At 73.9% G+C, this 57,671-nt stretch carries 47 protein-coding genes and 1 pseudogene (1 of these 48 running past the window's edge); 22 read left to right on the top strand and 26 right to left on the bottom strand.

Features of this window, described 5'->3' with window-relative positions:
- Positions 1-3,829, top strand: a 3,829-nt coding sequence (locus MXD57_RS23120) for a type I polyketide synthase (RefSeq protein ID WP_250403679.1), incomplete at its 5' end; no start/stop codon positions are given.
- Positions 3,830-3,976: 147 nt separating this feature from the next.
- On the opposite strand, the gene MXD57_RS23125 is transcribed toward MXD57_RS23120, so the two are convergent.
- From MXD57_RS23125 to MXD57_RS23135, 3 genes are all read right to left on the bottom strand, one after another.
- Positions 3,977-4,966, bottom strand: coding sequence for an ACP S-malonyltransferase (locus MXD57_RS23125; protein ID WP_250403680.1), 990 nt, complete (start codon positions 4,964-4,966; stop codon positions 3,977-3,979).
- A 155-nt stretch (positions 4,967-5,121) separates the two neighbouring features.
- A complete protein-coding gene (locus tag MXD57_RS23130; protein WP_250403681.1) occupies positions 5,122-5,970 on the bottom strand; it encodes an ABC transporter permease in 849 nt (282 codons plus the stop codon).
- Entirely contained in the window at positions 5,967-7,001 is a 1,035-nt protein-coding gene (locus MXD57_RS23135) for an ABC transporter ATP-binding protein (protein ID WP_250403682.1), read from the bottom strand. Before MXD57_RS23135 ends, MXD57_RS23130 begins: the two co-directional genes overlap by 4 nt.
- A gap of 412 nt (positions 7,002-7,413) precedes the next feature.
- Between MXD57_RS23135 and rfbD the strand changes: the two genes are divergently transcribed.
- From rfbD to MXD57_RS23165, 6 genes are all read left to right on the top strand, one after another.
- Positions 7,414-8,358 (top strand): dTDP-4-dehydrorhamnose reductase, encoded by a 945-nt coding sequence (gene rfbD, locus MXD57_RS23140; RefSeq protein WP_250403733.1) that lies wholly within the window; start codon positions 7,414-7,416, stop codon positions 8,356-8,358.
- On the top strand, positions 8,355-8,969 hold the full coding sequence (locus MXD57_RS23145; RefSeq protein ID WP_250403683.1) for a dTDP-4-dehydrorhamnose 3,5-epimerase family protein: 615 nt from the start codon (positions 8,355-8,357) through the stop codon (positions 8,967-8,969). Before rfbD ends, MXD57_RS23145 begins: the two co-directional genes overlap by 4 nt.
- The gene (locus MXD57_RS23150; protein ID WP_250403684.1) at positions 8,966-10,033 is read left to right on the top strand and encodes a glucose-1-phosphate thymidylyltransferase; all 1,068 of its coding nucleotides are present in this window, start codon (positions 8,966-8,968) and stop codon (positions 10,031-10,033) included. The genes MXD57_RS23145 and MXD57_RS23150 overlap by 4 nt, the downstream gene beginning before the upstream one ends.
- Complete coding sequence (gene rfbB, locus MXD57_RS23155; protein WP_250403685.1) at positions 10,030-11,016, top strand: dTDP-glucose 4,6-dehydratase; 987 nt, start codon at positions 10,030-10,032, stop codon at positions 11,014-11,016. Before MXD57_RS23150 ends, rfbB begins: the two co-directional genes overlap by 4 nt.
- Positions 11,013-11,657 carry a thioesterase II family protein gene (locus MXD57_RS23160; protein WP_250403686.1) on the top strand — a complete coding sequence of 215 codons (645 nt, stop codon included), beginning with the start codon at positions 11,013-11,015 and terminating at the stop codon, positions 11,655-11,657. The genes rfbB and MXD57_RS23160 overlap by 4 nt, the downstream gene beginning before the upstream one ends.
- A gap of 262 nt (positions 11,658-11,919) precedes the next feature.
- Positions 11,920-13,323 (top strand): class I adenylate-forming enzyme family protein, encoded by a 1,404-nt coding sequence (locus MXD57_RS23165; RefSeq protein WP_250403687.1) that lies wholly within the window; start codon positions 11,920-11,922, stop codon positions 13,321-13,323.
- Positions 13,324-14,143: 820 nt separating this feature from the next.
- Here MXD57_RS23165 and MXD57_RS23170 read toward each other — a convergent pair.
- From MXD57_RS23170 to MXD57_RS31580, 4 genes are all read right to left on the bottom strand, one after another.
- On the bottom strand, positions 14,144-15,805 hold the full coding sequence (locus MXD57_RS23170; RefSeq protein WP_250403688.1) for a flavin monoamine oxidase family protein: 1,662 nt from the start codon (positions 15,803-15,805) through the stop codon (positions 14,144-14,146).
- Between the two features lie 173 nt (positions 15,806-15,978).
- Positions 15,979-16,698, bottom strand: coding sequence for a 4'-phosphopantetheinyl transferase family protein (locus MXD57_RS23175; protein WP_250403689.1), 720 nt, complete (start codon positions 16,696-16,698; stop codon positions 15,979-15,981).
- A gap of 11 nt (positions 16,699-16,709) precedes the next feature.
- A complete protein-coding gene (locus MXD57_RS23180) occupies positions 16,710-17,630 on the bottom strand; it encodes a metallophosphoesterase family protein (RefSeq protein WP_250403690.1) in 921 nt (306 codons plus the stop codon).
- A complete protein-coding gene (locus MXD57_RS31580; RefSeq protein ID WP_308290893.1) occupies positions 17,611-20,874 on the bottom strand; it encodes a helix-turn-helix transcriptional regulator in 3,264 nt (1,087 codons plus the stop codon). Before MXD57_RS31580 ends, MXD57_RS23180 begins: the two co-directional genes overlap by 20 nt.
- 332 nt (positions 20,875-21,206) lie before the next feature.
- On the opposite strand from MXD57_RS31580, the gene MXD57_RS23200 reads away from it, so the two are divergent.
- From MXD57_RS23200 to MXD57_RS23210, 3 genes are all read left to right on the top strand, one after another.
- The gene (locus MXD57_RS23200; RefSeq protein WP_250403691.1) at positions 21,207-22,799 is read left to right on the top strand and encodes an acyl-CoA carboxylase subunit beta; all 1,593 of its coding nucleotides are present in this window, start codon (positions 21,207-21,209) and stop codon (positions 22,797-22,799) included.
- 138 nt (positions 22,800-22,937) lie between these two features.
- Positions 22,938-23,927 carry an agmatinase gene (gene speB, locus MXD57_RS23205; RefSeq protein ID WP_250403692.1) on the top strand — a complete coding sequence of 330 codons (990 nt, stop codon included), beginning with the start codon at positions 22,938-22,940 and terminating at the stop codon, positions 23,925-23,927.
- Between the two features lie 408 nt (positions 23,928-24,335).
- Positions 24,336-25,733: an FAD-binding oxidoreductase gene (locus MXD57_RS23210; RefSeq protein WP_250403693.1), complete on the top strand. Its 1,398-nt coding sequence runs from the start codon at positions 24,336-24,338 to the stop codon at positions 25,731-25,733.
- A gap of 381 nt (positions 25,734-26,114) precedes the next feature.
- Here MXD57_RS23210 and MXD57_RS23215 read toward each other — a convergent pair whose 3' ends face one another.
- Complete coding sequence (locus tag MXD57_RS23215; protein ID WP_250403694.1) at positions 26,115-26,507, bottom strand: DUF5997 family protein; 393 nt, start codon at positions 26,505-26,507, stop codon at positions 26,115-26,117.
- Between the two features lie 58 nt (positions 26,508-26,565).
- Between MXD57_RS23215 and MXD57_RS23220 the strand changes: the two genes are divergently transcribed.
- Positions 26,566-27,360, top strand: coding sequence for a LysR family substrate-binding domain-containing protein (locus tag MXD57_RS23220; protein ID WP_250403695.1), 795 nt, complete (start codon positions 26,566-26,568; stop codon positions 27,358-27,360).
- Between the two features lie 181 nt (positions 27,361-27,541).
- Here the strand turns inward: MXD57_RS23220 and MXD57_RS23225 are convergent, their stop codons facing one another.
- The 3 genes from MXD57_RS23225 to MXD57_RS23235 all read right to left on the bottom strand — a co-directional run bounded on the left by MXD57_RS23225 (position 27,542) and on the right by MXD57_RS23235 (position 30,314).
- Entirely contained in the window at positions 27,542-29,044 is a 1,503-nt protein-coding gene (locus MXD57_RS23225) for an MFS transporter (RefSeq protein ID WP_250403696.1), read from the bottom strand.
- Between the two features lie 77 nt (positions 29,045-29,121).
- The gene (locus tag MXD57_RS23230; RefSeq protein ID WP_250403697.1) at positions 29,122-29,817 is read right to left on the bottom strand and encodes an HAD family hydrolase; all 696 of its coding nucleotides are present in this window, start codon (positions 29,815-29,817) and stop codon (positions 29,122-29,124) included.
- A gap of 20 nt (positions 29,818-29,837) precedes the next feature.
- Positions 29,838-30,314 carry an Lrp/AsnC family transcriptional regulator gene (locus MXD57_RS23235; RefSeq protein ID WP_250403698.1) on the bottom strand — a complete coding sequence of 159 codons (477 nt, stop codon included), beginning with the start codon at positions 30,312-30,314 and terminating at the stop codon, positions 29,838-29,840.
- Positions 30,315-30,580: 266 nt separating this feature from the next.
- On the opposite strand from MXD57_RS23235, the gene MXD57_RS23240 reads away from it, so the two are divergent.
- Together MXD57_RS23240 and MXD57_RS23245 are read left to right on the top strand one after the other, a co-directional pair.
- Positions 30,581-32,071: an FUSC family protein gene (locus MXD57_RS23240; RefSeq protein ID WP_250403699.1), complete on the top strand. Its 1,491-nt coding sequence runs from the start codon at positions 30,581-30,583 to the stop codon at positions 32,069-32,071.
- Between the two features lie 84 nt (positions 32,072-32,155).
- Complete coding sequence (locus MXD57_RS23245) at positions 32,156-33,184, top strand: lactonase family protein (RefSeq protein ID WP_250403700.1); 1,029 nt, start codon at positions 32,156-32,158, stop codon at positions 33,182-33,184.
- Positions 33,185-33,272: 88 nt separating this feature from the next.
- Here MXD57_RS23245 and MXD57_RS23250 read toward each other — a convergent pair whose 3' ends face one another.
- Together MXD57_RS23250 and MXD57_RS23255 are read right to left on the bottom strand one after the other, a co-directional pair.
- The gene (locus MXD57_RS23250) at positions 33,273-34,196 is read right to left on the bottom strand and encodes a sirohydrochlorin chelatase (RefSeq protein ID WP_250403701.1); all 924 of its coding nucleotides are present in this window, start codon (positions 34,194-34,196) and stop codon (positions 33,273-33,275) included.
- A 151-nt stretch (positions 34,197-34,347) separates the two neighbouring features.
- Positions 34,348-35,313: an N-acetylglucosamine kinase gene (locus MXD57_RS23255; RefSeq protein ID WP_250403702.1), complete on the bottom strand. Its 966-nt coding sequence runs from the start codon at positions 35,311-35,313 to the stop codon at positions 34,348-34,350.
- Between the two features lie 200 nt (positions 35,314-35,513).
- Here MXD57_RS23255 and MXD57_RS23260 point away from each other — a divergent pair, with 200 nt between their 5' ends.
- Entirely contained in the window at positions 35,514-36,191 is a 678-nt protein-coding gene (locus MXD57_RS23260) for a uracil-DNA glycosylase (RefSeq protein WP_250403703.1), read from the top strand.
- Between the two features lie 102 nt (positions 36,192-36,293).
- On the opposite strand, the gene MXD57_RS23265 is transcribed toward MXD57_RS23260, so the two are convergent.
- Positions 36,294-37,379, bottom strand: coding sequence for a WD40/YVTN/BNR-like repeat-containing protein (locus MXD57_RS23265; protein WP_250403704.1), 1,086 nt, complete (start codon positions 37,377-37,379; stop codon positions 36,294-36,296).
- 273 nt (positions 37,380-37,652) lie between these two features.
- Here MXD57_RS23265 and MXD57_RS23270 point away from each other — a divergent pair, with 273 nt between their 5' ends.
- Positions 37,653-38,240, top strand: a complete 588-nt coding sequence (locus MXD57_RS23270) for an Rv1733c family protein (RefSeq protein WP_250403705.1) — start codon at positions 37,653-37,655, stop codon at positions 38,238-38,240.
- Between the two features lie 178 nt (positions 38,241-38,418).
- On the opposite strand, the gene MXD57_RS23275 is transcribed toward MXD57_RS23270, so the two are convergent.
- Both MXD57_RS23275 and MXD57_RS23280 read right to left on the bottom strand, forming a co-directional pair.
- On the bottom strand, positions 38,419-40,425 hold the full coding sequence (locus tag MXD57_RS23275) for a HEAT repeat domain-containing protein (protein ID WP_250403706.1): 2,007 nt from the start codon (positions 40,423-40,425) through the stop codon (positions 38,419-38,421).
- 147 nt (positions 40,426-40,572) lie between these two features.
- Positions 40,573-42,234, bottom strand: coding sequence for a DNA alkylation response protein (locus tag MXD57_RS23280; protein ID WP_250403707.1), 1,662 nt, complete (start codon positions 42,232-42,234; stop codon positions 40,573-40,575).
- A gap of 70 nt (positions 42,235-42,304) precedes the next feature.
- On the opposite strand from MXD57_RS23280, the gene MXD57_RS23285 reads away from it, so the two are divergent.
- On the top strand, positions 42,305-43,063 hold the full coding sequence (locus MXD57_RS23285) for a PaaX family transcriptional regulator C-terminal domain-containing protein (protein WP_250403708.1): 759 nt from the start codon (positions 42,305-42,307) through the stop codon (positions 43,061-43,063).
- A gap of 442 nt (positions 43,064-43,505) precedes the next feature.
- On the opposite strand, the gene MXD57_RS23290 is transcribed toward MXD57_RS23285, so the two are convergent.
- Together MXD57_RS23290 and MXD57_RS23295 are read right to left on the bottom strand one after the other, a co-directional pair.
- Positions 43,506-44,168, bottom strand: a complete 663-nt coding sequence (locus tag MXD57_RS23290; protein ID WP_250403709.1) for a response regulator — start codon at positions 44,166-44,168, stop codon at positions 43,506-43,508.
- Positions 44,143-45,315 (bottom strand): sensor histidine kinase, encoded by a 1,173-nt coding sequence (locus MXD57_RS23295; protein ID WP_250403710.1) that lies wholly within the window; start codon positions 45,313-45,315, stop codon positions 44,143-44,145. Before MXD57_RS23295 ends, MXD57_RS23290 begins: the two co-directional genes overlap by 26 nt.
- 175 nt (positions 45,316-45,490) lie before the next feature.
- Here MXD57_RS23295 and MXD57_RS23300 point away from each other — a divergent pair, with 175 nt between their 5' ends.
- The gene (locus MXD57_RS23300) at positions 45,491-47,770 is read left to right on the top strand and encodes an MMPL family transporter (RefSeq protein ID WP_250403711.1); all 2,280 of its coding nucleotides are present in this window, start codon (positions 45,491-45,493) and stop codon (positions 47,768-47,770) included.
- A gap of 207 nt (positions 47,771-47,977) precedes the next feature.
- Here the strand turns inward: MXD57_RS23300 and MXD57_RS23305 are convergent, their stop codons facing one another.
- From MXD57_RS23305 to MXD57_RS23330, 6 genes are all read right to left on the bottom strand, one after another.
- Positions 47,978-49,318 carry an FAD-dependent oxidoreductase gene (locus tag MXD57_RS23305; RefSeq protein WP_250403712.1) on the bottom strand — a complete coding sequence of 447 codons (1,341 nt, stop codon included), beginning with the start codon at positions 49,316-49,318 and terminating at the stop codon, positions 47,978-47,980.
- 175 nt (positions 49,319-49,493) lie between these two features.
- Entirely contained in the window at positions 49,494-50,186 is a 693-nt protein-coding gene (locus tag MXD57_RS23310; protein ID WP_250403713.1) for a TetR/AcrR family transcriptional regulator, read from the bottom strand.
- 115 nt (positions 50,187-50,301) lie between these two features.
- Positions 50,302-51,042, bottom strand: a complete 741-nt coding sequence (locus tag MXD57_RS23315) for an HAD family hydrolase (RefSeq protein ID WP_250403714.1) — start codon at positions 51,040-51,042, stop codon at positions 50,302-50,304.
- A 10-nt stretch (positions 51,043-51,052) separates the two neighbouring features.
- Positions 51,053-51,748, bottom strand: coding sequence for a phosphatase PAP2 family protein (locus MXD57_RS23320; protein WP_250403715.1), 696 nt, complete (start codon positions 51,746-51,748; stop codon positions 51,053-51,055).
- An 89-nt stretch (positions 51,749-51,837) separates the two neighbouring features.
- On the bottom strand, positions 51,838-52,773 hold the full coding sequence (locus MXD57_RS23325; protein ID WP_250403716.1) for a M56 family metallopeptidase: 936 nt from the start codon (positions 52,771-52,773) through the stop codon (positions 51,838-51,840).
- 94 nt (positions 52,774-52,867) lie between these two features.
- On the bottom strand, positions 52,868-53,416 hold the full coding sequence (locus MXD57_RS23330) for a DUF5134 domain-containing protein (RefSeq protein WP_250403717.1): 549 nt from the start codon (positions 53,414-53,416) through the stop codon (positions 52,868-52,870).
- A gap of 200 nt (positions 53,417-53,616) precedes the next feature.
- Between MXD57_RS23330 and MXD57_RS23335 the strand changes: the two are divergent.
- The 3 genes and pseudogenes from MXD57_RS23335 to MXD57_RS23345 all read left to right on the top strand — a co-directional run.
- Positions 53,617-53,952, top strand: a pseudogene (locus MXD57_RS23335) (FUSC family protein); the annotation flags it as partial.
- Between the two features lie 201 nt (positions 53,953-54,153).
- The gene (locus MXD57_RS23340) at positions 54,154-54,819 is read left to right on the top strand and encodes a MarR family winged helix-turn-helix transcriptional regulator (protein WP_250403735.1); all 666 of its coding nucleotides are present in this window, start codon (positions 54,154-54,156) and stop codon (positions 54,817-54,819) included.
- Positions 54,820-54,949: 130 nt separating this feature from the next.
- Entirely contained in the window at positions 54,950-55,105 is a 156-nt protein-coding gene (locus MXD57_RS23345) for a hypothetical protein (protein ID WP_308290894.1), read from the top strand.
- 21 nt (positions 55,106-55,126) lie between these two features.
- Here the strand turns inward: MXD57_RS23345 and MXD57_RS23350 are convergent, their stop codons facing one another.
- On the bottom strand, positions 55,127-55,519 hold the full coding sequence (locus MXD57_RS23350) for a VOC family protein (protein WP_250403718.1): 393 nt from the start codon (positions 55,517-55,519) through the stop codon (positions 55,127-55,129).
- A 69-nt stretch (positions 55,520-55,588) separates the two neighbouring features.
- Here MXD57_RS23350 and MXD57_RS23355 point away from each other — a divergent pair, with 69 nt between their 5' ends.
- Positions 55,589-56,128: a GNAT family N-acetyltransferase gene (locus MXD57_RS23355; protein WP_250403719.1), complete on the top strand. Its 540-nt coding sequence runs from the start codon at positions 55,589-55,591 to the stop codon at positions 56,126-56,128.
- Between the two features lie 27 nt (positions 56,129-56,155).
- Here the strand turns inward: MXD57_RS23355 and MXD57_RS23360 are convergent, their stop codons facing one another.
- Positions 56,156-56,839 (bottom strand): glycerophosphodiester phosphodiesterase, encoded by a 684-nt coding sequence (locus MXD57_RS23360; protein WP_250403720.1) that lies wholly within the window; start codon positions 56,837-56,839, stop codon positions 56,156-56,158.
- Positions 56,840-57,240: 401 nt separating this feature from the next.
- On the opposite strand from MXD57_RS23360, the gene MXD57_RS23365 reads away from it, so the two are divergent.
- A protein-coding gene (locus MXD57_RS23365) for a DUF6421 family protein (protein WP_250403721.1) crosses the window boundary here: on the top strand, positions 57,241-57,671 show its 5' end (the start). Its footprint extends 967 nt past the window's final position; the window shows 431 of its 1,398 coding nt (coding positions 1-431); the start codon lies at positions 57,241-57,243; its stop codon lies off the right edge, out of view.

Genomic DNA, 57,671 nt, shown 5'->3' on the forward strand with positions numbered 1-57,671 from the left:
TGGCACCGGGGCGCGGCCGGTCGACCTGCCCACATACGCCTTCCAGCACGAGCGGTACTGGATCGACGTACCCACCGCCCCCGTCGGCGACGTGGCCTCCGCCGGGCTCGGCGCGGCCGAGCACCCGCTGCTCGGCGCCGCGGTCGAGCTGCCCGACTCCGAGGGGCTGCTCTTCACCGGACGGCTGTCGCTCCAGTCGCACCCCTGGCTGGCCGACCACGCGGTGGCGGGCAGCGTGCTGCTGCCCGGAACCGCCTTCGTGGAGCTGGCGCTGCACGCGGGGCACCAGGTGGGCGGCGGCGCCCTGGAGGAACTGACGCTGGAGGCGCCGCTGGTGCTGCCGGAGCGCGGCGCGCTCCAGCTGAGGCTGTCGGTGGCCGCGCCGGACAAGACCGGGCGGCGCGCGCTGCAGGTGCACTCGCGCCCCGAGGGCCCGGGCGGCGGCGAGGACGGCCACGGGGCGGACGTACCGTGGACGCGGCACGCGGGCGGTGTGCTCGCCGCGCCGGCCGCGCCGACCGGGGCGGACGCCCCCGGTCCGGAGGTCTGGCCGCCGGCGGGCGCCGAACCGCTCGGTGCGGAGGACCTGTACGACCGGTTCACGGCCGGCGGGTTCGCGTACGGCCCGGCGTTCCGCAACCTGCGGGCGGCCTGGCGGCTCGGCGACGAGCTGTTCGCCGAACTGGTGCTGCCCGACGGGCACCGGGAGCGGGCCGGCGACTTCGGCGTGCACCCGGCGCTGCTGGACGCGGGCCTCCACGGCATCGCGCTCGCCCCCTTCCTCATGGCGACGCCCACGGACGGCGCCGAGGCCGTCCGGGCCGGCGCCGAAGGGGCCGACGGGACCGACGGCGCCCGGAACGACGGCACCCGCGTCCGGCTCCCGTTCTCGTTCAGCGGGGTCACCCTCCACTCGGTCGGCGCGGGCTCCCTGCGGGTCCGGCTCGCCCCCGCGGGGCCCGGATCCGTGTCCCTGGCGGCCTACGACGAGCAGGGCGCCCCGGTGGTGTCGGTGGAGTCGCTGCTGCTGCGGGAGCTCGACCCGGCGCGGCTGCGGTCGGCGGCACGGCCGGTGTTCCACGAGTCGCTGTTCCGGCTCGAATGGCCCGCCCTGCCCGCTCTGCCCACGACCCCGCCCGCCCGGCCGGGGCGGTGGGCGGTCGTGGGCGCGGACACGCTCGGCCTGGAGGCCGCGCTGCGGGACGCGGGCATCCCCGTCGACGGGTACGCGGACCTGTCCGCGCTCGGCGGCGTGGTGGCCTCGGGCAAGCCGCTGCCGGAGACGGTGCTGGTCGCGTACGCCCCGTCCGGCACGGAGACCACCGGCCCGGAGGCGACCGCCGACGCCGCCCGCCGGGCGACCGGGGACGCGCTGCGACTCGTCCAGGACTGGCTGGCCGCGGAGTCCCTGGCCGGTGCCCGGCTGGCCGTGGTCACCCGGGGCGCGGTCGAGGCCCGGCCCGGCGAGGGCGTGACCGACCTGACGCACGCCCCGCTGTGGGGCCTGCTGCGGTCCGCGCAGTCGGAGAACCCCGGCCGGTTCGTCCTCGTCGACCTCGACGGCCACCTCGGATCCGACCCCGGCGCGGACGGTACGGGCGGCGACGACGCCGGCACCGTCACCGGCACCACCCGTCCGTCGGCCCTCGCGCCCCTGCTGGCCTCCGCCGTGGCGAGCGGGGAGCCGCAGCTCGCCGTCCGCGACGGCGCACTGCACGCCGCCAGGCTGGCCCGCGTGCCCGCCGCTCCGGACACCGGGACGGCCCGCCCGCCCGCCCTGGACCCCGAGGGAACCGTCCTCATCACCGGCGGCACCGGAGCGCTCGGCAGCCTGCTCGCCCGGCACCTGGTGGTCCGCCACGGGGTACGGCACCTGCTGCTGACCAGCCGGCGCGGACCCGCCGCCGAAGGGGCCGCGGAACTGGTCGCCGAACTGGCCGGACTGGGCGCCGAGGCGACGGTCACCGCGTGCGACGCGGCCGACCGCGAGGCGCTCGCCGCACTGCTGGCAAACGTTCCGGCCGCGCACCCGCTCACGGCCGTCGTCCACACCGCGGGCCGTGTCGACGACGGACTCGTACCGTCGCTGACACCGGAGCGGCTGGACACGGTGCTGCGCCCCAAGGCCGACGCCGCCCTGCACCTGCACGAGCTGACGCGCGGAGCGGACCTCGCCGCGTTCGTCCTGTTCTCCTCGGCGGCCGGCACGCTCGGCAACCCGGGACAGGCCAACTACGCCGCAGCCAACGCCTTCCTGGACGCTCTGGCGCAGCACCGGCGCGCGGTGGGCCTGCCCGCGGTGTCACTGGCGTGGGGGCTGTGGGAGCAGCGCAGTGCGATGACCGGCGAGCTCACCGACGCCGATGTGCAGCGGATGGCGCGCGCCGGGCTCGCCCCGCTCTCGTCCGACGAGGGCCTGGCGCTCTTCGACACGGCGTGCGCCCTTGCGGCGGCCGACCCCGTGTGCGGGACCGAACCCGACGCCACCGCCCGGACCGAAGCCAACGCCTCCGGCGCCGGGGCCCTGGTCGCGATGCGGCTGGACACCGGGCCCCTCCGGGCCCAGGCGGACGCCGGAGCCCTTCCGGCGGTCTTCCGGGGTCTGGTGCGCGGTGTCCCGCGCCGGGCGGCCGCCCAGCAGGCGGCGGACCCGGTGGCGTCCGAGGCCGCGCGGCTGCTCGCCGGTCTGTCCGCCCTGCCCGAGGCCGAGCAGGAGCGGACACTGCTCGACGTCGTACGGGCGCAGGTCGCCGCCGTCCTCGCCTACCCGTCGCCGGACGCGGTGGGGGAGACCCAGGAGTTCCTGGAACTGGGCCTGGACTCGCTGACCGCCGTGGAGCTGCGCAACCGGCTCAACGCGGCGACCGGGCTGCGGCTGCCCGCCACGCTGCTGTTCGACCACCCGAGCCCCGCCCTGGTGGCCGCCCGGCTGCGTGCCGAACTGGCCGGGGGCCCGGACGCACAGGCGGCAGGTGGCACGGTGGACGCCGGCGCGGAGGGCTCCGACGGGGTCTTCGGCCCGATGCTCCGCGAAGCCGGGGCGCAGGGCGCGTCCGGGCAGTTCATGGAGCTGCTGATGCAGGCGTCCCGGTTCCGGCCGTCGTTCGCCTCACCGGCCGAGCTGCGCAAGCCCCCGAGCCTGGTGCGCCTCTCCCGCGGCGACACCCGGCCCGGACTGGTCTGCTTCTCCTCGATCCTGTCGATCTCCGGCCCGCACCAGTACGCGCGCTTCGCCTCCGGCTTCCGGGGCCACCGGGACGTCCACGCGCTGGGTGCGCCCGGCTTCCTCCGGGGCGAGCAACTGCCCTCGACCACCGACGCGGTGATCGAAGCCCAGGCGGAGGCCGTGCTGCGGCACGCGGACGGCGCGCCGTTCGTCCTGCTCGGTCACTCCTCGGGCGGCATGCTCGCCCACGCGGTGGCCGACGAGCTGGAGAGCATGGGGGTCTTCCCCCGGGCGGTGGTGATGCTGGACATCTACTCGCACGACGACGACGCGATCATCGGCATCCAGCCGGGGCTCTCCGAGGGCATGGACGAGCGGCAGGACACGTACGTGCCGGTCGACGACAGCCGGCTGCTGGCGATGGGCGCCTACTTCCGGCTCTTCGGCGGGTGGAAGCCGGCGGCCGTGAAGACGCCGACCCTGCTCGTGCGGGCCGGGGAGCGGTTCTTCGACTGGTCCAGGCCGGTGGACGGCGACTGGCGCTCGTACTGGGACCTGGAGCACACGGCCGTCGACGTCCCGGGCAACCACTTCACCATGATGGAGGAGCACGCGGCGACGACCGCCAGGGCCGTGGAGGAGTGGCTGGACGCCACGCACTGAGCCGCACGGCCCGCGGGGGCGGCGGACACCGCCCCCGCGGGCCGCGGACACGACGAGAGGCCGGGTCCCACCGGAAGGGTGGGGCCCGGCCTCTCGTCGTACCGCCGGACAGGCGCGGGCGGTGCGTCGCCCGCGCCTGTCCGGCGGTCAGGCGCGCCGCTCCCGTTCCCGGGAGCGCTTCCTGGGCAGGCCCACGGTGTGGACCTGGAAGGAGTCCTTGGTGAGGTCCAGGCGGTGGAAGAGGTTGTCCGGCCCGGTCACGCACACCGTACGTACCCCGAGCCCCATGAGGTTTTCCACCACGCTCGGCCAGTGGACCGGCCGGTCGAAGGTGTCCAGCATCATCGTGCGCATCCCGGCGGCGTCCCGGACGACCGTGCCGTCCTGGTCGGCGACCACCGGCATGCTGGGGTCGGCCAGTTCGTACCCGCCGAACACCTCCGCCTCGGCCTTGTGCCGGAGTTCCCCGAAGGCGGCCGCGTGCACGGGCGGGCGCATCGAGTACATGGAGTAGCCCCCAGCGGCGCTGATGGCGGCCTTCAGCCCGTCGAGTTCCTTCTCGCGCACGGACAGCATGTGGAAGCCCGCGTCGAGCCGCCCGGAGACGTCGTACCAGGCGCCCCGGTCGTCGAAGCCGGCGAGGATCTCGTCCAGGCGGTCCTGCGGGGTGCGGACGAAGGAATGGGTGACGACGTCCTCGTACGCGCCGGAGAAGTACTCCTCCTCGCAGCGGGCCAGGTCCGCGGTGAGGCGGACGACGTCCGCGAAGGGCAGCGAACCGACGAAGGCGGCGGCGGCCTTCTGCCCGAAGCTCGGGCCGGTGCAGACGGTGGGGGACAGGCCCAGGGTGTCCAGGGCCCGGTCCGCCATGGCCATCGAGTTCACCAGGAAGGCGATCTGCGAATGGACGGAGTAGTCCTCCTCGGAGGTCCGGAACCGGTCGAACACCGAGTACCCGAGGGCCTCGTCGGCCTCGGCGAGCCGCTTGCGCGCGTACGGGTCGAGCAGCAGGAACTTGCCGACCTCGGCGAACGACGAGGGCCCCATGCCCGGGAAGACGATCGCGGTCGCGTCCCGGCCGTCGGTGGTCGTCCCGTCCGGGGCGGGGGGCGGGGGGATCCGCTCGGAGAGTGTCATGGTCCGTGTGTGCCTTTGCTTCCGAATATCGCACCGGCAGTCGTCTGCCGGCCTCGTCGACGGGAAAGGGCCCCGCACCCGGCCCGGCGCGGGGCGCCGGGCCGGGTGCGGGGCCGGGGGAGAACGACGTCCAAGGGACGGGGAGGGGCCGGGTGTCAGTCCTGCGCCCTGCGGTGGAACCCCCTGATGCCGATCAGCCCGAAGAGCAGGATCGCCCCGCTCAGGGCCAGCAGGTCGAGCCACAACGGGATCGAGCGGGGGCCGCCGGGCGGCAGCAGCAGGGCGCGGATGCCCTCGCTGACGTAGGTCAGCGGGTTCATCGCGCACAGCACCTGGAACCAGCGGATGTCCGCCAGCCCGTGCCAGGGGAACTGCGTGCAGCCGGTGAACATCAGCGGGGTCAGCGTCACGGCGAAGATGACGCTGATGTGCCGCGGCGGCGCCAGGGTGCCGATGGTCAGGCCGACCGTGCTGCCCGCCAGCGCGCCCATCAGCAGCACGCCCAGCGTGGCCGGGAAGCTGTCCATCGGCCAGGACACGTCGTCCAGGAGCAGGAAGCCGACCGGGATCATCACCAGCGAGGCGATGATGCCGCGCAGCATGCCGAAGACCAGCTTCTCGACGGCGACCAGGCTGGTCGGGATCGGCGCGAGGAGCCGGTCCTCGATCTCCTTGGTCCAGGAGAAGTCGATGACCAGCGGCAGCGCCGTGTTCTGGAGGCTGACCAGGAAGCTGTTGAGGGCCACCACGCCGGGCAGCAGGACCTCCTGGAACCCTCCGCTGGTGTAGCCGAGTTCGCCGAGGACCTTGCCGAAGACGAACAGGATGAAGAACGGCTCGACGAGCACCTGGGCCAGGAACGGGCCCAGCTCGCGGCCGGTGACGAAGACGTCCCGCCACAGGATGAAGAAGAACGTGCGGGTCGCCGTGCGCACGTCGGTGCGCGCCGGCTTCAGCTCGGCGGGGAAGCCGGCTACGGGATCGGGTGCGGTGGTGGCCGTCATCGCAGCTCCCGGCCGGTGAGCTCGATGAAGACGTCCTCCAGGCTGGCGGTGCCGACGCTCATGTCCTTGATGTCACAACTCGCTTCCGTCAGGGCCGTGATGACGGCCGGCAGCACCGAGCCGGACGGCGCGTCACTGTAGAGGCGCAGCCGTACGGGCGCGGGGGCGCCGTCCCGTTCCTCGGAGTCGTCCTGGCGCACCGTCTCGACGCGCTCCACCGCCTCGATCTTCTCCAGCACCCGGACGATGTCGCCGGCCGCGCTCCCGGGTCCCCCGCCCGCGCCGGTGGGGCGCGCCGGGATCGCCGGGGGCGCCGGCTGCACGGTGAGGGTGAGGGCGGTGCTGCTCAGGCTCTCCATCAGGGCCTGCGGGGGGTCGAGGGCGAGCAGGCGGCCGTGGTCGACGATGCCGACGCGGTCGCACAGCTTGGCGGCCTCGTCCATGTCGTGGGTGGTCAGCACCGTGGTCACGCCGCGTTCGCTCAGCTCGGCCACGCGTTCGTGGATGAACCGCCGCGCCTGCGGGTCGAGTCCGGTGGCCGGCTCGTCGAGGAAGAGCACCTGGGGGCGGTGCATCAGGGCGCGGGCGATCATCACCCGCTGGGCCTGTCCGCCGGACAGTTCGTCACCGCGGGCCTTCCCCCGGTCGGCGAGACCCACCCATTCCAGGCACTCGTCGGCGAGGCGCCGCCGCTCGGCCCGGCCCATGCCGTGGTAGCCGGCGTGGAAGAGCAGGTTCTGGCGGAGGGTGAGGGAGCGGTCGAGGTTGTTGCGCTGCGGTACGACGGCGAAGGCCCGGCGGGCCCGCGCCGGGCTGGCCACGACGTCGACGCCCTGGACGAACGCGCGCCCCGCGGTGGGGGCGACGCGGGTGGTGAGGATGCCGATGGTCGTCGTCTTGCCCGCTCCGTTGGGACCGAGGAATCCGAAGACCTCGCCCCGGCGGACGGAGAAGCTCAGGCCGTCCACCGCCGGTCGGTCGCGGCCACGGTACTTCTTGACCAGTCCGTCGACCACGACGGCAGAATCCACGGGTGGTTCAATAGTCATTTACGCCTGCGAATCAAGCGGGACGCGACAACGGCGGTCCGGGAAATTCGCACAGGAAAGTCGCGTGACCGGCCGCGCGTGGAGCGCCGATTGAATAGGACATAGAAGTGGTGCGGACCCTGTCTAGCACGCACGCTGGTGTCCTGTGGCAACTGACCTGGAAAAATAGGGGCGATGTGCCAACGCTAGGGGGCGGTAGGGGTTTTCGGCGCGCTCGGGCGCGGGTTCGGCCGGAGCGTGCTTCACCCCTATTCAAAACGATCGGGGGTGGTGAGTGTTGCGGTTTCCTCGAATATCCTCCTAGCATCGACGCGTGATCGCGCCGAATTATTCTGTGCAAAACAAAGCTTCGGCGGGTCGTGTGTCCGCGGGCCCGGTGGTGCATCCCGCAACGCTGCGGTGGATGGTGATCGGCGCGACCGGAACGCTCGGTGCCGAAGTGGCCGCCCGGCTCGCCGCCCACGGCGCCGACACCGTACGGACCGGAAGGGCCGATCTCGACCTCACCGACCCGGCGGCGGTCGCCGCCGCGGTGGCCGCCACCGGCCCGGACGTCGTCGTCAACTGCGCCGCCTGGACCGCCGTCGACCTGGCCGAGACCGAGGAGGCCACGGCCCTGGAGGTCAACGGCACCGGACCGGGACACCTCGCCCGCGCCTGCGCCACGACCGGCAGCAGACTGCTCCACGTCTCCACCGACTACGTCTTCGGCGGTACGCCGGCCGACACCGGCCGGCCCTACGCCGAGGACGCCGCACCCGACCCGCGCACTGCGTACGGGCGCACCAAGCTCGCCGGCGAGCGCGCCGTCCTGGCCGCGCTCCCGGACGCCGCCGTGGTGCGCACCTCCTGGCTGTACGGGCGGTCCGCCGGCGGCTTCGTGCACACCATGGCCCGGATCGCCCGGGAGCCGGGACGGACGGCGGACGTGGTCGACGACCAGCACGGGCAGCCGACCTGGGCGCCGGACGTCGCCGCCCGGCTCGTCGCGCTGGGCACCCTGCCGGCCGACCGGGCCCGGGGCGTCTTCCACGCCACCGGGGCGGGCCGCACCACCTGGTACCGCCTGGCCCGGGAGGTGTTCCGGCTGACCGGCCACGACCCCGGCCGGGTGCGGGCCACGGACAGCTCGCGGCTGGACCGGGCGGCGCTGCGCCCGGCATGGAGCGTCCTGGGCCACGACCGGTGGGCCGGCACGGGCCTCGGCCCGATGCGCCACTGGCGGGAGGCCCTCACCGAGGCCCTCGCGGGCGCCCCCACCCCGGGGGACGGACACGGACGGCGACAAGGGCACCGGCGCGGACAAGGCGACGGACGAGGAAAGGCGGTCGAAGGGTGAAACCCCTGTCCATCGAGGGAGCGTGGCTGTACGAGCCGCGGCTGCACGGTGACGGGCGAGGTGTCTTCCTGGAGGCGTTCCAGCGCGAGGCGTTCCGGCTCGCCACCGGACGACCCCTCGAACTGGCCCAGGTCAACTGCTCGGTGTCCCGCCGCGGCGTCGTGCGCGGCGTCCACTTCGCCGACCTGCCCCCCGGCCAGGCCAAGTACGTCACCTGCGTACGCGGCGCCGTCCGCGACGTCGTCGTCGACCTGCGCCGGGGGTCCCCCACCTACCGGCGCTGGGAGGCCGTCGACCTGGACGACCGGGACCGCCGGGCCGTCTTCCTCTCCGAAGGCCTCGGCCACGCCTTCCAGGCCGGCACCGACGACGCCACCGTCGTCTACCTCACCACCTCGGGCTACAGCCCGGACCGTGAGCACGGCGTCCACCCGCTCGACCCGGAGCTGGGGATCACCTGGCTCCCGGACACCGAACCGCTGCTGTCCCCCAAGGACGCCGCGGCACCCACCATCGCGGCGGCCGAGGCCCAGGGGTTGCTGCCCGCGTACGAGGACTGCGTGCGGTACGTGTCCTCGCTCGCCCCACCACTCAGCGAGGAGACCCCGTGAAGGCGCTCGTCCTGTCGGGAGGGTCCGGCACCCGCCTGCGCCCCCTGACCCACACCTCGGCGAAGCAACTCGTGCCGGTGGCCAACAAGCCCATCCTGTTCTACGTCCTCGAAGGGATAGCCGAGGCCGGCGTCACCGACGTCGGCATCATCGTCGGCGACACGGCCGACGAGATCCGGGCCGCCGTCGGCGACGGCTCCCGGTTCGGCATCAGCGTCACCTACATCCCGCAGCACCAGCCGCTCGGCCTGGCCCACGCCGTGCGCATCGCCCGGGACTGGCTGGCCGACGACGACTTCGTCATGTACCTGGGCGACAACTTCCTGCTCGGCGGGATCGGCCGGCAACTGGAGGACTTCCGCACCCGCAGACCGGCCGCCCAGATCATGCTGACGCGGGTCCCCGACCCGTCCGCCTTCGGCGTCGTCACCCTGGACGAGGCGGGCCGGGTCACCGGCCTGGAGGAGAAGCCGAAGCTCCCCAAGAGCGACCTGGCGCTGGTCGGCGTGTACTTCTTCACCGCCGCCGTGCACGACGCCGTGGCCGCCGTCCGGCCCTCGGCCCGCGGCGAGCTGGAGATCACCGACGCCCTCCAGTGGCTCCTCGACCAGGGCCTCGACATCGCCTCCTCCACCGTCGACGGCTACTGGAAGGACACCGGGAACGCCACCGACATGCTGGAGGTCAACCGCTCCGTGCTCGACGGCCTGACGCCCTACTGCGCCGGCTCCGTCGACGAGGAGAGCGAACTGGTCGGCCGGGTCGTCGTCGAGGAGGGCGCGGTCGTCACCCGCTCCCGGATCGTGGGCCCCGCCGTCATCGGCCGCGGCACCCGCGTCGAGGGCTCCTACATCGGCCCGTTCACGTCCGTCGCGGACGACTGCGCGGTCGTCGACAGCGAGATCGAGTACTCCATCATCCTGGCCGGCGCGGCCATCGACGGCGTCCGCCGCATCGAGGCGTCCATGATCGGCCGGCAGGCCCGGGTCACCCCCGCGCCCCGCACACCCCAGGCCCACCGCCTGATCCTCGGCGACCACAGCAAGGTGCAGATCCGTTCATGAAACTCCTGATCACGGGAGCGGCCGGCTTCATCGGCTCCCACCTCGTACGCACGGTCCTCGGCCCCGACAAGCCGCTGGGCGACGACGTCCGCGTCACCGTCCTGGACGCTCTCACCTACGCCGGCAACCGTGCCGCGCTCGCCCCCGTCGAGGACGAGCCGGGCTTCGGCTTCGTGCACGGCGACATCACCGACGCGCCGCTGGTGGACCGGTTGGTGGCGGACCACGACGCCGTGGTGCACCTGGCGGCCGAGTCGCACGTCGACCGCTCCATCGAACGCGCCGACGCCTTCGTACGCACCAACGTCCTCGGCACCCACACCCTCCTGGAGGCCGCGCTGCGGCACGGCACCGGGCCGTTCCTGCACGTGTCGACCGACGAGGTGTACGGGTCGGTCCCGGTCGGCTCCTCCGTCGAGACCGACCCGCTCGCCCCCAACTCGCCCTACTCCGCCTCCAAGGCGTCCAGCGACCTGCTGGCCCTGTCCTACCACCGCACCCACGGCCTCGACGTCCGGGTGACCCGCTGCTCCAACAACTACGGCCCCTACCAGTACCCGGAGAAGGTGATCCCGCTCTTCGTCACCCGGCTCCTCGCAGGCGGCACCGTGCCCCTCTACGGGGACGGCGGCAACGTCCGCGACTGGCTGCACGTCGACGACCACTGCCGCGGGCTGCTGGCCGTCCTGACCGGCGGCCGGGCGGGGGAGACGTACAACGTCGGCGGCGGCACCGAACTCACCAACAAGGAGCTCACCGGCCTGCTCCTGGACGCCTGCGACGCCGGCTGGGACCGGGTCGAGCACGTCACCGACCGCAAGGGCCACGACCGCCGCTACAGCGTCGACTGGACGAAGGCCCGCACCGAACTGGGCTACACCCCCGTGCACGACTTCACCGAGGGCCTGGCCGAGACCGTCGCCTGGTACAGAACCCACCGCTCGTTCTGGGCAGCGCCCGAGGCGGAGCTCCAGGGCGCATGACATGTGAGTGCGCCCAGCACTCCACCAGGGAGACCACCCCCGACGACGTCAGCCTGATCCAGATCCGGCAGCCGGCGGTCCCGAGCAGCTACCGCATGATCTGCTTCCCCAGCTCGCGGAACTCCTCGGCGTGCTACCTCGCGATGTCGGAGCTGCTGCTGCCCACCGTGGAGCTGCTCATCATCCAGTACCCGGCCCACACCTCCGGCGAGGAGCACGCGGCCGAGGAGGACGCGGTGCTGGCCGACAAGATCTTCGAGGCCGTCCGCTGCTGGGCCGACCGCCCGCTGGCCCTGTTCGGCCACCGCCTCGGCGCCCAGCTCGCCTACGCGGTCGCCCAGCGGCTGGAGCGGGAGACCGACGCGGCACCCCTCACGTTGTTCGTCTCGGGACGCACGGGGCCGGCGCACCGCGGCAGCATCGGGCCGCCCGCCGTCGGCTGCCGTGTCGTCGCCCTGGCGGGGCACCACGACCCGCGCGCCCCGCTGGCCGGCATGAAGGCGTGGCGCCGCTGCACCTCGGGCCGCTTCGACCTGGAGGTCTTCCCCGGCATCCGCGGGTACCTGGACTCGCACCGCCGCGAAGTCGTCAACCTCGTGCACGACCAACTGATCTCGCTCCACGGACCGGAACCCGACTGACCACCCCGGCCCCTGCCCGCACCGCACCCCGGCAGGGGGGTGCAGGGGGCGGGACAGGGGTACCCGCGCCCCCTCCCGCTGCCTAGCGTGCCGTATGGAGAACCGCGTCCACGGGGCGGGACCGAACGAATCTCCCCATCTCTTGTGAACCTCGCGAACCCCGCGATCCACCCCCTGAACGGGCCCGGACACGCCTCGGCACGGCGCAGCCCACGGCCGGCTCCGGTCACGTTCGGCCCAGAGGAAGGACAGTGTGCGACCGATGACCGCGAAAATCTTCGCACCCGACTCGGTACGGCCCGTCGAGGAGCTCGAGCAGGACGCCCTCCGCATCGCCGAGGTGATCCGCGAACGCGGGGTCGGCCTCGGCGACCGGGTGATGCTGAAGGCCGGCAACTCGGCCGGCTACGTCTGCGTGCTGTACGCGCTGATGCACGTCGGTGCCTCGATCGTCCTCGTCGACCAGCAGGAGCACGCCGAGGAGACCCGGCGCATCGCCCTGCGCACCGGCGTCAAGGTCACCTTCGTCGACGACGAGACCCCCATCGACCGGGACGCCGACCCCGTCCACCTCTACGAGCTCATGGTCGCCACCGCCGGCCGTGCGCCGGTCGACGGCACCCTGTCGTTCGACGCCTGGGGCGAACTGCCCGACGGCCTCATCATGTGGACCTCCGGCTCCACCGGCTCCCCGAAGGGCGTGGTGAAGTCCGGCGGCAAGTTCCTCACCAACCTGCGGCGCAACGCCCGGCAGGTCGGCCACCGGCCCGACGACGTCCTGATGCCGCTGCTGCCGTTCGCCCACCAGTACGGCCTGTCCATGGTGCTCATCGCCTGGCTGACCCGCTGCTCCCTGGTGATCGCCCCCTACCGCCGGCTGGACCGCGCGCTGCGCATGGCCGGCGACTCCGGCACCACCGTCATCGACGCCACGCCCTCCAGCTACCGCAGCATCCTCGGCCTGGTCTCCCGCCGACCGTCGCTGCGCGACCACCTGGCCACCACCCGGATGTTCTGCGTCGGCGCGGCCCCGCTCGACGCGCCGCTGGTGGAGAGCTACGTCCAGGAGTTCGGCCTGCCGCTGCTGGACAGCTACGGCTCCACCGAACTGAACAACATCTCCTTCGCCACCCTCGACAACCCGGTCTCCTGCGGCCGGGCCATGGACGGCATCCGGCTGCGGATCGTCGACGAGGACGGCCGCGAACTGCCCGCCGGACAGCCGGGCGAGATCCAGGTGGACACCCCCGACGCCCTCGAAGGACAGATCGCCGACGACGGCTCCGTCGTGCCCGCCCCCAAAGGCTGGTACGCCACCGGCGACCTCGGCCACCTCGACGACGACGGCAACCTCTTCGTCCTGGGACGGAAGTTCGCCGTCCACCGCATGGGCTACACGCTCTACCCGGAGCTCATCGAACGGAAGGTGGCCGCCGAGGGCTGCCCCACCCGGATCGTGCCCGTGCCGGACACGCTCCGCGGCTCCCAGCTCGTCTTCTTCGTCGAGGACGACCAGCAGCGGGACGCCGCCTACTGGCGGGAGCGGCTGTGCGCGCTGCTGCCCGCCTTCGAGCAGCCCAACCGGGTCGTCGTGCTGGAGCGGTTCCCGCTCAACCGCAACGGCAAGCCGGACAAGAAGGAACTGACCCGGATGGCCACCGCCTAGTGCCGTGCCGGACGCCGCGAGCCGGTGAACCTTTCCGGTCACAGCACTAGGTGTACTGATCACGAGGTTCGTTGACCGGGCTTGATCACGGCGGAGACCTCCGGTGCGGTGGAGGTGTCGAGTCTCCACCGCACCGGAGGTCTCCGCGTCCCACCGTGATGCCCGGCTGCCCCGTTCGCCGCGAACCACTCCGCACCCCACCGCAGGCCGAGACCGAGGTCTGCCGCCTGCGAACCGGCCGCGAACTCCGCCCGGCACGCATCGGCCCGAATCGCCTCGGTGCGGGTGGGGAAGCTGTAGCCGGCGGAGGCTGAGGACCGCCACGTGGACCGCGGACTTCTACAGCACAAGGCGGCGCCACAGCGCGGCCGGCGGGAAGCCACCGGCCGCGTTCGAACGGATCATCCAGCAAGCGCGAGCCCGGACCGATCGGGAACGCCGGTCCGCATGACCAACGTCTCTACGAAACCAGGGGATTGACGCCCCGAGGGACGGCCGGTGCGGGCGCTGCTCCCAGTGCGGCCAGCCCTCTGACGCCTGGAGACGCTGAGCAGGCGGTGCAGGAGCGCCGCTGGCTCTCGTCGCTGCCGCGAACGCGCCAAGGGCGCACCCCTGCAGGGCCTACAGGGCGGCCTCCTGCCACTCCTCGATCCGCTGCCGCGTCCTGCGGGCGATGACCCCCGTCATGAGCCGCCGTCTCACCGGATCCACCCTCGCCTCAGCTGAGCCCGTGAACCCACCTGCCCGTCTCGGGCGGGACACGCGATCGCCGCGGCAGTGAATGCTGCGGGCTGGGCCGTGTCCCCACCGGCACCGGTGCTCAGCCGTCGTAGGGCAGCTCCAGGGGCGCCAGGGCGTCGAAGAGGTCACCGGGGCCCGGGTTGTCCGGGTGCGTGGCCCCGCCCAGGTGGTCCAGCACCCCCCACACCGCGTTCAGCGCCGTGGTGACCGCACCCTCCGCGAACCCCGCCGTCCAGGACACGTCGTCCCCGCACAGGAAGAAGCCGCGCTCGGAGTCCGGCAGCCCGCGCTGCATGAACTGCGTGAACAGCCGCCGCTGGTACCGGTACTGGCCCGGCAGGTTGGACTTGAACGCGCCCATGAAGTGCGGCTCGCTCTCCCACGTGATGGTGACCGGGTCACCGACGACGTGGGAACGGATGTCGACACCCGGGTGGATCGCCCCGACCCGGTCCAGCAGCACGTCCAGCCGCTCGGCCGGGCTCAGCGTCGCCAGCTTCAGCGAGTCGTCGTTCCAGGTGTACGACAGGCACATCACACCCGGCCCGTCCGCGCCGTCGTCGAAGAGGTACACCCCGCGCGGCATCCGGTCGGTGAGGGTCATGCTCATCACCGGCCGGCCGGTCCGCGGGTCCGTGTCGCGCCAGAACGGACGGTCCGTCAGGACGAACAGCTTCGACGCCCCCATGTAGTGGGTCCGCTCCACCGCGGTCCACAGCGGGGCGGACAGCAGCGCCGGGTCGCAGGCCACGCGGTTCAGCAGCGTCCACACGTGCGGCGTGTACACCACCGCGGCGAACCGGTCCCGCCGCCCGTCCGCGTCGGTGACGAGGAAACCGTCGCCTTCGCGCGCGACGGCACGCACCGAGGGCCGGGGCCGCCCGTCGTGCAGCGAGGCCAGCGAGGTACCGGCCGGCCAGTGCGCGCACCCCTGAGCCGGGTGCTCCCACAGTCCGCGCGGCACCTGCTGCGACCCGCCGACGATGGCGACCTGGTTGTCGTCCGCCTCCGTGTACACCACCCGGAGGATCTCCAGGAACGAGTTGGGGAAGTCGGTGTCCCAGCCACCGGTGCCGAACCCCACCTGCCCGAAGACCTCGCGGTGCCGGAACGACCGGAAGGCCGAACTGGTGGCCAGGAAACCGTAGAAGGACTGGTCGTCGAACTCCCTGACCAGCCTGTTCCATATCTGCTTCAGCGTCTCGACGTCCCGCCGCCGGACCGCGTCCCGCATGGTCGCCAGCTCGGCCCGCTCCTGGAGCGCCTTCTCCCACGCCGCGGCCACCTCCTGGTAGACCTCAGGCAGTTCCTCCACCGTACGGGCCGTGTGGCGCTCGCCGCCCAGGTCGACCAGCGTGCTGGGCGTGCTGGGCGCCAGCGGATTGGGGAAGGCGCTGGTGCGCAGCCCCAGCAGGCCGACGTAGTGGAACAGCGACCGCGCGGAGAGCGGGAAGCGCATCGCCCCCATCTCCGCCACGCACTCGGGCGCCCCGGGGAAGGGCACCGACCGCATCCGGCCGCCCAGTTGCTCCGCCTCGTACAGGACGGGCCGCAGCCCCAGCCGCATCAGCTCGTACGCGGCGGTCAGGCCCGCCATACCTCCGCCGACCACCGCCACCGGCGTCCCCGCGCGCCCGGGCGGCAGGACGCCCAGGCCGGCCGGGTGGCGCAGCCAGCCGTCGTAGGAGAACGGGAAGTCCGGCACGAGCATGGTCGTGGGAGCCGGGCTGACTGACGTCATCTGGAATACCTCTCGGGCCGGTGCGGCATCGCTTCCAGGGGGAACCGGAGACGTTCCGGGCGAGCCGGAATCCGCGGCGCCGGGCCGGATCTCCCGAGCGGGAGCGTCGAAGCGGCCGTGCGCGGTCGTGCCGGTGAGGCCACGCTATTCAGCGGCCGTGGGGGCGACAACCCCTATCCACCCTGATAGCCGACCGTGCTCGGGGGCGCGGCCACCGGCCGGAGGGCGGGCACGGTGATGGCGGTCACGACGAGGCCCCGCGCGGCGAGCCAACGGCCTTCGAACTCCTCCACCACACGCCCGTCCGGGCCGGTCCGCGGCCGCAGGATCCGCGCGGTGAACGTGCCCCGCCCCCCACCCGACGGGCCCGTCGCGTGCCGGAAGGTGATGTCGGCGTCGTCGAAGTCCAGTTCGGTGCCCAGCAGCGGGTACCAGGTCTTGTAGACCGCCTCCTTGGCGCTGAACAGCAACCGGTCCCGGCACAGCCGGCCCCCCGCGCCCGCCCGCACCCACGCCCGTTCGCGGGGCAGCGCTATGGACTCCAGCACGCCCTGCGGCAACGGAAGGTCGGGCTCGGCGTCGATCCCGACCATCGCCAGGTCCGTGTCCCGGGCCACCACCGCGGCCCGGTAGCCGGCGCAGTGCGTCATGCTCCCCACGACCCCCTCGGGCCACTGCGGCACGTTGCGGGTCCCGGGCAGGATCGGCGCCGGCGGGAGCCCCAGCGCGGCGAGGGCGCGCCGCGCGCACGCCCGTACGGTGGTGAACTCCTCACGGCGGAGGTCGGTCGTCCGTTCGACCAGCGCCGCCTCCTCGGGGTACAGCGTCGCCGTGCCGTCCGGCCCGAAGACGTCGTCGGCGACCGCTTCTCCGGGCAGCAGTGACTCGATCATGCTCGTGCCTCTCACGATTCGGTCCCGGTGCCGGACCCCGGCTCCGGGGCGTACGGCAGGATCTGCCGCAGCAGACCCCTGGGGTGACCGCGCCGGCGCCACTCGCGCGGATAGCCGATCGACACCTCCTCGAACCGCACCCCGTCGTACCAGGTGGTCCGGGGGATGTGCAGGTGCCCGTAGACGACGGCGGCGGTGGTGAACCTGCGGTGCCAGTCGGCCGTCAGCACCGTCCCGCACCACTGGGCGAACTCCGGGTGCCACAGCACGTCGGTGGGCTCGCGCACCAGCGGGAAGTGGTTGACCAGCACCAGCGGCACCGACGGATCGTGTGCCGCGAGGCGCCGCCTGGTGGCCGCGACCCGGGCCCGGCACCAGTCGTCGCGGCCGCGGTACGGGTCGGGGTGGAGCAGGTACTCGTCCGTGCACACCACGCCCGCGTCGTGCGCCCGGGCCAGCGACTCCTCCTTGGTCGAGGTGCCCGCGACCCGGAACGTGTAGTCGTACAGCAGGAACAGCGGAGCGACCGCGACCGGACCGCCGGGGCCCCGCCACAGCGGCCACGGGTCCTCGGGCGTGACGACCCCCAGCCCCCGGCACATCTCCACCAGGTACCGGTAGCGTGCTTCCCCGCGCGCCTGCACCGGGTCCTCGCGCGGCGTCCACAGCTCGTGGTTGCCCGGCGCCCACACGACCTTGGCGAATCGCCCGGCCAGCAGGCGCAGCGCCCACTCGATGTCCCCGGTCAGTTCTCCGACGTCCCCGGCCACGATGAGCCAGTCGTCCTCGTGGGAGGGGCGCAACGACTCGGTGATCGGCCGGTTGTCGGCCATCCCGATGTGCAGGTCGCTCACCGCGAGCAGCCGCGGGCCGGCCCCGGGGGGCGGTGCGGCGGCGGCCGGGGTGGCGGGGTCAGGCGGTGCGTGCGACATCGATGTCCAAACCGACCGGCAGGTCCTGACGGTGCGTGATGTTGATTTTCCGGTAGACGCGGGTCAGATGCTGTTCCACGGTGCTGACGGTGATGAAGAGCTTGGCGCCGATCTCCCGGTTGGTGTAACCGTGCGCGGCCAGCGCCGCCACCCGGCGCTCGGCGTCCGTCAGCGAGGACACCGCAGTGGATCGTGGCCCGCCCGGCCGTGCGGCGCCCGCCGGGGCGACGGAGGGCGGCGGCACGGCCCGCGGGGGCGGTGCGGACGGCAGGAGGTGGGCGGACCGGGGGGACGGACCCGCCGGCGGCGCCGGGGGCGACTGCGGGGAGGACCCGGACTGGCCCGGCTGGAGGGAACGGTGCAGTTCCCGGGCGCCGCAGCCCTCGGCGATCCGCCACGCCCTCCGGGTGTGCGGCTTGCCCTGGGCGGGATCGCCGAGCTGCTTGTGCGCCGCCCCGAGGTCGGTCAGGGCCCGCGCCAGCTCGTACCAGTCGCCGTCCTCCTGGAGCAGCGCGACGGCCTCGCCGAGCAGCGCGGGCCGCTCCCGGGCCGGGCGGGAAGCCGCCAGCACCCGCAGGGCGAGGCCCCGCACGCGGCGCCCCGCGTCCCCCGCGAGCTGCTCCCGGGCGAACCGTTCCGCCTGTTCCCGGCTGCCGAGTGCCAGCCACGCCTCGGCGACCCCGACCCGCCAGGGCACCAGCACCGACCGGTCCATGTTCCAGCGGCGCATCAGCTCGCCGCACGCCGCGAAGTCGGTCAGCGCCGCGTGGTGGCGCCCGGTGGCGAGCTGATGCCGGCCGCGCGCGTACAGGTAGTGCAGCCCGTAGCGGGTCAGCAGCATCTCGTCGGGCACCGGCCGGTCCAGCAGCTCGGCCGCCGCCTCGTGGTCGCCCATCGCCGTCCGCGCCTCGATCAGGGCCGACAGCGGCATTCCGATGCCCACGCCCCAGCCGTGCGCCGGAAGTTGTTCGAGGGCCTGCTCGGCCAGCAGTCTGGCCTCCTCCAGGTGGCCCCTGCGCAAGGACACGTGCGCGCGGATCCCCCGCAGCACCGCCGTCCACCCGGGAGCCCCGCGGTCCGCCGCCTCGACCAGCAGCCGGTCGGTCCACACCGTCGCCGTGCCCAGCCGGTCGGCGTAGAGCAGCGTCAGCAGGCAGGCGCGCATCTTGAGGTGCGTCTCCTCCGTCAGGCGCGTACTGGTCAGCAGGTGTTCGGCGAGGTCCGCGAAGTCCTCCGGGGCCGCGCCCGGTTCGCCCCCGCCGCCGCTCAGCACGCCGTACAGCGCCCTGGCCGCGCTCGGACCGCCCTCCTCCGGCGCGGCCGGCCGGCCGCCGGCACCGGGCACCTGCCCCTGGGCCGGCCCGTCCCCGAGGTGTTCGAGCAGCGTCGGGTACGTGCTGGCCAGCGCCAGCCGCAGCTCGCGCAGCTCGGTGACGACCGAGGCGTCGGGGGAGGGCGGCAGGACGGCGACGACCTGGCGGATCGCGGTGGTCGCGTCGTCCATCCAGCCGTTCCACAGCAGGTCGCGGACCAGCCGCAGGGTGTCCACCGGCGGCAGCATCCCCTCGCGCACCGCACCGACCAGCGACCGCAACTGCCGTGGCAGCGCCGAGGGTTGCACCCGCCACACGTACTTGGCCAGGGTCGCGCGCAGCAGGGTCCGCTCGGTCTCGTCCCGGCAGCAGCTCTCGGCCATGCGCAGACAGCGGACCGCGAACCCCATCCGCTGCGCGGCCAGCGCCGCCCGGGCGGCGTCGCTCAGCACCCGGGGTACCCACTCCTCGTCGCAGACGTGCGTCTCCTGACCCAGGAGCTGGGTCGCCACCAGCAGGGGTGCCGCGCCGTCCTCGTACAGCAGCCTTGCCGCCCGCCGTCGCAGCCGCGCCGCCGCGTCGTCGGCCAGGCTCTCCACCACGGCGGCCCGCACGCCACCGTGCCGGAACCCGGCCGGGTCCAGCACCCCGGCCTCCCCGAGGGCGGCCACCACCCGGGCGACCACCGGCTCGTCCACCTCGACCAGCCGGGCCAGCAGGGGCATCGGCCCGGTGCCGCCCAGCAGGGCGATGCCCTGGGCGACCCTCATCCCGTCGGCACCGGTCCGGTGCACGCAGATCAGCGCGTTCTCCAGGAACCGCTCACCGGCGTGCGGCGGCCCGTCGGCCCGGTCCTCACCAGTGCCTCCGTCCGCGGCCGCGGACGCGGCCCGGACGGTGTCCCCGGCCGCCCCCGCCGGGGCGTGCCGCCGGCCGAGCCGGTCGTCGATGAGCCCGTGCACGAGAAGGGGGTTGCCGCCGGTCGCCGCGTGGAGGGAGGCGGCCAGCGCGGGATCGGCCGCCGGCCGCTCCGTACCGCCGCCGGGCCCGGCCTCCGGGGCGCGGGCCGCGACCAGCCGGCCGACCCCGTCGACGCTGAGCGGCGCCAGCCGGACGCGCAGGCCGCGCAACTGGTACAGCAGCTCCTCCAGGACCCGCGGCGCGCGGTCGCCCGCGTCGGGGCCGCGGGTCACCAGCAGGGACACCCCCGCGCCGGCGGAGGGCGCCCGGAGCACCGCGTGGGCGAGGCAGTGCAGCGACTCGGGGTCGGCGTACTGCACGTCGTCGACGACGATCAGGACGGGGCCCCGTGCGCGGATCTCCGCGAGCTGGGCCCGGAACGCCGCGAGTACCTCGGCGGGCACCGTGTGCGGCGCCGCCCCCGGTTCCGTACCCAGCACCGGCCCCGCGCCGAGCGCGGGCGACAGCCGATCGGCGGTGGTCTGGCCGTCCCGCAGCAGTTGCTCCACCACACCGAACGGAATTCCTTGTTCCGCGGGTGAGGTGACGGCGGTGAGGACCCGCGGGCCGTCTTCCGCCGTCAGTTCCAGTGCGCGATGGAGGAGCGCCGTCTTCCCTGATGCGACGGGGCCGCTGATGACGGCGATCCGGCCGGTTCCGGGGGCGTTTTCGGACGCTGTGCCGGAAGCGGCACTGGATATGAAGTAGGTCAGTCTTCCGATCTGTTCATCCCGCTCCACCAACACGTCTGTAAAAGCCTCCCCCGGTTGAGATGTGAAATGGCGCACGTCCGGCGCATTCCGTGCCATGGCCACTCTCCACGTACTCGCACGCACAGGAGTGCCGTCAATACCCATGCGGTGCAAAGGAATTCCCACGCCCACTTCAGGTCGGACGACACCGGGTCTGCCCCGTTCGGCGGGTCCGTTCGAACTGTACCAACGTCCCGCGCCGTCGATTGTGCGTGCCATTGCGGCCTCATGTCGACCTGTTGTCGGGTAACTGCGGAGAATGAACAAGGGGTTGCCCTGTGGTATCGGGCACGGCCGGTCGCGTGTCCTAGTCACCGGGAAAGGAGTGAAACCTCAGAGAAACCTCAAAGAAACCCGCAGTGCGAGCGCGGCGGGCACAGGAGGTTCTTATTCTGGCCTCACTCGCTCTAGGGGTGGCCGCGCGCAGATTAGGGGTGGCTGATGGTGGAGAACCCATTGCGCCGCCGGTTTGAATGGCCCGATGTGTGAGCCTTCGGGGCCCATGGGACCGCAGAGCCGCCCGCATCGCCGGGCCGGGGTGGAGATGGCGCATGACGACGACCCAGGAGACTGCTGCCGCGTACGGGGGCACGACGACCGTCATCGGGAAAGTGGCCGAACTGCACGCTGTTCGCGCGCAGGCGGTGAGCGGCCCGGGAGCCCGGGCGACGGAGGCGCAGCACGCCAAGGGCAAGCTGACCGCTCGTGAGCGGATCGAACTCTTGCTGGACGCGGGCTCGTTCCGGGAGGTCGAGCAGCTGCGGCGGCACCGGGCGACCGGATTCGGTCTGGAGGCGAAGCGGCCGCACACCGATGGTGTGATCACCGGTTGGGGCACGGTCGAGGGCCGTACGGTCTTCGTCTACGCGCATGACTTCCGGATCTTCGGTGGCGCGCTGGGCGAGGCCCACGCCACGAAGATCCACAAGATCATGGACATGGCCATCGCGGCCGGTGCGCCGCTGGTGTCGCTGAACGACGGTGCCGGTGCCCGTATCCAGGAGGGCGTGTCCGCGCTCGCCGGTTACGGCGGCATCTTCCAGCGCAACACCAAGGCCTCGGGTGTCATCCCGCAGATCAGTGTGATGCTCGGCCCGTGCGCGGGCGGCGCGGCCTACAGTCCGGCGCTGACGGACTTCGTGTTCATGGTCCGTGAGACCTCGCAGATGTTCATCACCGGACCCGACGTCGTCAAGGCGGTCACGGGTGAGGAGATCACCCAGAACGGCCTCGGTGGCGCCGATGTGCACGCCGAGACCTCGGGCGTGGCGCACTTCGCCTACGACGACGAGGAGACCTGCATCGCCGAGGTCCGCTACCTCCTGTCGATGCTGCCCTCCAACAACCGCGAGACCCCGCCCGTCGTGGAGTCCGACGATCCCGTCGACCGGCCCGGGGACACGCTGCTCAGCCTCGTGCCGGCGGACGGCAACCGTCCGTACGACATGGCGAAGGTCATCGAGGAACTCGTCGACGACGGCGACTTCCTGGAGGTCCACGAGCGGTGGGCGCGCAACATCATCTGCGCGCTGGGCCGGCTGGACGGCCAGGTGGTGGGCATCGTGGCCAACCAGCCGCAGACGCTGGCGGGCGTGCTGGACATCGAGGCCTCCGAGAAGGCCGCCCGGTTCGTCCAGATGTGCGATGCCTTCAACATCCCGATCGTCACGCTGCTGGACGTCCCCGGCTTCCTCCCGGGCGTCGACCAGGAGCACGGCGGGATCATCCGCCACGGAGCGAAGCTGCTGTACGCGTACTGCAACGCCACCGTGCCGCGCATCTCGCTGATCCTGCGCAAGGCGTACGGCGGCGCCTACATCGTCATGGACAGCCAGTCCATCGGCGCCGACCTCACCTACGCCTGGCCGACGAACGAGATCGCCGTGATGGGCGCCGAGGGCGCCGCGAACGTGATCTTCCGCCGGCAGATCGCCGACGCCGAGGACCCCGAGGCCATGCGCGCCCGCATGGTCAAGGAGTACAAGGCCGAGCTGATGCACCCCTACTACGCCGCGGAGCGCGGTCTGGTCGACGACGTCATCGACCCCTCCGAAACCCGCTCCGTCCTCATCGCCTCCCTGGCGATGCTCCGCTCGAAGCACGCCGACCTGCCGCACCGCAAGCACGGCAACCCCCCGCAGTAACCCACCGGGCCCGCCCCCCCCGGCCCACGCCCCGCGCCCGGACCGTCCGGCGCGGGTCCACGTGCCGGGCGGGCCCCGGACGTCCTCGCTCCGGCCGCGCGCCGGGCCGCAGCACCATGGAAAGGCACTGATCGCACCATGACCGCCCACCCCAACGGAGTGACCCCGCCGCTGCCGCCGACGGAGACCGACCGGACGCTGCACTTCGCGGGCCCCGCGACGTTCGGCCGCGTGCCGCGGATCGACCAGGTGGAGAAGACCGACATCGCCGTGGTCGGCGTGCCCTTCGACAGCGGCGTCACCTACCGGCCGGGCGCCCGCTTCGGCGGCAACGCCATCCGCGAGGCCTCCCGCACCCTGCGCCCCTACAACCCGGCGCAGAACGTCTACCCGTTCCACTACAGCCAGGTGGCGGACGCCGGTGACATCAGCGCCAACCCGTTCGACCTGAACGACGCCGTCGAGACGATCGAAGCCGCCGCGGACGACCTCCTCGCCGGTGGCGCCCGGCTGATGACCCTGGGCGGCGACCACACCATCGCCCTGCCGATGCTCCGGGCCGTGGCCAAGAAGCACGGCCCCGTCGCCGTGCTGCACTTCGACGCCCATCTGGACACCTGGGACGACTACTTCGGGCAGCAGTACACCCACGGCATGCCCTTCCGCCGGGCCGTGGAGGAGGGCATCCTCGACACCTCCGCCCTCTCCCACGTCGGCACCCGCGGACCGATCTACGGCAAGAAGGACCTCGACGACGACGAGAAGCTGGGCTTCGGCATCGTCACTTCCGCAGACGTGATGCGGCGCGGGGTGGACGAGGTGGCCCAGCAGCTCCGCGAGCGCGTAGGCAACCGTCCGCTGTACGTGTCCATCGACATCGACGTCCTCGACCCGGCCCACGCCCCCGGCACCGGCACCCCGGAGGCGGGCGGCCTCACCTCCCGCGAACTGCTGGAGATCCTGCGGGGCCTCGCCGACTGCCACCTGGTCTCCGCAGACATCGTGGAGGTCGCCCCGGCTTACGACCACGCCGACATCACCTCCGTGGCCGCGTCCCACGCGGCCTACGAGCTGATCAGCATCATGTCGAGGCAGATCGCCCCGGTCCGCTGGGGCGCGACCCAGTAACGGCCCGTCCGGGGCCCGGCGACGGCGCGGCGGTCAGACCGAACAGATCGTCTTCACCGAGCACCGCGACACCCGTCGCCTGTGCAGGCCGAGATCAGCTCCGCGCCGGGGAGCGCCGGTGCCGTCAAGGCCATGCACGGCGGCGTACGCCGGGCGGAACGCCGGCAGAGCACGGAGGAGTTCACCCAGAACCGCGTCCTGAGGGAGGCTGCTGGACACGGAGGAGGACAACCGCGACCGACAGGTGCCACCGAGCTTCCTGGGCCGAGCGCGGACCCGGAACGCCGTGGGCCTGCCGTGACGCCGACGTGCGGAGGGTGACCCGCGGGTGAAGACTGAAGACCTGGCGCGCCGAGGAGACGGCGCGTCCGCGCACCGGATCCACGCTCCACACAGAGGTCCTCAGTCATGGGCGCTATCGACGAAACGGCCGTCGGCAGTCTGCGCGAGGCACTGCGGGGGCCGGTGATCGCCCCGCGTGACCCCGGCTACGACGAGGCCCGCAGCATCTACAACGCCATGATCGACCGCCGGCCCGCCGCCTTCGCGCAGTGCGTGGACGTGGCGGACGTGCAGGCGACGATCTCCTTCGCCCGGGACACCGGCACCGAACTGGCGGTGCGCGGCGGCGGCCACAGCGGGCCGGGGCTGTGCCTGGTCGACGACGGGCTCGTGCTCGACCTGTCGCCGATGCGCTGGGCCAGGGTGGACCCGGAGACGAAGACGGTCCAGGTGGGCGGCGGCAGCCGACTCGGGGATCTCGACCACGCGACCCACGCCTTCGGGCTCGCCGTACCGGCGGGCATCATGTCGACCACCGGCGTCGGCGGTCTCACGCTCGGCGGCGGCCACGGCTATCTCACCCGCAGGTACGGCCTGACGATCGACAGCCTGCTGTCGGCGGACGTCGTCCTCGCCGACGGCAGCTGTGTCACCGCCTCCGCGGAGCGCCATCCCGACCTGTTCTGGGCCCTGCGGGGCGGCGGCGGCAACTTCGGCGTGGTCACCTCGTTCACCTTCCGGCTGCACCCCGCCGCCACGGTCGGGGTCGCGGTGACGGTCTGGCCGGTCGACCGCATCGAGGAGGTGCTGCGCTGGTACCGGGAGTTCCTGCCCGCCGCACCGGAAGAGCTCAGCGGGTTCTTCGCCGTGCTGGTCGTGCCGCCCGGCCCGCCGTTCCCCGAGCCGATCCACGGGCAGAAGATGTGCGGCGTCGTCTGGTGCTACACCGGCACTCTCGCGGACGACCGCCTGGCCGAGGTGCTCGCCGTGGTCAACGACCCGGCGCCGCCGGCCTTCCACTTCACCACCCCCATGCCCTACCCCGGGCTGCAGACCATGTTCGACACGCTGATCCCCAAGGGGCTGCAGTGGTACTGGCGCGGTGACTTCTTCGACGCCGTCCCCGACGGCGCCGTGGCCGTGCACCACAAGTACGCCGAGAACATCCCCACCGGCCTGTCGACCATGCACCTGTACCCGGTGGACGGCGCGGCCCAGCGCGTCGGCCCCGACGACACGGCCTGGGCCTACCGGGACGCCGTCTGGTCCGGTGTGATCGGCGGCATCGACCCCGACCCCGCCAACGCCGAACTGGTGCGGCAGTGGTGCGTCGACTACTGGACCGACCTGCACCCGCACTCGATGGGCGGCACCTACGTCAACTTCATCGGCGAACAGGAGAACCCGGACCGGATCCGGGCCACCTACCGGGGGCACTACGACCGGCTCGCCTCCGTCAAGCGCGCCTACGACCCCGACAACCTGTTCCACGCCAACCAGAACATCCCGCCGGCCGCGGACTGACTCCCGCCCGCCGCGCACCGCGACCGCCCCGCCCGGCCCTCGGGACCGCCTCACCGCCCGCCACCGCCGCGCGCCCTGCCCTTCGGCGTCGGCCGTCCAGGTCACCGCGCCCGCGCAGCCCGTGGCCGTGAGCACCGGCTCGGTGGAGAGCCCGTGGGGCCGCAGTGAGCCGTCCGGGCGGTAGGTCTGCCGTACCGCGCCACAGCCCGGTCGGCGTCCCGCCGCGTTGCGGCACACCGCTTCGCCGCCGTCGAGGGCGGTCTCGCAATCGCCCGCGGCCACCCACCCCGTACCTGCCTCCCCGCACACCCGGTGATCAACTGAGCGGAACAGCAGGGAGGCCACTGACAACGGCCTCCGGGGCCGGGGGCGTCGGACGCCTCAGGCCTCCGGAGCGTCCTTCTCCTTTTTCAGGCCCTTCAGCCGTGCGCCCTCCTTGCGGACCTCGGCCTGGGTGGCCCGCTCCTTCTCCAGCCACTCGGGCCGCTCCTGCTTGAGCGCCTCGATCTGCTCGGTGGTCAGCGCCTCGGTGACACCGGCGCGCGCGAGGCCCGAGATGGACACGCCGAGCTTCGCGGCGACCACCGGACGCGGGTGCGGACCGTCCGCTCGCAGTGCGCGCAGCCACTCGGGCGGGTCGGCCTGCAGCTCGTTCAGCTCGGCGCGCGTGACCACACCCTCCTGGAAGTCGGCGGGGGTGGCGGGGAGGTACACACCCAGCTTCTTCGCCGCGGTCGCGGGCTTCATCGTCTGGGTGCTCTGCTGCGAACTCATGAGGCCAAGGGTATCGGCCGGGTTCGGGCCGGCCGACCACGGCCGGTAGCCTGGCCTGGTGACAGGCTCGGATGAATCACCGTCGTTCCGGCTGGCGTACGTTCCCGGAGTGACGCCGGCCAAGTGGGCGCGGATCTGGCAGGAGCGCCGGCCAGGTGTCCCGCTCACCCTGCTCCAGGTCCCCGCGGCCGACGCCCCCGGGCTGCTGCGCGCCGAAGAGGCGGACGCGGCCTTCGTGCGACTGCCGGTCGACCGCACGTTCTTCAGCGCGATCCCCCTGTACACGGAGACCACGGTGGTCGTCGTGCCCAAGGACCACCTGATCACGGCGGCCGACGAGGTGACCCTGGCCGACCTCGCCGACGAGGTCGTGTTCCACCCCCTGGACGACGTCTTCGACTGGGCCGCCCCGCCCGGCGAGCCCGGCTTCGAACGCCCCGCGACGACGCCCGACGCCATCGAGCTGGTGGCGGCGGGCGTCGGTCTGCTGATCGTCCCGCAGTCTCTGGCCCGGCTGTACCACCGCAGGGACCTCACCTACCGTCCCGTCACCGACGCGCCCCGGTCGGGCGTCGCCCTGTCCTGGCCCGAGGAGGCCACCACCGATCTGGTGGAGGACTTCATCGGCATCGTCCGCGGCCGCACCGTGAACAGCTCGCGGGGTCGTACGGCGGAGAAGCGCGAGGCGGAGAAGGGGCGCGGACGGGCGCAGCAGGGCGGCGGCCGCCAGAAGCCCGGGACCGGGAAGTCCACGGGTGCGAAGCCCGCGAGCCGCACGGCGGCGCGGGGCCGCGCCGGCTCCGGGGGCGGCGGGAAGGCGGCCAAGCGGGGCAGGCCGCGCCGCGGGTCGTAGCCCGCGGTCGTGCCGTACCACCGCCCCGGGATCCCGGGGCGTTCCGGGTCCGCCGCGTTCGCGGCTCCCCGTCCGGTCCCGGGGCGAGTTCGCCCCCGGGCGTGCCCGGCACGCGTCGACTCGACCGGGCCGTCCGTGGCCCGGCCCCTGAGGGCCGTGCCACGTCGCGGTGCCGCGGCCCTCAGGGGCCGGGCCGCACCGGTTCCTCCGCGCCGCCCTCCGCGGAGCCCCGCCGGACCCTCTCGCCGGGCCGTGCCGGTTCGGGATGCGCCTGGCGCTCCCGCAGGTCCGCCACCGCCAGCCCCAGCGCGATCACGATGAGCCCGACCGCGGTGAGCAGCCCGAGCTGGATGGCCGTGACGGAGTAGCCGTGGCCGTCCTGGTGCGCGAAGTACACCGCGCCCACCACGGCGATCCCGGCCGCGGAGCCGACCCGCTGCCCCGTCTGGAGGACACCGCCGGCGGCTCCGGCCCGGTGCACGGGGACCCGGGTGAGGGTGAGGGTCGTGTTGGGGGAGACCGTCAGGCCGGAGCCGATCCCGCCGATCAGCAACGGCAGCGCGGTCGCCCAGCCCACGTTCCGCCCGGGCACCAGCTCCACCGCGGCGACCACCCCGAGCAGTCCCAGCGCCACTCCGCCCAGCCCGACGACGACCAGCCGGCGGCCGAAGCGCACCACCAGCCGCCCCCCGACGGCCGCACCGACCGCGGAGGCCGCCGCGAACGGCAGCACGGTCAGGCCCGCGGCCAGCGCGCTGTAGCCGACCGTGTTCTGCAGGAACAGCGTGTAGACGAAGAAGACCGTGGTGAAGCCCGCGAAGTAGGTGAGGCTGATCAGGGCGCCGAGCGTGAACGACCTCAGGGAGAACAGCTCCAGGTCGACCAGCGGGGCCCGCCCCCGCCGTCCCTGGTGTCTCTCCCACGCCCAGAACGCGGCCAGCAGCAGCGCCGCCACCGGCAGCATCGCCCACTTCAGCCGGCCGGTCCACTGCTGCTCCTGCACCAGCGGCAGCATCAGCGCGAGCACACCGGACCCGAGGAGCAGCACCCCGAACAGGTCGAACGTCTCCCGCTTGTCCGCGGGCACCGGGAATCGGGGCAGGAGCCGCAGTCCGGCGGTGAAGGCGGCCACTCCGATGGGCAGGTTGACGAAGAACACCCAGCGCCAGCCGTCGACGGTGCCGACGGCGTCGATCAGCAGCCCGCCGGCCAGCGGCCCGACCGCGGTCGAGACCCCGATGACGCTGCCGAGCAGGCCGAAGGCCCGGGCCCGCTCGGAGCCCTGGAACATCTGCTGGATCAGTCCCGAGGTCTGCGGCGCGACCATCCCGGCCGCGGTGCCCTGGATCAGCCGGAACACCACCAGCCAGGACGGCCCGGGAGCGAGCCCGCACGCCGCCGAGGCCAGCGTGAACAGGGCCAGCCCGAACAGGAAGGCCTGGCGCCGGCCGCGCATGTCGCCCAGCCGGCCCGCGGGGACCAGCGCGAGCCCGAAGGTCAGGGCGTATCCGGAGACCACCCAGGACTGGGCGGCTTCGGAAGCGCCCAGCCCGTGCTCCATCGAGGGCAGCGCCACGTTCACGATCGAGGTGTCGAGCAGCGAGATGAATCCCGCCGTCAGGCAGACCGCGAGCGCTTTCCACCGCCGGTCGTCGGGGGTGGGCACTGCCTGGACTGTGGTCATGGGGTCACGCTAAGCAGCCGTTCGGCCGACCGCACGCCGGGAGCGCCGCCGCACGCCCCGGGCAGGCGCCGTCCGGTTCAGCGGGGACCGGCCGTTCCCGTGAGCCACGCGTGGGCCGACCGGGCCGTGAACTCGGCCTGGCCGCCCCGGACCAGCAGCGCGGCCGTGCCGAACTCGGGCGCGTCCGCCTGCGCCGCCACGTACGGGACGGCGATGCAGCGCATCCCGGCCGCGTGGGCGGCCGCCGCACCCGGCGCCGCGTCCTCGACGACCACGCAGCCGGCCGGGTCCACGCCGAGCCGGCGGGCCGCCTCGAGGAAGACGTCGGGCGCGGGCTTGCCCCGGGGCACCTCGTCGGCCGAGACGGCGGTGCGCAGATGGGCGCCCAGACCTGTGCCGGCCAGGATCGCCTCGATCGCGGCCGGGGAGGAGCCGGAGGCCACCGCCGTCGGCACCCCGTCGGCGGCCAGCAGCTCCACGAACTTCCGCATCTCCGGGTACGCGCGCGTGCCGGTGCGGGCGAGCTCCAGATAGCGCCGGTCGGTCGCGTCGAACAGCTCCTCAACCGAGGCGCGCAGGCCGTAGCGCTCCCGCCACAGGACGACGGTCTCCAGAGTGCTGATGCCGACGTACCGCTCGTGCTCCGTCCAGGTGAAGTCCGGGACGCCGTGCTCGGCCAGGGTCAGCCGGCCCGCCTCGTAGTAGTTCGGCTCGCTGTCCACCAGCGTGCCGTCGAGATCGAAGACGACCGCAAGGGTGCCGGGCTCGCTCATGCCGTCCAGCATGCCCGGCGTCAGGCGCGCTCCGCCCGTCCGACCGCCTCCACCAGGGGGAGCAGCCGGTGGGGGACGCGCTCGCGCAGGGCCACCTCGGTACGGGTGCGCACCACGCCGGGCATGCTGATCAGCTTCTGGATCACGTCCTCCAGGTGGGCGTTGTCCCGCCCCACCACCCGGGCGAGCAGGTCGCCGCCGCCCGTGATCGAGAAGGCCTCCACGATCTCCGGCACGGCGGCCAGCGCGTCGCCCACGTCGTCCAGGTGGCCCTGGGTGACCTCGATGTGCACGAAGGCCAGCACGGGGTGGCCCAGCGCGGCGGGGGACAGCGCGGGGCCCGTACCGGTGATCACGCCGTCGCGTTCCATGCGGTCCAGACGTGCCTGGAGGGTGCCCCGGGCCACGCCGAGGATGCGGGCGTACTCCCGCACGCTGGTGCGCGGCTGCTCCAGCAGGAGCCGCAGGATGCGGGTGTCGAGTGCGTCCACGCTCATGAGGGACGACTGTACCAATGGCTCACCGTTGTGTCGGCGACACACCTCGCCCGACCTGGACCGTTGGCATTCCGGCGGCTGCTCACCCGGTGAGCGGACTGGGCCAATGGATCAGTGATGCGGTCGACACTTGAGCCAGTGACCTCTGTGATGCTCTCATGGGGACGTCGATGGCGCTGCGGACCCCCGCGGCGCCTTTTGTGTGCCGGTGAGGATCCGGCGTTCCGGCTGTTCCGGGCGTGCCCGGGTCCAACGGGAGGAGTCAGGTGCTGAAGAGGGTGTTCGTGGCCGCGGACCCGGGGCGGGCGCGGCTGCGCTTCGCCGCGCGGGCCGTGCTCGGCATCGGGCTGGCGGTCGCCGTCTGCGGTGCGGCGGGGCAGCCCCTGGCCGGTGCGGTCACCGGCGGCCTCGCCGCACTGCTCGCCCTGTTCACCGTCACCGACGCCACCGTGCGCGGGCAGGCGGTCACCACCGCGCTGCTGCCGGCCGTCGGCCTGCCCGTGCTCACCGCCGCCGCCGAACTGCACGACTTCCCCGTGGCGCGGGACCTGGTCTTCCTCGCGGTGGTGGGAGCCGGTGTGTACGCCCGCCGCTGGGGTCCGCGCGGCCACAGCCTCGGTGTCTTCGCCTTCATGACGTTCTTCATGGCCCAGTTCCTGCACACCGCGCCCAGGCAGTTGCCCGGGCTGTACGCCGCCGTCCTGCTGTCCGTGCTCGGCGCGGCCGCCGTGCGCTTCGGCCTGTGGTGCTACGAGCGCGGGCTGCCCCCGGCCGCGGTCCCCGCGCCGCCCGCCGGTGCCGGTCTGTCCCGGGTGACCACCCGGCAGGCCGTGCAGGCCACCGCGGGCGCGGGCTTCGCGCTCGTCGCCGGCCAGCTCATGTCCGGGCAGCGCTGGTACTGGGCGGTGGGTGCCACCTGGTGGGTCTTCGTGAACACCACCTCGCGCGGCGAGACGCTGGTCCGCGGCTTCCGCCGGGTCCTGGGCACCGTCATCGGCATCGGCCTCGGCTTCGTCGTGGCCGTGCCGGTCCACGGGGCGGCCGTGCCCACGGCCGCCCTCGTGGCCGTCGCCGTCTTCGGCATCTTCTACACGGCCGCGGTCTCCTACACCTGGATGATGCTCTGTGTGACCGTGCTCGCCGCCTCGCTCTACGGCGTGCTCGGCGTCCTCAGCCCCGGCCTGCTCGCCCTGCGCCTGGCCGAGACCGGCGTCGGCGCCCTCGGTGCCGCGCTCGCCGTGTTCTTCGTGCTGCCCGTCACCACCCACGCCACCACCGACGCCTGGATCCAGCGCGCCCTGCGCTGCGTGCACGCCTGCACCGGCGAGGCCGCCGCGCGGCTCGCCGGATCGGTGTCGGCGGACCCGGCGCCGCGCGTGGCCGAGCTGGAGCAGCTCCTGGGCCGGGTGCGGCTCTCGGTCGCTCCGCTCGTCCACCCGCTGAACCCGATGCGCGGCCGCAAGCGGCGCGCCCGCCGGGTGCTCGCGCTGCTCGACGACTGTGCCCGCGAGATCCGCGGTCTGGTCGCGGTCGCCGCCGACCCCGAGGCCTCCCACGACGCCCGCCTGGCCGCGGCCTGCTGGCGGGTTGAGGCCGCGGTCGAGGCGCTCACGGACGGCGGCTCCGAACGGGTCCACCGGCCCGCCGAGGCCCCCGCGGAGCCCGCCCTGGCCCATCTGCACGGCCTGGAGCGAGCCCTCGCCGATCTGGCCGAGCCGCTGCGGGCGCCCTCCGGCTCCCGGCTCGTCGGCGCCTGAGGCGAAACGGCCCCTCCTGGTCTAGACCGACGGTGATCGACTGCTACCGTCGGCACCACTGGCGCGGACCGAGAGGGGACAGCGGTGGCAGCGGTCGGCAGGCGGCACAGGGCGTTCATCGGGTCGTTCACAGCCGCCGGCGGCCCCGGACTGGTCACCGCGGAGGTCCGCCCGGGCTCCGGCGCGCTGACCGTCACCGGCCGCCTCGGCACCCTCCCCGACCCCGCCTACCTGGCCCTCTCGCCGGACGGGGACATGCTCTACGCGGTCAGTGAGACCGCCGAGGGCGCCGTCGCCGCGTACCGGGTGGCCGGGGACAAGCCGGAAACCGCCGGGCCGCCCGTACCGGTGGGGGGCGGACCCACCCACCTCGCCCTGCACGCCGGCCACGTGCTGACCGCCGACTACGGCTCCGGCGGCGTCACCGCCGTACCGGTGCGTCCGGACGGCACGCTGGCCGCCGCGCCCTCCGGGCTGCTGCGGCACACCGGCTGCGGCCCGCACGACCGCCGTCAGCGCGGCCCGCATCCCCATCAGGTGCAGCCCGATCCCAGCGGCCGGTGGTTCGTGAGTGTCGACCTCGGCACGGACTCCGTACGCGTCTGCACGCTCGACGGGGGCGTGCCGGTCCTCCACCGCGAGTTCGCGCTGCGACCCGGTTCGGGCCCCCGCCACCTGGCCTTCCACCCGGACGGCGAGCACGCCTACGTGGTCAACGAGCTCACCCCGACGGTCACGGTGTGCCGCTGGGACGCGGCCGGCGGCGCTCTCAGGCCGCTGGCCGAGGTCCCGGTCCTGCCGGGTGCCCCGGCCGGTGACGCCTACCCCTCGGGTGTGGTGGTCGCTCCGGACGGCCGCTTCGTGTGGACCGCGACCCGCGGTGAGGACGTCCTGTCCGTGTTCGCCGTCCAGGGGGACGGCCTCCGGCTGACCGGCACGGTGCCGTGCGGCGGGCACTGGCCCCGCGCGCTGGCCGAGCACGACGGCTTCCTCTACTGCGCCAACGAACGCTCCGGCGACGTGACCTGGTTCGACGTGCGGGAAGGAGCGGGACTTCCCCGCTACGACGGCTCCGTCGAGGTCGCGGCGGCCGCGTGCGCCGTCTTCGGCTGAAGGGCGTCCGCGTCGTCCCCGCGGTACGCCGAAGGGCCCGCTCCGATCGCCGGGGCGGGCCCTTCGGCCGTACGGGTGCGCCGTCGCGTCAGCGGACCGGCGTGCCCTGCTGCTGCGGGGTGGTGATACCGAGCGCGGACGTGTACTTGGCGAGAGCGAGCTTGCCGATCGCCGGGTAGGCGCCCAGTGCCTCGGCGGTGGCGCAGCCGGCCTCCTCGGCGGCCGCGGCGAGCAGCGCGGAATCGATCTCGGGGCCGATCAGATACGGCGCGAGGGCGAGCTGCTGCGAGCCCGAGGAGCGGAGCTGCTCGGCGACCGAGGTGATGGCACCCTCCTGGTCGAGCGCCGCCGCCATGACCGGGACGGCCAGGCGCGCCGCGAGCAGCATGCCGGTGATGCCGGCCGCCTGCACGGCCTCCTCGCCGCCCACCGAGGCCAGGATGATGCCGTCCGCGGCCGTGGCCACGGTGAACAGCCGGGCGCGGTCGGCGCGGGCCAGGCCCGCCTCGGACAGGCGCACGTGCAGCGCCTCGGCGAGCAGCGGGTGCGGGCCGAGGACGTCGGTCAGCTCGGCGGAGACCCGGCTGTCCATCACGGCCTGGCGGACCTGGCGCAGCAGCGCGCCGTCCGGACCGGCCAGCAGCGGGACGACGACGGCGACCGGGCCGTCGGGCTCCTCGACCTCGGCACCGGCGGCGCGGGCCTGCTCGAATCGTGCGGTCCGCTCCTCCGCGGCGCCGGACAGAACCGAGCTCAGGCTCGGGAACTCGGCTTCGCCCCCGTCCAGGTAACCGATGCGGGCGTCCAGGCCGGGCAGCTCGGAGCGGGCGATGCTCACGACCTCCTCGGCGAGGCTGCGCGAGGCGGTGCCGGGGACGCCGGGCACCGCGAGGACGAGCGCGGGCGCGCCCTCGGGAGCCACCAGCGGTTCCGGTCGGCGGTGCCTTCCGGGCTGGCGGGGTCGCGGCATTCGTACTGGCAGGCCGGACGCGGGCCCAGTGGGGGAACTCATGGCGCCGCATGTTACTGGCTCTTTGGGTTCCCCTGTTCGGGGAGGGTGCAGGTGAGCGGTATCCGTCCGCTTTTGTCTGATGAGTTACGTCCGTTTGGCATGTGTTTCGGGCGGATGCCGGGACGGGCGGAACACAAAGCGGGTGATTCCCCTATGTGTGGACGACATGAAGCATGGTCGCCTCACCCGGAAGGGCGGGCCGGCCGGCCGCCAGCAGGCCCGCGATCCGCACGCAGCCGTGCAGCGGGTCGCCCTCGGCCGGAACCAGCCGGGCCCGCGGCAGCCGGTCGGCCAACTCCTCCCGCACCGGTACGAGAAGGGGATCGCCCAGGTGGAACAGACCGCCCGTGAGGGCCACGTCGGCCGCGCCGGAGGCCGGGCAGACGGCCGCGGCGGACTCCGCCGTGGCGCGGGCCGCCGCGCGCAGGATGCCGGCGGCCACCGGGTCGTGCGCGGCGCAGGCGGCCACGCGCGGCGCGAACGAGGCGAGCAGCGCCGGGCGGTCGGAGCGCGGGTAGAGCAGTCCGGGCAGGCCGGGCAGCGGACCGAACTGCTCCTCGGCGCCGGCCCGCAGCGGCGCGGATCCGCCGTCGCGGCCGTCATGGGCGCGCAGCGCCGCCTCCAGACCGGCCCGCCCGATCCAGGCCCCGCCGCCGCAGTCGCCCAGCAGATGTCCCCAGCCGTCCGCCCGGTGCCAGCGGCGCAGGTCGGTGCCGATCGCGATCAGGCCGGTGCCCCCCGCGACCACCACGCCCGGCCGCGCACCCAGGGCGCCCACGTAGGCCGTCACGGCGTCGGCGGCGAGCGCCACGGACCGCACACCCAGCTCGCGGGCGAGCAGGCCCGGCAGATCGGAGCGCAGGGCCTCGCCCAGGGTGGCGAACCCGGCGGCGCCGACGACGGCCGTGCTCAGCTCGCCGATCCCGGCCCGCGCGGTCAGTTCCCGGGCCAGTGGGAGGAGTTGCGCCATGAGGTGCGCGGGGTCGATGCCCCGCGCACCGGTACGCACCGGCTCCCGCGACTCGCCCGCGGCCGACGGCGGCAGCCCCGCCACTCCCACGGCGGCCCTGAGACCGGAGCCACCGGAGTCGACGGCCAGGAAACCGGCGGCGGTCACGGCCGGCGCCGGTCCACCGGCTGTCCGCCCCGCTCGATCACTGGACGCAACGGGCCTCTCCTTCCGGTGACCGGCCGCGTGACCCGCCCCGCCGGTTCGAGGATCTCGACGAGGGGAAGCGTAGCGCCAGGAGCGGCGGCCGCGCGTGCGGGGTTCGGCGTTGTGCCGGGGCGTGGCGCGTACCAGTAGAGTGACGCGCCGTGGCACCACGACCCTTGCACGAACTTGTCGAAGCAGGCTGGGCGAAGGCTCTTGAACCTGCGGCCGAACGCATCGCCGGCATGGGGGACTTCCTCCGGGCCGAGATAGCGGCCGGCCGGACCTATCTTCCCTCCGGGGCAAATGTCCTGCGAGCCTTCCAGCAGCCCTTCGACGACGTCCGCGTCCTGATCGTGGGGCAGGACCCCTACCCCACACCGGGTATGGCGATCGGGTTGAGCTTCGCGGTCTCGCCCGAGGTGCGTTCGTTGCCGGGGAGCCTGGAGAACATCTTCCGGGAGATGCACTCCGACCTGGGGCTGCCCAGGCCGTCCAACGGCGATCTGACGCCGTGGACGCAGCAGGGCGTGCTGCTGCTCAACAGGGCGCTGACCACCGCCCCGCGCAAGCCCGGTGCCCATCGGGGCAAGGGCTGGGAGGAGGTCACCGAACAGGCGATCCGGGCCCTGGCGGGTCGTGGCAAGCCCCTGGTGTCGATCCTGTGGGGCCGGGACGCGCGCAATCTGCGTCCGCTGCTGGGGGATCTGCCGGCGATCGAGTCGGCACACCCTTCTCCGATGTCGGCCGACCGCGGGTTCTTCGGTTCGCGGCCGTTCAGCCGAGCGAACGAACTGCTGGTGGGACAGGGGGTTCAGCCGGTGGACTGGCGCCTTCCGTAGCGCGACCGGTCGGTGGGCGGGCGGCGACCGGGTCCGGCGGGGGGCACCACCCCGCCGGAGCGACCGCCGGCCGTCCTCACCCTTCCTGTGGAGTGGCCCGGGTCAGCCGATCACGGCGGCGCGTACGCACAGCACGTCCGGCAGGTGGGAGGCCAGTTGCCGCCAGGTGTCGCCGTCGTCGGCCGAGGCGAACACCTCGCCGTTGCGGTTGCCGAAATAGATTCCGGCCGGATCGGCGTCGTCCGTGCAGAGCGCGTCCCGCAGCACGGTCCCGTAGTGGTCGTCGGACGGCAGTCCCTTCGACAGCGGCTCCCAGCTTCCGCCGGCGTCGGTGGTACGGAACACCCGGCAGCGCCGCTCGGCGGGCACTCGGTCGGCGTCGGCGTTGATCGGGAAGACGTACGCCGTCCCGCCCCGGTGCGGATGCGCGGCCACCGCGAAGCCGAACGTCGACGGCAGTCCGGCGCCGATGTCGGTCCACTTCCCGCCCGCGTCGTCGCTGCGGTACACGCCCCAGTGGTTCTGCAGGTACAGCCGGTCCGGGTCGGCCGCGTCGCGCGCGACCTTGTGCACGCACTGGCCGAACTCCGGGTCGGGATCCGGCAGGAACACCGCGGAGACCCCCGAGTTGGACGGCGCCCAGCTCGCCCCGCCGTCCCGGGTGCGGAACACCCCGGCGGTGGACACGGCCACGGTCACCGCCCGCGGATCGCGTGCGTCGGTGAGCACGGTGTGCAGACCCTCGCCGCCACCGCCCGGCACCCAGCGGGAACGGGTCGGGTGCTCCCACAGCGGGCGCACCAGCTCGAAGCTCTCCCCGCCGTCCTCCGAGCGGTACAGCGCGGCCGGTTCCGTCCCCGCGTACACCACCCCGGGCTCCGCGGCGGCCGGGTGGAGCTGCCAGACCCGCTCCAGTGAGGCGCCGGTGTCCTGGGGGAACTTGACGGCGGGCCGGGCCGGTTCGGTCCAGGTGCGGCCCAGGTCGTCGGAGTGGAACACCGACGGCCCCCAGTGCGCGCTGTCGCCGCCCGCCAGCAGCCGGGGCCGGTCTCCCCGGGTGTCGATGGCGACCGAGTAGACCGCCTGCGCGTTGAAGTAGGGAGTGTCGTCGAACTCCCAGCCGCCACCTCGCCTCCGCCCGATGAACAGGCCCTTTCGGGTACCCACGGCGAGCAGGACCTCGGTCATGCCGGTCACCTCCGGGACATCGTCGTCCAGGTAGTCGTCAGATACCGGCCAGTCTGCACCCCACCACTGACAGTCACCCCTGCAAGTCGCGTCACCGCAGGTCACGGCGGTGAGGCCGGCCTCTGTCGCCGAAGGGTGCCGATGCTTTGCGCCATGCGCCTGCGCGGAAGGGGGCTCTCGTGCGACCGTCGGGGAGACGGTTCGTCGTGAGCAACGGGGCGGCCGCACCCGTATGGGAGTGCGGTCCGGCCTGTCGGTGCGCTCGTGAGGAGGATGCCTTTGAAGGCGTTCCGTGGTCCCAAGGTGTGGCTGTGGCGCTGGCGGCGCAATCCGCTGCGGCGCCGGGTCGACGTGCTGGAGGCCTGGGTGGTGCTCGCCGCCTGGCTGCTGACCCTCCTGACGGGGGTGGCGGCCGGTCTCGCCGCCGCCAGGTCCGTGGAGCACGGACTGGCCCGGGAGCGCGCCGCCTGGCGGCCCGCCGTGGCCCGGGCCGTCGCGCGGGCCCCCGGGCGATCCGCCGCCGAGTCCTCCGGCGGCGAGCGGGTCTGGGCACAGGTGCGCTGGACCGCCGCCGACGGCTCGGCGCACACCGGCCAGGCCCGGGTCGCGCCGGGCAGCCCGGCGGGCAGCCCGGTCACCGTGTGGACCGACCCGCACGGTCGCCTCGTCAGCCGCCCCGCCACCGCGTCGGAGGCCACCTTCCGCGCCGTTCTGATGGGCGGCCTGGTCGGTCTGAGCGCCGCCGCCGTCCCCTTCGCCGGCGGGCTGGCCCTCCGCGGCCGGCTGGAACGCCGCCGCATGGACGACTGGGACGCGGAATGGGCCCGGCTGGGGCCGCAGTGGGGCCGAATGACGTGGTGAAGCACCGGGTCGCGCGGGGACCGGGCCAGGAGCGTCCGCGCGGCGCGTGGAGCACGCCCCGGCCCCGCCTGCGGGTTCCCGGCGTCCCGCGGGCCGCGGTGGCTCACGGGGTTCCCGGGCGTTTCACCGGCGGCGGTGCCTCACCGGCCGTCGGGCTCCCCTGCGGTCCGCCCGGGACTCACGACGACGCGGCCGGACCGGCCGGCACCTCCTGGCAGGTCCTGAGTGTCCTGAGCAGCGCCTCGTCCTCAGGGATCGCATGGCCGCCCTGTCCTCCCGCGCGCGCCGTGTGCCGCCGCGGGGCGGCCAGCTCCGCGTTCACGAGGTCCCGCAGCGCCGCGCCCGCCGGGCCCATCGCGGCGAGGCACCGCGCGATCGGGCCCCGGGTGCCGGGACTGTCCGACCACGCGGCCCGGAACACCGGCAGTACCGGTTCCGGGTCCCCGCCGACGTGCCACAGCGCGCACGCGGCGAGGGTCCGCTGCCCGGCCTGGCCCGACGCCGCCGCCCGGCGGAGCTCCGGGAGGGCCGCGCGGGCCGCCGGGCCCATCCTGGCCAACTGCCGCGCGGCCAGGCGACGGGCGCCCGGCTCGCCCTGCGCCAGCTCCCGTACCAGCACCGGAAGCACGGCGGGGGCGTCGCCGTCGGCCGACCAGAGGGCGCCCGCCGCCGCGGCCGCGTGCCGGGTGTGCAGCAGTGTGCGCAGGACCGGTGCCGCCCGGCCCGCGGCGCCGAGGGCGTCCAGGGCCCCGGCGGCCTGGCCGGCGACCCTGTCCCGCGCCCCGAGTCCGCCCGGGGCACCGGTGAGCAGCCGCAGCACCTCCGGCACCGCGTCCACGTCCCCGATGGCCGTGAGCGCCGTCAGCAGGTGCGCCGCCCGCGCGTCCGCGGCCGGCGAGTCCAGCGGAATCCGCCCCAGCCGGTGCCGCAGCGTGGCGGCCAGGGGAGCGGCGGCCGGGCCCAGGTGCGCGATCTCGTCCCCCAGGCCGCCGGGCACCACCGGGCCGGCCAGCACCTGGGCCAGTACCGGGACGGCCCGCCGGTCGCCGCTGCGGGCAAGGGCCTTGAGGGCGCCGCCCACGGTGGGTGAGCCGCGCTCCCAGCGATGGGTCCACAGATCGGGCCGGGAGATCACCAGAGCGTGCAGGTCGTCCGCAGCGGGAGCGGCCAGGCCGAACAGCTCCGAAAGGACGGAGACCGCCGCTTCCCGCAACCACTCCTCCTCCGTGCCCAGTTGACTGCCCACCAGGGCCACCGGCCCGGCGAAGCCGGCCCGCCAGCCGCGGAACAGCACCGCCGCCATCCATACGGCATTGCCCCGGTCGACCGGGTCGGGACTGGTCAACTGCCCCGTCAGCAGGGTGATCCGGTCACCGGTCCGGTCGCCGAGCGCGGTGTGCAGCGTGCGCAGCAGACGGGCGCCCTCCTCGTCCGAGGGGCGCAGCCGCCGTAATCGGCCCACCAGCGTGTCGCCCGCGTCGCGCTCCGGGACGCGGTCCGGGAGGCGGGCGCGACGGGCGGACCGCTCCCGCAGCAGCCGGACGGCCGTCGGTACCAGGTCGGCGGGGAGTTCCCCGGGGACACCGAGCGCGAGCTGACCGAGGGCCGCGAGCCGCAGCCCGGGGTCGTGCGGCGGGGCGCTCTGCGCGGCCAGCAGGTCCACCGCGGCGGCCGGGGCCGGATAGCGGCGCACGAACACACCGACGGCCTCGGTGAGGGCGAGCAGCACCCGGCCGTCCCGCTCGACCGGGATCCGCTGCCGCAGGAGGCCCAGCACACGCGCCGGATCGTCCACGAACCGGACGACCGCGCCGGCCGCCGCCCGCCGGACCCCCGGGTCCGGGTCCCCGAGCAGTGACACGAACACCTCGCCGTCCGCGCGGACCGCCTCGCGCGCGTGGGCGTCCCCGCTCTCCGCCCCGATGCTGACCAGCAGTTCCACGATGCAGCCCCGCTCCGGCACCGCCTCGCGGGCAGCGAGCGAGAACAGGAAGGGAACGCAGGCGAGGGTCGAGTCGTACACGTTCCCCTCGTGGTGCACCGTGCCGTACATGCCGTCCAGCGCGGTCTGCCGTTCGGCCGCGTCCGCGGACGCCAGTCCGCGCAGCCATCCGGGCACGTCCCGGGCGCTGCCGTACGCGTGCCGCAGCGACGCCCAGTCGACCTCGTCGATCCCGGTGAACACGATCCCCTCCCCCAGACGAGTGGCACCTGATCGCGAGTCTGCACCACGGCACCGACAACGAAGCGCGAGCGTGCGCTGACTGTGTGCGAATCGTCGGCTGTCACCGGCCACGGCGCGTCGGGCCGCCACCCCCTGTCCGGGAGGGTGTCAGCCCGCGTCGGGCAGCGCCCGCTCCAGGATCGCGTCCAGGCCGGTCCCGGCGGGCAGCGTGCCGAACGAGTGCCCCCAGTCGCCGCCCAGCCGGGTCGCGCAGAAGGCGTCCGCCACGGGGTGCGGGGCGTGCCGGACCAGCAGCGACGCCTGCAGCGCGAGCGCCATCCGCTCGACCAGCCGCCGGGCGCCCACCTGGTCGGTTTCGGCCAACTGCGCCCGGAGCCCGGCCACGGCGGCGTCGAGCCGGGCGTCGGCCCCGCGCGCCAGGGCGAGTTCGCCGAACAGGGCCTCGGCGGTGTCCGGTTCCCGTCCCAGGGCGCGCAGCACGTCGAGCGCGTTGACGTTGCCCGAGCCCTCCCAGATGGACAGCAGCGGGGCCTCCCGGTAGTGCCGGGGCATCCCGGACTCCTCGACGTACCCGTTTCCGCCCAGGCATTCCAGGGCTTCGGCGGTGAACGCCGGGCCCCGCTTGGTGACCCAGTACTTGCCCACGGCGGTGGCGATGCGCCGGAAGGCCCGCTCTCCGGCGTCCCCGCGCACCGCGCGGTCCGCGGCGCCGGCCAGCCGCAGGGTGAGCGTGGTCGCCGCCTCCGACTCCAGCGCGAGGTCGGCGAGCACGTTGCGCATCAGCGGCTGGTCGATCAGCCGGGCGCCGAACGCGCTGCGGTGGCGCGCGTGGTGGCCCGCCTCGACCAGCGTCCTGCGCATCAGGGTCGCCGAGGACATCACGCAGTCCAGCCGGGTGCAGTTGACCATCTCGATGATCGTCTTCACACCCCGGCCCTCGGGTCCGACCAGCCAGGCGACCGTCCGGTCGAACTCCGGTTCGGAGGACGCGTTGGACCGGTTGCCGAGCTTGTCCTTGAGCCGCTGGATGCGGAAGGTGTTCCGGCTGCCGTCGGGCAGTACGCGCGGCACCAGGAAGCACGACAGGCCGCCGGGAGCCTGCGCGAGCACCAGGAAGACGTCGCACATGGGCGCCGAGGTGAACCACTTGTGCCCGCGCAGCGTGTAGACGCCCGCCTCCCCGGTGGGCGTCGCGACGGTGGTGTTGGTGCGGACGTCGGATCCGCCCTGCTTCTCGGTCATGCCCATCCCGGCGAGCAGCCCGGGTTTGTCGGCCGGGACACGGAGTCCGGGCTCGTACGCGCGGCTGGTCAGCAGCGGCTCGTAGACCTTGGCGAGGTCGGGCTGGGCGCGCAGCGCGGGCACGGCCGCGTACGTCATCGAGGTCGGGCAGCCGTGTCCGGCCTCCGTGTGCCCCCACACCAGGCCGCCCGCCGTGCGCGCCACGTGGGCGCCCGCGCGGTCGTCCCCCCAGGGGGCGCCGGCCAGGCCCTCGGCGACCGCGGTCCGCATCAGGTGGTGCCAGCTCGGGTGGAAGTCCACCTCGTCGATCCGGTGGCCGTAGCGGTCGTGGGTGCGCAGCACCGGCTCGTGCAGATTGGCGAGCTCGCCCCACTCCTGGGCCTCCACGCCGCCCGCGCGGCGCCCCAGCCGCCGCAGCCCGTCCTCGGCCCAGCCGGCGCCCTCCCGGCGCAGGCCCTCCAGCAGGGCCCGGTCCTCCGAGGCGTCGTACGGGGTCAGGGGCGGGGCCTGGTTGGTGACGTCGTGGGTGGCGTACTGCGACTGCGGCTGCGCGGGTGTCGAGTCCATGAGGTCATGTTGCACTCTCCGTGCGGCTGTAGCAATGATGCAACAAGAAGTCTCCGTACAGTGTGTGCCCATGCGCATGAACGTGTCAGCCGAGCCGGGCGGGGCCGCGTTGCGGCCGCTGTCCGCGCGGTCGGTCGTGCTGAGCCTCCTCCTGGGCGCGCACCCGCCCGAGCTGCCGGTGAAGGACCTGGTCGGGCTGGTGGAACCCTTCGGTGTGGGCGGCTCGACCCTGCGCGCCGCGCTCAGCCGCATGGTGGCGGCGGGCGACCTCCGGCGCACGGACGCCGTCTACCGGCTCAGCGACCGCCTGCTGGCCCGTCAGCGCCGCCAGGACGAGGCGCTGCGCCCCCGCACGCGCGCGTGGCACGGCGACTGGGAGATGCTGGTGATCACGGCGACGGGCCGCGGTCCCGCCGAACGGGCCGAACTGCGCGCCCGCCTGACCGCCCTGCGCCTGGCCGAACTCCGCGAGGGCGTGTGGCTGCGCCCGGCCAACCTCGACCGGCCGCTGCCCGCCGGTCCCATGCGCGTGGCCCTCTCGTACACCGCGCGGCCCGACGGCGACCCGCACGACCTGGCCGCCCGGCTGTGGCCCCTGGGCGAGTGGGCCGCCACCGCGCGCACGCTGCTCGCCCACGCGGCCGCGGCCCGCCGGCCGGCCGACCGCCTCACCGCCTTCGCGGCCGCCGTGCGCCACCTGCTCACCGACCCCGTCCTGCCGGCCGGCCTGCTGCCCGCCGACTGGCCGGGGGAGGCCCTGCGCACCGCCTACGCGGACTACCAGGGAGAACTGTCCGCCTCGCTGGGGCCGCGGGGCCGCCCGCGATAGCTCCAGGTCTCCACCGGGGCGGCCGCCGCCCCGGTGGGACGGCGGCCTCGCGCCGCGCGGGCGGCGCTCACCCGTGGGTGATGTCCGGGGGACGCGTGCGGGAGGGGCGCGTGGCGGCGGGTGCCGTCGGCGCCCGAGCCGTCCGTCGACGGCACCCCGGGTGTACCGCCCACCCGGGCGCCGCCGGAGCCGCCAGGGCGCGTGTCGAGTCGTGATCATCGGGTGGTCCTGGCGAGGTCTTTGAGCCAGATCACCGAGGCGTGCAGGTGGAGACTGGCGCGGTAGCTGTCGGGAGTCTTGTCGTACCGGGTGTCTCACCGTCCCGGTTCCGGCCTCCTGGTACGTCACGCTCTGGGGCGGGTGAGGCACATGGAGCCGACCTGGGCCGACCGGTGCGCTGATGTGCGGGCGGGGACTCATGGGACATGGCCCGGCACCCGGCTCAGGTTCCGGGGAGGATACGGCGCGTTTCGTAGGCCCACATCGCGATCTCGACCCGGTTGCGGGCGCCGAGTTTGGCCATCAGGCTGGCCAGATGCGTCTTCACCGTGCTGAGGCTGATGTGCAGTGCATCGGCGATCTCGGTGTTGGTCAGCCCGCGAGCGACGGCGAGGAGCACCTGCTCCTCGCGGGCGGTGACGGGGGAGACCGGCTGGGCCACGGGCCGGCTGGCGGGCAGGTCCGCGAATGCCTGGAGCAGACGGACGGTGACGCTGGGCGCAATGAGCGCCTCACCACCGGACGCCGACCGTACGGCCTGCGCCAGAAGGTCCGCTCCCGTGTCCTTGAGGAGGAATCCGCGGGCGCCGGCACGCAGCGCGCCGTAGACGTACTCGTCGAGGTCGAACGTGGTGATGACGACCACGGCCAGCGGGTCGGCGACGCCTGGGCCGGCGAGCAGCCGGGTGGCCTCGAGCCCGTCGAGCACGGGCATGCGGATGTCGAACAGGCAGACTTCGGGGCGTAGTTCGCGGGCCAGATGTACCGCTTCCCGCCCGTCGGCGGCCTCGCCGACCACCTCGATGCCGAGCTGGGCGTTCAGCATGATCCGCAACCCGGTGCGGATGATCGTCTGGTCGTCAGCGACGAGGACGCGAATGGACACCGCTCTCGCTCCTCGCTCTCGGCAGTTCGGCTTCGACATGCCAGCCCCGGTCGGTACCCGGGCCGGCTCGTAGTGTGCCGCCGAGCAGAGTCGCGCGCTCGCGCAGTCCGGTAAGTCCGTATCCGTCGCGACCCCGGCCGGTGCGCCGGCCGTTGTCGCGCACGCTCACCCGTACCGAGTGCCGTTCCGCGGCGACCCGAACGACGAGCTCGGTCGCGTCGACCGCATGGCGCAGCGCGTTGGTCACCGACTCCTGCACGATCCGGTAGACGGCCGCGTCCACGGCCGGGGGCAGCGCGTCCAGTTCACCGTCGAGCCCCAAGTCGACCCTGAGGCGACCACCCGGGGTGCGCACCAGGCGCTCGAGATCCGCGACTCCGGCCGGGGGCGCCAGCTCGGCGCCGACCCCGCGGTCGCGCAGCGCTGCGACCATGGCGCGCATTTCCTCCAGCGTGCGCGCCCCTTCCTCCTCGACCCCCTCCAGCGCCTCGACGGCGGCGGACGGGTCGGGGCCCGCGAGCACCCGGCCCGCCTGGGCGATGATCACCATGGCCGACACGTGGTGGGCCACCGTGTCGTGCAGTTCCCGGGCGAGCTGCTCGCGCTCGCGGGAGCGCACCTGCTCCAACTGCCGCTCGCGAGCGGTCACCCGGAACCGCACGGCAGCCCCGACCGCGCCGGGCAGCAGCAGGAAGACGAAGCCCACGACGTTCTCGACGACCGGGGTCCCGTCCGTGACGGAACACAGCGCGCTGGCCGCGAGGACCACCGCGCCGCCCAGCACGATCTCGGGTCCCGATCCCCACCGGGGCAGCGCGTACACCAGCACGAGCACGACCAGGCCGGTGTACAGGCCGACCGGCTCCCGCGGAGCGGCAGCCAGCGAGGCCACCTGGAGCAGGATCATCGCGCCGAACCCCAGCCCGACCACCGCCAGCGGGCGCGTCCGGCGCCACATGGGCAGCACGCACAGCCAGACGGCGAACACCACGGCCACCGGCCGCCACACGACGTCCTCGCGCAGCGTGGCCTCCAGCACCACACCGCCCAGGCCCGAGGCGAGCAGTGCCCAGTCCCGCCACACCCGTCCGGGCGCTCCGGGCGGCCGGGGTTCGGTCCACAGGGTTCGCAGGTCGTCTCGCAGCACGGCTCTCAGCCTAGGGATCGAGCTGTGCCGCGCATCGGCCGAAAGGACGGGACCTCCCTCCGCCCTCGGGCGGACGGATCCGCGGCCTGCGAGCCGATGTCCCGGAGCGCCGCGGCGACGAACCTCGGCATCGGCGGCCGTACGGAGGCGGCCGACGAGCTGGTTGGAGGACCCGATGCTCACGAATGCCCTCTTCCGCCTGGGCGCAGGCGCCGCCCGCCATCCGTGGCGGGTGATCGCGGCGTGGCTGCTCGCCGCCGCGCTTGCGGTCGTCGCCGCGATCGCCTTCGGCGGGCGGACCGCGGACTCGATGACCGCTCCGGGACTGGACTCCCAACGGGCCGCGGAACTGATCGAACGGGCAGGCACCGGCCAGGACGGGATGACCGCCCAAGTGGTCGTCACCCCCCTCGACAGCGGGGCGACGTTCTTCGACCACGGCAGCGCGCGCACCGCTCTCACGCGGCTGCAGACCGAGGTGAAGGGGCTGCCGCACGTGCTCGGCGCGAGCGACCCGGCGGGGGCACTCGACGCAGGCCGGGACACCACCGTGCGCAGCGGCCTGGTCTCGGCCGACGGGCGGATCGCGGTCGTCCGGGTGCAGTACCCCGACCAGAGCCGGCTGTCGACCGAAGACCTCGACGCCCTCGTCGATCTCGGCGACCGGCTGCGCGCCGAGCTGCCCCTGCGCATCGAGATGGGCGGGAACCTCTTCTACGTCTTCTCCGACCCCGACGGCGGCGCAAGCGAGCTGATCGGCCTCCTCGCAGCGGCCGCGATCCTGTTCCTGGCGTTCGGTTCGCTCGTCGCCGCCGCGCTGCCGATCGGCATGGCGGTCTTCGGGCTGACCGTCGGGGTTGCCACGATGACGGTACTGGCGGGGGTGACGGACGTCCCCACCTTCGCCCCTGTCCTGGGCAGCATGGTCGGGCTCGGAGTGGGCATCGACTACGCGCTGTTCGTGCTCGCCAGGCACCGGGAGTACCTCGCGCGCGGGCTCGATCCCCGCGAGGCGGCGGGGCGAGCGGTGGCCACGGCGGGGCGGCCGGTGGTCTTCGCCGGCGGCACCGTCGTCGTATCGATTCTCGGCCTGGCGGTCGCGAACGTGCCGTTCATGACGGTGGGCGGGCTCGCCGTCTCGATCGTCGTTCTGACCATGGTGGTCGCGTCGGTGACGCTGCTGCCGGCCTTCCTCGGCGCCGCCGGCCCACGCCTGGCCCGGGCCGGCCGGATCGGCCGGATCGGCCGGGCTCTGCAGACCAGGAAGCCGGGCCGACTCGGCCGGCGGCGGGACCCGGCGGCGGGCGCCGCCCACGCCGCCGGGTGGCACCGCTGGATCGGGCACGTCAGCCGGCACCCGGTGCCGTACGCGGTCGGCGCGGCGGGGCTGCTGCTGACCGCGACGCTGCCCGTGCTCGGCCTGCGCGTCGGTCTGCCCGACGACGGCTCACTGCCCCACAGTCGTACCGAGCGCCGGGCCTACGACCTCGTCGCCGAGGGGTTCGGCCCGGGCACCAACGGTCCCCTCGTCATCGCCGCGGACCCCGCGGGTGATCCGGGAGTGCTGGACCGACTCGTCGCAACGGTCGCGGCGGATCCGGGCATCGCATCCGTCGCGCCGACGCACATCGATCGGGCCACCGGCATCGCGACCCTCGTGGTGTTCCCGACCACCAGCCCTCAGGACAAGGCCACGGCCGACACCATCGCCCGGCTGCGCACCGACGTGCTGCCCACGGCGATCGGGCACGGCCCGGCCAGGGCCCACGTCGGCGGCGCCGCCGCGAGCCTGTCCGATGTGGGCCAACGCACCAGCCAACGCCTGCCGGTGTTCGTCGCCGCCGTGCTGGTGATGTCGTTCCTGCTGCTGATGCTGGTCTTCCGCTCGATACTCGTACCGCTCAAGGCGGTACTGCTGAATCTGCTGAGCATCGGCGCGGCCTACGGCATCATGGTCGCGGTCTTCCAGTGGGGCTGGGGAGGCGCGCTCATCGGGCTGGAAGCGACGGTTCCGATCGTGTCGTTCATCCCGATGTTCCTCTTCGCCATCCTGTTCGGCCTGTCGATGGACTACGAGGTGTTCCTCCTCTCCCGCGTACGCGAGGAGTACCTGCGCACCGGCGACAACGACACGGCGATCGTGCGGGGCGTCTCGGGCACCGCCCGGATCATCACCTCGGCCGCCCTCATCATGGTGGCGGTCTTCCTGTCCTTCGCCGTCGCCGAGGACCCCTCCACCAAGATGTTCGGGCTCGGCCTGGCCACCGCGATCTTCATCGACGCCACGGTCGTACGCATGGTGCTGGTACCGGCGACCATGACACTCCTCGGCCGGACCAACTGGTGGCTGCCGAAGTGGCTGGACTGGATGCTTCCCCGCGGCCCGGTCGGCACCGACGACGCCGACGCGGAATCCACGGGTGAGGCCCCGCGTCCACGGCTGGTTGACCGCTGACTCCACTCCTGCCCGCCCTCGGCGTCCGGCACCTCACCACTAGCCAGTGCTGCGACCGGAAAGGTTCACCGGCTCGCGACGCCCGGCACGGCACCTCGCCGCGTTGTCGCATCATCCGAGTACGTCCGGTACGCGGACGATGCTCCGCCTTGCGATGCACCGCACCGGACGCCGCGAGCCTTCCGGCAAACCCTTCCGGTCACAGCACTAGGCGATGCGGGCCGCCGTCAGCAGGGCGTCCCAGTCGGCCAGTTTGACCACACCCCGCCCCAGTCGCGCGCCCAGCTCCGCCTCGGCGCGCTCGATGGCCAGCCAGCCCGCCCACGGCACCGGCTCGACCCCGGCCGCCCGCAGCGCCGGGAGCGGGTCGTCCGGCCCGCGGCCGCGGGCCAGTGCGGGCGCGTCGGTGAGCAGCGAGGCGACGGTCTCCTTGGCGCACGGCCGGTTGGTGCCGATGACCCCCGTCGGACCGCGTTTGATCCATCCGGCGACGTACTCGCCCGGTGAGGTCGTGCCCTCGCGCAGCACGCGGCCCTGCCGGTGCGGCACGGTGCCGCTCGCCGCGTCGAAGGGCAGCCCGTCCAGCGGCACTCCGCGGTAGCCGACCGACCGCAGCACCAACTGGGCCGGCACGGTCTCGAACCGGCCGGTGCCCGCCACGCCCCCCTGACCGTCCGGTGCGGTCCGTTCGAAGCGCACCGCACCCACCCGGCCGTCCCGCGCGAGCAGTTCCACCGGCCGCAGGAAGAAGCGCAGCCGGATCCGGCGGCCGGCGCCGCCGGGCCGGTCCGTCACCCACCCGCGCAGTGTCTCCACGTTGCGGCGCCGGACGGCCGGCAGCGCCGCCGGGTCGGCGCACCCGGGGTCCCGTGCCAGCTCGTCCGCGTCCACCGACACCTCGGTGCCGGGCAGGCCGCCCAGTTCGCGCAGCTCCTTGGTGGTGAAACGAGCCTGCGAGGGGCCGCGCCGGCCGACCATGTGGACCTCAGCGACCCCGCTCGCCGCCAGCGCGTCCAGCGCGGCCTGGGGCATGTCCGTCGGACGCAGCTCGACGGGGCCCCGCGCCAGCATCCGCGTGACGTCCACGGCCACGTTGCCCACTCCGATGACCACCGCCGAGCGCACGCCGCGCACGAACCCGGCGTCGGCCGCGTCCGGATGGGCGCTGTACCAGGACACGAACTCGGTCGCCGACCAGCTCCCCGGCAGTTCCTCGCCGGGGATGCCCAGCCGGCGGTCGGCGGCGGCGCCCACGCAGTACACGACCGCGTCGTACAGCTCCCGAAGCCGCGCCACGGGCAGCCCGCCCGGCCCGCCCACCCGGACCCCGCCGAGGAAGCGCACCCGGTCGTGCTCCAGCACCGCGCGCAGGCTGCCCTGCAGGGACTTGATCTTCTCGTGGTCCGGGGCGACGCCGTACCGCACCAGGCCGTAGGGGCACGGCAGCCGGTCCAGCACGTCCACGCGGACCTCGGGATCGAGCTGGACCAGGTTCTGGGCGGTGTAGCACCCGCTCGGCCCGGAACCTACGACGGCGACACGCAGCACGGCGTTACTCCTTGCCCCGAAGAAGGAGAGTGTGCGGACGGCTCCAGCATGGCACCGCCCGGTCCCGGGCGGCAGGGGCCGCGAGGGTGACCCGCACGTGGCCCGCGTACGGCCGCAGCCGCCCGCGGGGCGCCCTGCCGGGACCGGGCCCGGGGCGCCCCGCCCCCGGTGCCGCCTACTCGGCCGGCTTCCCGGGCGCCGTCCGCTCGGCCCGCTCCCCGGTCGCGAAGAAGCGCGACAGGTCCCGGCCCCGGGCCGCCGCGGGGTCCGTGTCGCTGCCCGGCGGTGTGCCCAGCTCCCAGTCGAGCCGGTACCGCTCGAACAGCTCGGCCCGCAGCGCCGGGACCGGCATCGGCGCCCCGGGCATCAGGGCCGCGAAGACCGCGCCCATCAGGGTGGCCCGCAGCATCGGGTAGTCGGCCGTCACGTCGGCCGAGCCGTACCGCGCGACCGTGTCGCTCAGCAGCTCGGACAGCCGCCGCTGCTCCGGGCACTGCACGAAGCCCTCGGCCTGCAGCAGTCCGGCCATGTGCTGGCGCATGAGCACCGGTCGGTCGTGGGCGAGGCCCAGGATCGCGTCGACGGCCCGGGCGAGACGCTCACGGCCGTCCTCGGTCCGCGGCTCCCGTTCCAGCGCCTCCTCCAGCGTGCGGTGCATCAGCCGGTGCACGGCCGACTGGACGAGCTGGCGTTTGCCGGGGAAGTAGTACGACACCAGGCCGCGCGCCGAACCCGCCCGGTCCGCGATGTCGGTCAGCGTGGTGGCCTCGAAGCCGTGCTCGTCCACCAGTTCGACGGCGGCCTGCAGCAGTCGCTCCCGGGAGCGCCGCCGCAACTCTTCATTGACCGAGGCGCTTCGCGGGGACATCCTGTAACTCCTGCGTTGACTGGCTGCCAGCCAACTATACTCGGACGCAGGGGCTCCGCCATGTGCGGAGTCCGTCGAGAGCTGCCGTCCGTCTGGGGCGACGCGGGGGATCGTCTCAGACGGACGGCTTGAATCCGCCGTTCGCGGCCGCGTCGGCCGCGGGAGCCCGGCCGATCAGGTCCAGGACCGGCAGCAGCGCGTCCGGCCGCTGCGCCACCGGCAGATGGTCCACGAAGTGCACGCGGCAGCCCAGCGCGGTCGCACCGCCGTCCGCCGCTCTGCTGTCCCCGACCATCAGCACCTGGCGCGGATCTGCGCCCAGTTCCCGGCAGGCAGCCGAGAAGATCCGCGGGTCGGGCTTCTGCACGCCGTGTTCGTACGACAGCACATAGGCGTCCACGTACGCGTCGAGGCCGTGCTCGCGGAAGACCGGGCGCAGGTCCCAGCCGATGTTGCTGACCACGCCCACGCCGATCCCTCGTCCGCGCAGCGTTCGCAGCACCTCGGCCGTGTCCGGGTACGGCGACCATGCGGCGGGGGACATGTGCCGCTCGTACAGCGCGTCGTGCAGGCCGGAGCCGGGCAGTGGCACGCGCCGGGACAACCCGGTGTAGGCGGCCCGGTGCTGCTCGGCACTGCGGTCCCGGACGGCCCACAGCCCGGCCAGTTCCTCCGGTACCTCGACCGGGTCCGCGCCGCCCGGCAGCGCACCCGCCGCCTCCAACGCGGCCGCGGAGTCGGCGAGTTCGGGATCGGTCAGCGAGAGTCCGGCCTCGTCCAGCACGGCCCGCAGCCAGGACCCGGTCGACTCGACGCGAAACAGGGTCCCGGAGAAATCGAAGAGCACGGCTGCCATGCGCCGGACTCTACCCGGACGCCGGGCCCGTCCGGCCTCTTCCCGGCCACTCGTACACCGCCACGGCGACCGCCACCACCAACGCCCCCAGCAGCCAGCCGCCCAGCACGTCCGAGGGCCAGTGGACGCCCAGCCACACCCGGGTCACGCCCGCACCTGCCACCGAGACGGCGGCCAGGGCGACCCCTGTCCGCCACAGGGCCCGGCCGGCGCCCCGGCGGTGCAGCAGCCACAGCAGGAGTCCGCAGACGACGGTGGCCGTCATGGCGTGGCCGGAGGGGAAGGCCGCGTAGTGCGCGCGGTCGACGGGGTCCGGCCAGGACGGCCGGGGCCGGCCGACGGCGGACTTCACGCCCTGTTGCAGGACCGCGGCCAGCGCCACGGAGACCACCAGCCACCACGCGGTCCGCCAGGCCGCGCGGCGCCACACGAGCCACAGGGCCGCCGCGGCGCACACCAGGCGCATGGTCAGCGGATCCCAGACCCAGTCCGTGAGGACGCGGAAGGCGTGGGTGACCCCGTGGTCGCGCACCGCCCAGCGGTGGGTGGCGCCGGAGACGTCGCCGTCCAGGACGAGCAGCGGGCGCCACCGCAGCGCCACGGGCGTCAGCAGCAGCGCCCAGCAGCCGGCGAGGACGGCCGCCACGCGGAGTGCCGTGCGGTGGCGCGGTGTGCGGGACGGGGTCCCGGTCGGCCGGCGGCGCATGCTGCGATCCTCGTCGACGGCGTGGCCGGTCGCCAGTGGCCGGGGCACCGGCCCGCTCACCAAGGGACGGCCGGTCCTGCGGGCACCGGCTAGCCCAGTGCCCGCAGGACCGGAACGAGGGCCACCAGGACCGGGACCACCGGTACCAGGGCAGCCACCGCGGTCAGGCGCAGCCGGTGCAGGGCCGGGAGGCGGTCCGGGGGAGTGAGCAGCCGGTGCACGCGCTGCGGTACGTGCGCCTGCGGAGTCGGGGAGGGCCCGAACACGCCCCGGTCCTCGTTGAGCCCGACCAGCGCGAGCGCGGTCGTCAGCCGGCCGAAGCGCCGGGAGGCCGTGTCGTCGGCAGCCAGCTCGACCAGCCGGTGCATCTCGTCGCGGAACGCGGCGAAGACCGGCACCCGCGGGAAACCCTCCGCCAGCGCCGCCGAGCAGTGCAGCAGCCAGTCGTGCCGGGCCTGCGCGTGCCCCTGCTCATGGGCGAGGAGAGCGTCCAGTTGACGCCCCTTCAGCCGGGTCAGGGCGGCCGTGGTGACGACCAGCCGGGGTGCCGCGCCGGGCAGCCGCCAGGCGTCGGGCCGGTCGTCCTCGAGCACCACCAGCCGGCCCCCGTCCGGCTCCTCGCCGGGCAACAGCGGTGCCCGCTCAAGAAGTTCGTCCCGGCGAGCGCGCCGGCGTGAACGCGCCCGCAGGACCTGTCGCACCAGCATCGCCAGGCTCCACACCCCTCCGCAGGCCAGTGCCACGGCGATCGGCGCCGCCCAGGAGCCGGCCGTGCCGAGGGCGTACGCGTCCACCACCGCGCGCGGAGCCGTACCGAACACATGGCCGCGTACCGCCTGCCAGGCCGCGGCCGCGCTGAGCGTCATCGACAGGGCGCAGCTCAGCAGCACGGCCGCCACCACGCACTGCCAGGCCCACAGGGCGACCACCGGCTCCCGGTCCGGCCAGTCCGCCCGGGCGAGCAGCCGCGGGCCGAGGGCGGCGGTCAGGGCGCCGAGCAGCAACAGGGCCGCGGGGACCATCATGGGCAGCACCCTATGAGCGCACCGCCGCGCGGGCACGGTCCCCAGCGGTGAAGTGACGCAGGCAACGCCCGCACCCGCACGGCCGCCGGGCGGCTCACATGGCCAGCAGCATGGCCAGCATGCCGATCCCCATCGACAGCCGGCACGCCCGTGCCAGCTCTGGACGGTCGCCCCAGCGCACCCCCGCCCGGGCGCCCGCCGGGGCGGCCGAGGGCACCAGACGGGCGCCCGTCAGCAGCACGTAGCCGGTGAAGTAGGCCAGCAGCACGCCCGTCACCGGCGGCACTCCGGCACCGGCGTGCGCATGGTGCTCGGCGGGGGAGACCGCCATGGCGAGGGACATGTAGACCATCGCCGCCGTCCCGACCAGGTGGTGCAGGTGGTGCGGTCCGGAACGCACGCCCCACAGGGCGCGCAGCGCGGCCGCCGCGAACACGGCCGCGTACAGCGGCCATGCCCACCCCGGCGGGGTGAACACCGTCGCGGGCACGGCCATCGCGGCCATGCCGAACCCCATCAGCGCCTCGCCGCCCGCGGCCCGGCGCTGCTCCTCGACGCCGCTGCGCATCCGCAGCAGGCAGTAGGCGCCGGTGGCCGCGCACAGCGCGACCAGCAGCCAGGCCGTCGAACCCGGTCCGTGCAACGCGCACCCCTCCCGTTCGACGGTCGGTCGAGGGAAGCGATGCCCAGTGCCCGCGGCGCGCACGCGAGCGCAAGGGTGTACGCGGGGAGCATTCGCCGGAGCACAGCAGGTGAGCGGGCGAGTGAGGTAGATGTATTACTAATAAAACACATGCTAAATTTGCTGCCGTGAGCAGTGCGACCCGACTTCCCCTCGCCGGCGTGCTCCGCCTCGGGCGGCCCTCCGACATCTGGTTCGAGCCCGCGCTCAGCGTGGTGGTCGCCACCGCTCCGCCCCATCTGATCCTGCTGGCCCTCGGCCGCCTCGATCTGGCGGTGTACTCCATGGCCGGCTCGCTCTGCGCGCTCTACGGCCACGACCGGCCCTACGCCGCCCGGGCCCGCGTCCTCGCCCGGGTGGTGCTCGGCATGGCCGGCGGTCTCGCCCTCGCCCTGGTCGCGGCCTCGCTCACCTCCAGCGCGGTCGTCCTGGTCACCGTCGGCGCCCTCATGGCGGCGGTGCAGAAGACGGTCTGCGACGTCACCGGCCTCGGCCCGGCGTTCCCTGGCCGCCGCCCTGGTCGACCTGCGCGCCACGGCCGACGCGGCGTCCGGCGAGTGGTGGCAGCGCGCCCTGCCCGCGGAGCGGGTCGTGCCGGCCGAGCGGTCCGGACACCGTACGCTCGCCGCGACGGTACGGCGCCAGGGGCTCACCCCACCGGCGCAGGACACGGCCACCACGACGGAGGAAGCACGGCCATGACCCCGACGAACGGACGACCGCCGGCCCCCGACAGCCGGACCGGCGCACCTTCGGGGGCCGCGACCCCCGCGCCGGGCGGCGGGACCGAGCCGGGCGGCGCCGGTACGGCCGGGCCGGGTGCCGACGCCGAGCGGGCACGGCGGGACGCCGGGAGCGGCGCGCACGACACGGTGGCCTCCGTCGTCCGGCAGTGGCGGGCCGTCCACCCCGACCTGGACACCGGGCCCATGGAGGTCATCGGCCGCATCAACCGCTGTGCCGCCCTCCTCCAGCAGGCCGAGGACGCCCCGCTGCGCCGCGCGGGACTCAGCCGGCCCGAGTTCGACCTGCTCGGCGCGCTGCGCCGCACCGGGCACGAGCTGACCCCGGGCGAGCTGACCCGGGAGACCTTCTCCTCGGGAGCCGCCGTCACCAAGCGGCTCAAGCAGCTCACCGAGCGCGGACTGGTCGAGCGGCGCGGCGACACCCGTGACCGACGGGTCGCCCACCTCCGCCTGACCGACGCGGGCCGGGACCTCGTGGACGGCATCCTCCCCGAGCAACTCGCCTACGAGACGGCCGTGCTGTCCGCCCTCGCCCCCGAGAACCAGGACGAACTGGCGTCTCTCCTGGGCGACCTGCTCAGCCGTCTGGAGGGCCGGCCCGGCCCCCCGCGCACCTGATCACGGACCCGCGACCAGCCCTGCTCGCCACCCCGGCCCCACCGAACACCGCGCCCCGCGCAACGCCCGGCACGGCGACGCGTACGCCGCCGGGACCGCCGCGGGCCTCACCGCGTACGGGCAGTACGGCGTGGAGGGTGCCGCCTGGCTGATGGGCGGTGTCTCCGGGCGGCTCGACGACCCCGGGGACCGGGAACTGGTCCTGCGCGCGCTGCGGCGGACCGAGTCCGTGCCCTCGCTGCTCGGCGTCAGCGGTCACCTGCTCACCGCGGGCGGGAAGGGGTAGCTCCGGGCTCGGCCGCCGGGTTCAGATGCCGGGCCGGTACCGCAGGGGGTGGTCCGCGGGGATCTCCACCAGCACGATCGGGGTGCCGTCCGGGTCGGCGATCCACATCTCCACCAGGCCCCACGGCTCCTTGACCGGGGGCCGTACGATCTCGACGCCCTTGGCCAGCAGTTCCTGGTGCGCCGCGGCCACGTCCGCCACCTGGAGCCACAGCCGCACGTGCGGCGGCGCCGGGGTCTCGGAGCGCCCGGAGACCTCCAGGAATCCGCCGCCGAGGAAGTACACGGTCCCGCGCTCGGGGCCCGTGCCGAACTCGCGGTAGACGGCCAGGCCCAGCCGCTCACCGTAGAAGGCGCGGGACCGTTCGGGGTCGGTGGGGCGCAGGAGGGTCCGGCTGCTGAGTACATGCACCATGCATCCGGAGCTTAGTGGCAGGGTTACCCTCATCCCTGCCGCAGCAGCGCCCGAGATCGGAGACCCTCCATGGAGACCGCCGCCACCGCACTGACGTTCCGTGACGCCGGTGACGCCGACGTCGACGCGCTGGTCACGCTGATCGAGTCGGCGTACCGGGGCGACGCCAGCCGGGCCGGGTGGACCACCGAGGCGGACATCCTCCAGGGGCAGCGCACCGACCCCGAGGGCGTGCTGGAGGTCATCAAGGCGCCCGACAGCCGGCTGCTGACCGTCGAGCGGGGCGGCCGGATGGTCGCCTGCTGCCAGCTCGAGCACCGTGGCGACGCCGCCTACTTCGGCATGTTCGCGGTCAGCCCGACCCTCCAGGGCGCGGGCCTCGGCAAGGCCGTCATCGCCGAGGCCGAGCGACAGGCGCGCGCGACCTGGGGCGTCACCGAGATGCACATGACGGTGATCTCGGTCCGCGAGGACCTGATCGCCTGGTACGAGCGCCGCGGCTACCGCCGCACCGGGAGGACGACCCCGTTCCCGTACGGCGACGAGCGGTTCGGCATCCCGCAGCGCGACGACCTCCGGTTCGAGCTGCTGGTCAAGCCGCTGGTGTGACGGCCACGCGGGGACCTGCGCGCCGGATCACGCGGTGAAGCGGCCGGTGCGCTTGATCTCCGGGTAGTCGGTGGTCGCTCCGTCGAGCCCGAGCGCCCGGACCAGCCGCAGGTGGTCCTGCGTGTTGACCACCCAGCCGATGATGTTCAGATCGGCCGCCCGCGCCTGTTCGACGACTTCCAGGCTCAGCCGACGGATGTTCAGGCAGACGGTCGCGGCCCCCACCGCCCTGGCGCGGTCCACCACGTCGGTGCCGTAGCGGCTGGCGATGAGGGCCGTGCGCACCCCCGGCACCAGCCGGGCGATCTCGGCGACGGCCTCGTCGTGGAACGAGGACACCTCCACCCGCGAGACCAGGTCCCGCCGGTGCATGACCTCCGCCAGCGCCCGGGCCGCCGCCACGTCCTTGATCTCCGCCTGCAACGGCGTCCGCACCGCGTCCAGGACCTCCTCGAAGACCGGGACGCGCTCCCCGCGGCCCGCGTCCAGGGCGCGCAGCTCCGCGAGGGTCATCTCGGCGATGGGCCCCGACCCGTCGGTCGTGCGGTCCACCTCCGCGTCGTGCATGACGACCAGGGCGCCGTCCTTGCTCAGGTGCAGATCGAGTTCGATCAGGTCGAGGCCGGCCTGTTGCGCGGCGACGAAGGAACGAAGGGTGTTCTCGGGCTCCACACCCATGACCCCGCGGTGACCGATGGTAAGGAAGTTCAAGGTTCAACTCGCTTCCGTCGACGGCGGCTCGGCACCCGTGGACCGACGGGCGTCGCTGTCCACGCGGCAGAGTCGCAGCCTAACGGCCGGGTCCCGTGATGAACCCGCATCTGCGTGGGGGATCGGAGTGCGGCGCGTGCGGGGACTGGCTCGTATCCACCCCTGCCGTCACCCGGGCGTGGGCGCGTCCCGTGAGAGTTGACCGTCCGGATCGGAGTGGTGGTCACGGCTCGCGTGGCGCTCCAGAACTCAACCAAAGTGACCGTCGTCACGGTTTCAGGCAGGAAAAACAGCGGTGACCATGGGGTTGTGCAGAATAATTTCCCGAGCTGCCTCTTGCTGGGAGAAACGGGGTATGCGTACGGTGTGCGTACGCGAGGTTCTCCCGTGGAGGATGGGACATGACGGAAATTCTTGTGCAGGCGGCTACGGAGGAGCAGGTTCCTTCGCTGACCAGGGTGGTTGAGCACCCGGCCTGGCCGGTGCTCAAGGATGCCGTGGAGCAGATCCGGCCATGGCAGTCCAAGGACGGGTCGATCGACTTCGAGGCCGAGGGTGCCCCCGGGCGGGTCGACGCCGAGGCCGCCGTACGCCGTGTCGTCGAGTCGGTCGAGCGGCTCGCCCCGCTGCTCCCGCACGACGCGGCCTACCACGAGGCGCTCGTCGGGGACCTGCGCCGCTGGGCGGAGGGGGGCTTCGGGGTGCCGGACTTCCTGGACTCCCTGCTGGCGTTCCAGCCCGCGGCGGGCCGGGCGGACGGCCTGCAGCACCTGGTCGTCTTCCCGATGTACACGCAGAACGGCAACCCCGACCGCAACCTCGAGGCGGTCGT

The organism is Streptomyces cellostaticus, assembly GCF_023630175.1.
GTDB classification, from domain to species: domain Bacteria; phylum Actinomycetota; class Actinomycetes; order Streptomycetales; family Streptomycetaceae; genus Streptomyces; species Streptomyces cellostaticus_A.

Bases quoted from the DNA above. Each gene is read 5' to 3' on its own strand.
- MXD57_RS23300 (WP_250403711.1), top strand. From the start codon at position 45,491: ATGCTCACGAATGCCCTCTTCCGCCTGGGCGCAGGCGCCGCCCGCCAT.
- MXD57_RS23180 (WP_250403690.1), bottom strand. From the start codon at position 17,630: ATGTCGCACGCACCGCCTGACCCCGCCACCCCGGCCGCCGCCGCACCG.
- MXD57_RS23270 (WP_250403705.1), top strand. From the start codon at position 37,653: ATGCCTTTGAAGGCGTTCCGTGGTCCCAAGGTGTGGCTGTGGCGCTGG.
- MXD57_RS23280 (WP_250403707.1), bottom strand. From the start codon at position 42,234: ATGGACTCGACACCCGCGCAGCCGCAGTCGCAGTACGCCACCCACGAC.
- MXD57_RS23315 (WP_250403714.1), bottom strand. From the start codon at position 51,042: ATGGCAGCCGTGCTCTTCGATTTCTCCGGGACCCTGTTTCGCGTCGAG.
- MXD57_RS23235 (WP_250403698.1), bottom strand. From the start codon at position 30,314: ATGAGCGTGGACGCACTCGACACCCGCATCCTGCGGCTCCTGCTGGAG.
- MXD57_RS23130 (WP_250403681.1), bottom strand. From the start codon at position 5,970: ATGACGGCCACCACCGCACCCGATCCCGTAGCCGGCTTCCCCGCCGAG.
- MXD57_RS23125 (WP_250403680.1), bottom strand. From the start codon at position 4,966: ATGACACTCTCCGAGCGGATCCCCCCGCCCCCCGCCCCGGACGGGACG.
- MXD57_RS23285 (WP_250403708.1), top strand. From the start codon at position 42,305: ATGCGCATGAACGTGTCAGCCGAGCCGGGCGGGGCCGCGTTGCGGCCG.
- MXD57_RS23350 (WP_250403718.1), bottom strand. From the start codon at position 55,519: ATGGTGCATGTACTCAGCAGCCGGACCCTCCTGCGCCCCACCGACCCC.
- MXD57_RS23210 (WP_250403693.1), top strand. From the start codon at position 24,336: ATGGGCGCTATCGACGAAACGGCCGTCGGCAGTCTGCGCGAGGCACTG.
- MXD57_RS23170 (WP_250403688.1), bottom strand. From the start codon at position 15,805: ATGACGTCAGTCAGCCCGGCTCCCACGACCATGCTCGTGCCGGACTTC.
- MXD57_RS31580 (WP_308290893.1), bottom strand. From the start codon at position 20,874: ATGGCACGCACAATCGACGGCGCGGGACGTTGGTACAGTTCGAACGGA.
- MXD57_RS23215 (WP_250403694.1), bottom strand. From the start codon at position 26,507: ATGAGTTCGCAGCAGAGCACCCAGACGATGAAGCCCGCGACCGCGGCG.
- MXD57_RS23250 (WP_250403701.1), bottom strand. From the start codon at position 34,196: ATGAGTTCCCCCACTGGGCCCGCGTCCGGCCTGCCAGTACGAATGCCG.
- MXD57_RS23320 (WP_250403715.1), bottom strand. From the start codon at position 51,748: ATGCGCCGCCGGCCGACCGGGACCCCGTCCCGCACACCGCGCCACCGC.
- MXD57_RS23175 (WP_250403689.1), bottom strand. From the start codon at position 16,698: ATGATCGAGTCACTGCTGCCCGGAGAAGCGGTCGCCGACGACGTCTTC.
- MXD57_RS23230 (WP_250403697.1), bottom strand. From the start codon at position 29,817: ATGAGCGAGCCCGGCACCCTTGCGGTCGTCTTCGATCTCGACGGCACG.
- MXD57_RS23165 (WP_250403687.1), top strand. From the start codon at position 11,920: ATGACCGCGAAAATCTTCGCACCCGACTCGGTACGGCCCGTCGAGGAG.
- MXD57_RS23340 (WP_250403735.1), top strand. From the start codon at position 54,154: ATGACCCCGACGAACGGACGACCGCCGGCCCCCGACAGCCGGACCGGC.
- speB (WP_250403692.1), top strand. From the start codon at position 22,938: ATGACCGCCCACCCCAACGGAGTGACCCCGCCGCTGCCGCCGACGGAG.
- rfbB (WP_250403685.1), top strand. From the start codon at position 10,030: ATGAAACTCCTGATCACGGGAGCGGCCGGCTTCATCGGCTCCCACCTC.
- MXD57_RS23325 (WP_250403716.1), bottom strand. From the start codon at position 52,773: ATGATGGTCCCCGCGGCCCTGTTGCTGCTCGGCGCCCTGACCGCCGCC.
- MXD57_RS23160 (WP_250403686.1), top strand. From the start codon at position 11,013: ATGACATGTGAGTGCGCCCAGCACTCCACCAGGGAGACCACCCCCGAC.
- MXD57_RS23225 (WP_250403696.1), bottom strand. From the start codon at position 29,044: ATGACCACAGTCCAGGCAGTGCCCACCCCCGACGACCGGCGGTGGAAA.
- MXD57_RS23265 (WP_250403704.1), bottom strand. From the start codon at position 37,379: ATGACCGAGGTCCTGCTCGCCGTGGGTACCCGAAAGGGCCTGTTCATC.
- MXD57_RS23310 (WP_250403713.1), bottom strand. From the start codon at position 50,186: ATGTCCCCGCGAAGCGCCTCGGTCAATGAAGAGTTGCGGCGGCGCTCC.
- MXD57_RS23355 (WP_250403719.1), top strand. From the start codon at position 55,589: ATGGAGACCGCCGCCACCGCACTGACGTTCCGTGACGCCGGTGACGCC.
- MXD57_RS23200 (WP_250403691.1), top strand. From the start codon at position 21,207: ATGACGACGACCCAGGAGACTGCTGCCGCGTACGGGGGCACGACGACC.